This is a genomic window from Candidatus Goldiibacteriota bacterium, from assembly GCA_016937715.1.
GTDB lineage: Bacteria > Oederibacteriota > PGYV01 > PGYV01 > PGYV01 > PGYV01.
The window spans coordinates 1-40,642 of record JAFGWA010000007.1 but is presented as its reverse complement, the minus strand read 5'-3'; the positions used below and the strand labels follow the sequence as shown (position 1 = coordinate 40,642).

The following is a 40,642-nucleotide window of genomic DNA, read 5'->3' as shown; positions in this document are numbered from 1 at the left end:
GCACCTCCGTATTTCTATGCTACCACGCCTTGGAATAGGACATTTCTATTTTGCATATTTAGGACATTATCACTTTGCGGTTACACCAATAAAAAAAGGGGCGGTGTAACCGCCCCTTTTGAGTATGCTCTCTTTGTTTTTAAATATGTTTTACCACACCCTTACATTTGCAGATTTCGATCTTTTCAACCTTAATACTGAATAACTACAACCTGTAGTATTTGGCCAATCATTGCACTTATCAAATTCAGAATAAAAACCAAAACAATTTTGAAAAAACCTACCACACCATCCACCCAATTCACCATCAACTTTAAATGTTCTCTTAACATCAAGATTGCCGCTATCAGTGAATCTGATTGTAATCGTCGCATCAACTCCATTGTGATCCATAACCCATTCATAACCACCATTAGCTTTAGCAACTGCTAGATTACTATAATACCCTTCACCTAATAATATATCACCACCGCCGTCCGCTCCAGCATTCGTAATCGCTGCCAAATCACCATAAAAATTATAACTATCAGTCACAGCATTAATAGGCCCCGTAGTTTGAAAACCCTGCGCATCATAAGTATAATTTTTTGCACCCATCCAATAAGTTATTACTCCCCAAAATGTTTTTGCAAACTTCACATCAGCTGTTACAACAAAAGACCAATCTTTAACTACACTTAAAGAATTAGCTAAAATTACAGAACTGCCTACTGTTGCAGTGCCTTTTACTGATATATTAATACCACCGCCAAAACCTTCAAAACTTTTTGGATAATAAATCGTAAAAAACACTTTATCCCCGTCATTGTTAACCTGTGTAGATGTGGCGCTAACACTTAATCCCTGCGGGACTCCCAGTATTTCCAGATTGTATAACTTACTTACAGCAGTATGATATGTAATCATAAATACCTGCTCGTTTGCCTGAATAGGCAAAGCTAAACTGCCGCTTACCAGTGCCATCTCAAGGGTCTGTGCTCCCCTGTCAATGGCAAGCACTGTATTTGATAACGGCTCTACCATATAATACATATTTTCAAAGCCGTCATTTGATGGAATTATTACATCCCAATTACCGCCGCTGTGCACCGCAAATTCCGCTTTTCCTGTTTCATCTGTAAAACACGCAGCCTGCGTTGTTACACCCTGGGGCGCCATTTTAACCTGCACACTTGCCACAGGTGTGGCTTCCTGCATTAAAAACACTGAGAACTTAACATCCGGCGTTGCGGTATTGGTGGGCGTGGGTTTTAATACATTTACAGCCAGCGGGCTGAAAGGCGCGCTATTTTTATTACACCCTATTACTAATACAATTACAAAAACAAATAACAAAAAACATAATACTCCCTTTTTCATGTTCCCCTCCATGTTTATCGCTTAATAAGCGTTGTTGATTTTTTATCAGTTCTTCTATCAATCTCTGCCAGCAGTTTTATCGCGTCTTCATCCTTTGAATCTATCCTTAAAACATACTCTGCTTTAGATCTGGCGTCTTCCAGAAGGCCGCGGTCAAAAAACTCTTTTGCCTGCCCCATTGCTTCCTGCGCGCTTTGCACTGCCTTGGCGCTTTCACCTGAATACTTCTCTTTTGCCAGGGCAAGATTTTTTTTAGTTTCAATGTCATCCGGATAAATCTCTAAAACTTTTTCCCATGATACTATCGCTTTATCATAATACCCTTTCTGGTAATTAAGAACTCCTTCGTTATACAATGCATCCGCTTTCTTTTTATCTTTTTTAATGCCCTGCAGTTCTTTTACAAAATCCGCTATTTCATTGTTTTCAGGGGAATACTCCGCCGCCTCTTTGGCAAGTTTAAGCGCAGGCGCAATTTTACCCTGCGAATTCAACTCCCTTGCATCGCCATATTTGGCAACCGCGGTTTCCCTGAAATATTTAAGGTAAAAAACTGCGGTTTCATTTTCCGCGTCTATTTTATTTACTTCTAAATACCTGTTATAAGCCCCTTCAAACTTATTCTTACCCCTAAGTTCATCAGCTTCCGCAAGAAGTTTTTTAATATTCTCCTGCTTCTTATCACCTTCAAGTTTAACCGCTATCTCATCAAGATATTTTTTTACGTCAGAGTTTCCCGGGCTTATCTGGTTTAATTCCAGAAACTTAATCTCTGACCGCTTGTACAGACCCGCGTCAAAAAGAGTGACCCCATCGGTGTATATCTTTTTTCCTATTTCCGGAAACTGTTCCGACCCTGCGGCTAATGTTTTTATTGCCGCTGTTTTTTCCGTATTGCCAAATCCAATCAATAACCCCGCGCCAAAATAGAATCCGGAGTAATCCACCTGTGACTGTCCCTGCGATTCGCCTGTCCAGCCATAAACATTCTCTGTTTTAACCATTACAGTGCCCCTTGAATACCTGTAACCTGTTTTTAAATTTATACCCGCACTTTCCGAAAACATCCAGTTGGCGCCTGCTTCCGCGCTTATCCCGGCAAATGCCGTATCCCATGACTTTTTTATTCTGTAAGAATATGTCCCGTCTTCAAGAGCAGACTCTTCATCCATAGTGTTATTAAACGAATACGTCAATCCGGCGTCCAGGCCTATATAGGGATTAAAAGCAGATTCATCAAAAGCGTATTTTTTCAGCCCTATCCCCGTATAGATAGCACTGAAATCGCCGGAAATTTTCTGCGCGGTCTTTCCGTTTGGCCAAAGCGCGATGCTTTCTGTATCTCTGATGATACTTACTTCATTCTTAAGATACACAGCGGCTAAGCCCGCAGGCGCGTTAAAATTGTATCCGACTTCCAAAGAAGGTAATAATCCAAACGCAAGCGGCTTTAAAGATGATTTTATTCCAATTGAAGTGTTGTAATCATTGGCTTCCTTTATTGCCTGATTGTATTCCCCCATCAAAACCGAATTCATACCCCCCGTTAAAGACAGATACCAGTCTGACCCGCAAAAAGACGGCGGGACAATTAAAGCCAATACAAATAAAATAAATAAAAATTTACTAAAAACTTTTTTTACCATTTCCATCTCCTCCAAATGAAAATAAGTAAAATAAGCAATTGTTGGATTGCCCGTTTTACCCTCTATGTTGAAGGATATTATATACAATTTTATTTTGAATGCAAGTATTTTTTTATAGGCAAGCGGCAATATCATAATATTGTATCCACGGGACGCGCAGGAGCGCGTCCCCTACAAAAACAAAAACACATAAAAAAAAAGGACGGCATTTCTGCCGCCCTTTTTGAAAAGATAATTTATTGTATTACTGAATTACCATGCATATCCCAAGTTAAGTCCCGGTCCAAAACCAACTCCACCGAATCCTTCTGCTTTTACTCCATTAATTTCTATAGCGCTACCAATGTTGTAACTTAAAGCCACCTGCAGATCAAGTGTGAATCCATTATCCCATATCCATCTATATCCGCCATGTCCTCCAAGTCCAAACATAACAGCTGAACCTGTACCTGTTTTTGTCACGAGTTCAGTATAGGTATCATTCCATTCTGTATACTCATAACTAATCATTGACATTGTAATCTGTGCCTGAGGTCCTGCAAACCAACCATTTAAAGCATGGTTCTGGAAATACCAGTTGTATTCTGCGCCGGCCCCGATTGTTGTATAACTCCAATTACCAATACCAAACCAGTTAAACAAACCATTAAATCCAAGTCCATTTGTCTTTCCCATTGCCATTTCATAATGTGCACTTAAAATACCAATAAAAATAAGCGGGTTTACTGTTAAAACGTTCTGCTGTGTTGCCCAGTCTACCCCTTCTCCCTTAACTGCCTTTTCAAAACTGTTGGACTTTGCTGCAAATGCCGGTGCTACAAGAAGTGAAACTACCGCTAAAACAATTAACAACTTCTTCATTTAAACCCTCCAAAATATTTTTTAACTTCCTCTTTAATCCCTGTTTGTGATAACATTATATTAACACAAACAACATATTTGTCAATCATCAGGAGGTTTTATGCGGGTTTATCTGACAGGCGGAACGGGATTTATCGGCAGTTACACGGCTGTGGAACTGGCTAAAGCCGGCCACGAAGTTATAATTCTGGCAAGAAACCCCCAAAAAGCCCCTTCTTTGGGAAAAATCAAAAACATAAAAATTATCAAAGCTGATATGAAGGACTTTAAAGCGCTTTCAGCGGCGATAAAAAAACCTGACGCGCTTGTTCACATTGCCCTTTGCTGGGGTGATACAGGCCCGGAAATGATTGAAAACGAAACCTTAAATTCCGTACGCCTTATTGAACTTGCAATAAAAAAAGGGGCGCAGAAAATACTTTACACCTCTTCCACCGCGGCATCGGGGTATTATCAGAAACGCATCACTGAACAGTGCCGCCTTATCCCCGCTGATTTTTATGGCGCTACAAAGGGCGCTGTGGAACTTTTTATTTCGGCTTATTCCCATTATTACCCAAAACTGAAACTTAACATTATCCGCCCCGGTTATACCTTTGGAAATCCCGTAGTGCCGGGTTCTTCAATGCAGCCCGATAACAGATTCCGCCAGATATGCGCGGACGCGAAAGCCGGCAAAACAATACAGGTAATTAAAAATGACGGCACACAGTTTATATGGGCGGGAGATCTGGCTGTATTATACAGAAAAGTTATTGAATCTAACCTTAAAGGCGAAACCTTTTACGGTTTAAGCAGAAATTTTTTAAGCTGGGAGCAGGCGGCAAAATGGGCAATAAAATATTCCAATAGCAAAAGCAAACTGGAAGTATTTGATTATGGTTATTCAGACGACCCCGTGATGTTTTCCGTGGACAATATGCACAAACACTTTGGTCTTTCTTTTAACTCACAGGAAAAAGTTAAAGAACACATCAGATACATACTTAGCCTTTAAGAATCATTGCGCGTTATTCTTTTTTTCTTTTCTCCAAATTTTGCCGTTTCAGGTTTCTCGCTTACATTAAACCCGCGCCGTATCACACACCCCTTACGGCCCGGGTCGCATTTTCCCTTTAACAGCATACACTCTTCATTATTTTCATACTTGCAGAATGACGACTGCATTATCGCGCTTTTTACGGAACCGCTATTACTTCTGTAACTCCCGGTACTTCTTCCTTAAGGCGGGCTTCAACACCCTGCTTTAAAGTCATCTGTGACATAGGGCATCCCTGACAAGCTCCCTGAAGGCGGACTTTTACAACACCTGTTTTTTCATCCAAATCCACAAATTCCAAATCCCCTCCGTCTGCCTGAAGGTACTGCCTTAAATCTTCTATAACCGCTTTTACTTTTTCTCTCATTTTATTACCTCCTGAATGTATATCACTTTTTTTGTGATATTATCTCATTTTTATTCCTAAAAGTCAAGTTTCAAGAATACAATTATTTTCAGCGGTTGTCAAGAAACCTTAACCCATTTTAGGGTTTTCTTTGTATATATTCCCCTTTAACCGTTCTATCCTTAAATCCAACGGCGGATGAGTGGAAAAAAGCTGATCTGCCCTGAATCTGAACGGATTTGCAAAATACATGTGCTGCATTCCTGAATTATATTCAGCTTCCGGATAAGTTTCTTTCTTTATCTTTTCAAGAGCGTCTATCAGCCCCTGCGGGTATCTTGTAAGTAAAACTGCCGACGCATCTGCCATATATTCCCTTTGCCTTGACACCGCAAACTTTATAGCCATTGCGCCTATAGGCGCAAGTATCGCGGCCGCAATTGCAAGTATCCCAAAAAACAGGCCTGCCCGTCCGGAACGCCCGCGAAACGCGCTTCTTTTTATTACATCGGAAATCATAAAAACAGCGCCCGCCATTACCGCGGCAACGGTACTTACAAGAATGTCATAATTTTTTACATGGCTCATTTCGTGGGCTATTACGCCTTCTAATTCCAGTTTGGTAAGTTTTTTTAAGGCGCCTGTTGTAACGGCTATCGCGGAATGCTTTGGGTCCCTGCCGGCCGCAAAAGCATTTATACTTTCGCTTGGCATGACATATACTTTTGGAGCGGGAAGCCCTGCTGCCAGCGCCATACCTTCTGCCGCGTAATAAAGGCCGGGGTATATTTTTCTGTCCGCCTCCACCGCGCCCGATGATAAAATGGCCAGTTTGCCGCTGTTATAATAGGAAAAGAAAGTCATGATAAAAGACGCGGTAACACCGATTACAATTCCTGTATAAGGGTCGCCGTACAGCACCCCTATAATCCACCCAAGTCCGGCAATTAGGATGCCGTAGAAAAACAACAATATAAAGGTATTGTTTTTATTGGCGGCTATATCCTCGTATACCATTTATATTTCCTTTTTTTAAAACTTAACTGAAACCGGTTTTTTATCCTCTTCTGGTGTTTCAAAAAACTGTTTCTGCGTGTGCCCGAACATTCCCGCGAAAATCACTCCCGGAAACGCCTGCTGGTATTCATTATACACGCGCACAGTCTCGTTAAAAAACTGCCTTGCGTATGCAATCTTGCTTTCCATTCCGGAAAGGTCTGTCATAAGCTGGGTAAAATGGGCGTCCGCTTTAAGCTGCGGATAATTTTCACTTACGGCAAAAAGCGATTTTAACGCGCCTGTTAACATATTATCCGCGGCAGCGGTCTTTGCCACATCTGCGCCGGCTCCGGTTAACGCAGCCCTTGCCTGAATTACTTTTTCAAGCGTATCTTTTTCGTGCGCCGCGTATCCCTTAACTGTTTCAACAAGATTAGGAATCAAATCTGTCCTTTGTTTAAGTTGAACATCTATCTGCGCCCACGCTTCGCTGTTGCGGTTTTTTAAACTTACCAGTTTGTTAAATATGCCTATTACAAAAACAGCCGCAAGAAAAACAATCCCGAGAACTATTGCAGTTAATGTCATATTTCACCTCCGCAATTTAAATTTGAAATTATTATACCATAAAAAAAGACCGAGGGACGGAGGGACAGATGCACGGAGAGTCGGAAGTATGAACAAAACAGATATCGAAAATTCGAGATTTAAAAATTAGAAGAAAACCACAGGGATTGGATGTGTTTTTTAGTGCGTGCCGCGCAAGCACAGCATGTATGCGGCAGGGGCTATTTAATGCAGCGCCGGCAAATCCGGATGTGACGCAAGTTCCCGGCTGCCAATGAATTAACATGGCTGTTGATTTCACGTTTGTTCGGATACAAGAATACCAATTTCGCGGCGCGTGCTGAAAAAATATACCCAAGCCCTATAAAGCCAAGGGACGGATGCACGTATGTTCGAAAGAAAAAAGTTTAAGCTATAAGCAGTTAGGCAATAAGCAGAAGCGAAGACTTAAAGACAATGTTTCGCTCTAGCTTAATTGCTTAAAGTCTTGAAACGCTGTGTTTTATAATTTCGCTTATGCTTAAATGCTTATCAGCTTATTGCTTAAAATTTATACCCTTACTTTACTATTGCCAGCTTCCCATGTTTTATCTCCTCATCATCCGCCTTTATTACATATATATATATTCCAGGCGCTATTTTACTGTTTTTTCTTCTGCCTTCAAGTTTCCACAAATATGTCCCATCCGGGGAATCTGCCCGCGCAGAATGCACAAGTTCTCCTCTAAGATTATATATCTGTATCTCTGAATTTCGTGTAAGTTTTGCAAACACTATTCCCTTTTGCCCGTTTGTGCCGTCATATACAGACGGATAAATATAAACACCATCAAGATTATCCGCGGCCTGCATAGCAGGAAGCGGTGTAGTTGTAACAGTGGCAGTAATGGTATGCGAAGGAATTACCGCTGTCAGCGTTACAGTAATGGTTGATGTTACAGAAACAGTAACCGTGGCTGTTTTACTTAAATATAAGGTCGGCGTAGCGGTAAGTGTTATAGTGGGGGTTGGCGATGGCGGCGGCGGGGCGTTATAAAATTCCACATCATCTATATACAAGTCAAAAGCCCTGTCATATCCAAGCACCTGCCATTGAACTGCCGAAACGTGCGCAAGCACAGTAGAACGCGGGTACTGCGTGCCCCAGCCGGTATCCTGGGTAAACGATGAAAAAGGTATTTCTAAAAGCGTCCAGTCAGCCGGCGCCGCAAAAGTATATTTATAATCATTATATCCGGTCAAAGTGGAGCCGTCTAAATTGGATATATATGGCAGTCTTATTGTATACTGCATGCCGTCTCCCTTTACATAAAACCGAATTCCTGTAAACCCATTAACATCCTCTTCGTGATATACAGGCGCGCCAGAATCCGCGTATAAATTTACGCCAAGCCCGGCAGATGGATAAACATCCGGTGACGGCTGCGCTGCAACGCTGCCGTATATTCTTGCGGAGTATAATGGCGTATCAGCACCGCCCGATGTCATTGTGAATACGGAAGCTTTAGGCGGATTTATTGTGCTTAAAGCATCGGCATAATCATACCAGTAACCTCCAAGCATATTCGCGTTATTTCCATCTTCGCAGTTATCTATTATCCATGCGCCAACCGTGACGGTAAGCGTAACCGTGGGCGTTACTGTCTCTGTTGGGCCGCCCGGAGTCCTTGTAACTGTCGGGGTCAGCGTAAATGTATCAGTAGGCGCGGGGCCGGGATATATTTCAATTTCATACCATATAGCGCCGCGCGTATCGCTTATCTGAAATTTGGCATTACCGCCTTCATCCGAAATTGGCAGCGATAATACCCGCACGCCTGTATTATCAAGCGAATATACTTTTACATTCGCGGCAGCATAAGGCAAGACAAATTCCGCGCCTATTCCTTCTGTTGTCGTAGGCCCGGTTCCAAATGAAGCTGTATTTATATCCGCATTAGCGGCAGGAGGAAAACCAGCCGATGCCCCGGAAGGATACAGCCTGTAATTAACCCCGGTGTTTGAAGAAAATCCTGATGCTGTTACAAATATTTTTTCCGCGCCTGACGCAAACGTACCGCCCTGCGCCACGCTCATCATAATTGAAGACCAGTTCTGCATTGCAGACAACGGCCTTATAATTACCCCTGACAGGTTATATTCCGCGCCGATATTATTTCCTATTACGCCTTTTGTCTTTGGGGAATCTATTTTTAAAACCCCTGCGGATGAATTCCAGTTTAACTGATTGGTATCAGATGTATATATGCCCGCGCCGGGTATAGTGATATCCGCGGGAGAAAGCGCGCCTGCCGGATTAACACCGCCCTGCACTATTATGGATGTACCGTGCATCAGCGATGCCGCAAGGGGCATGCCTGCATCCTGAGCGTCAATTAACCGCCATGGGCCGGCGCCGGTTAAAAGGCCAAGCTCCTGCGCTGTAGTAATTGGTACTGTAACTTTGGCCGATGCTGCCGATATATCATTACGCCTGAACATTAAAGCCGCGTGAAGCATATTAGCCCATTTGCCAGGGTCCATATCCACATCAAAAAAACCGTCTAATTTATTTTCGCTCCAGTTTGTATTGCCGTCGCCGTATGTATAGGCGTATATCGCGTCCCAGTCCTGAAACGACGCGTAAGCCCCAAGCACGCTGTACGCTTCCGCGTTAAATGAATTTGGAAACGGATGGTTATATTCTGTTACCGTAAACGGTTTTCCTTCCACCCTTTTCATGGACAACGCGGAAATAGTACCTCCGTCATTCCTTGATAATACAGACGAGTTATTAACCCACCACGGAGTCACCCATTGTTCCCCCTCGTATGACGGGTGCTGCCAGTAAGCGTGAGCGTCAATGACATCAAACAGGTTCATAAGATTAGGCGTGGAATTTCCGATTACCGTACCCACGGTCAGCGCCTTCGCGGACAGCGACACTTTTATGTAATTATTCATAGAGCCCCAGTAATGCTCCTCTTTTTTCCATAAAAAATCCACCCAGTCATTTTTGGCAGCCAAAGTCCTATCTGCCCTGTCAGCAGCTTTGAATATTTTCACGGAATCAAAATCAGTTTCATCCACGTTAGTACCGGGAATTGTACCGCCCTGCCTGAAGGAAACATCGGCAAAAGAATACACCGCTGTCTCTTTTGCCATATCCGTGAAATTCACCCTTGCTGATATCGTTGTCTTTGTTGCCGCAAAAACAAATTCAAACCGCTGCCAGTCGGTTGTCAGATTTAAAGTCTTTTCAAAATATGTCTGCCACGCCCCGTTGACTTCCTGTACAATAACATCCACGGTTGCAGCCCTGTCTGCTTTTGCGGAAAAAGAAAGCGTATATGGGGTGCCTGCGGTTAAAGTGACACCCTGATTAAGCTGAACGTGCCAGTTAACAGTACTTGAAGCGGAAACGTTCACCTGACAGGAATTTTTACCGGGTGCAAGGCCGTTTGCAATAACACTAAAAAGGGCGGATGCCGGGGCGGTTGACTCCCTGTTCCATGAGTTCAAACCCAAAGCAAAATCTCCGTTTAAAAGTTTTTCATCCCCCAATGGCGCCGACATTCCCCACGCCCCCTGAAGCGCCGCAAAAGAAGGATATTTGCCTGAAAGATATGAATTCCACATTACCTGAAGCTGCGTGTTAAAATCTGCCGGCAGTAAATCCATCTGTGAATTGTGCCATGCGTGTATAAGGCCGTGTTCGTTGCAGGTTTCAACAAATACAACCGCGGGGTCCTGCGTGTATTTTATTCCCGTGTACGCGTTTGTCCTGTCAAGCATTCCGGACGCGAATTCCATCTGAAGTCCAAGCATTACCGGGTCAAACATCGCAGGAGTCTGTTTATCTTTCCAGTTCATTGTATCTATAGAAGCGGGCAGTCCGTCCGTGCTTCTAAAATCACGCCCCGCAAGAAGATTTATATTTGAATAGATGCCGTGTTCTTTTAAACGTGATACAAAGTAATCAAATTTATCAAGATTAGCCGCATTTAGATGCCTTGAATCCGCGTATCCCGCGTAATCAATGAATGACTGCCCCCACGAAGCATCCCCAAGATGAAACCGCACAAGGTTTATTCCGTATTTTGCCATCCTGCGCGCTATCTTATCCGCGTCCGCCTTATCAGGAAAGCAGTTGCTTGAAGTGACATTTACCGCAAGAAACTTTATTCTTGAAGCGCCGGAATTCACGTATAAATGGCCGTCAGGCGCGGCAGTTACATAACCGGAAACACCGGCGGGTTTATGATTTAAATAACTAAGGTTGGTTATTGTATCGGAATCATCATCCCACGGAAGGGTAAAGTTGAACATGCCCGCATGCAGCGGGGAAACAGTTAAAAGTATTATGGCGGCAAAAAAACACTTCTTCATAGATACTCCTTATTTGTTAAGACGGGCAAACCTGTATCTATTTATTACAACGCGCAAAGACGAAAAAAGTTGCGGTTAAACGACGGTAACTTTTTTATCGCCTTTGGTTATATTGCCTATAAGCCAAGCGCGCTCGCCTGACTTTTTAAGCGAAGAAACAACTGTTTTCGCCTTATCAGCCGGGACAATAAGCACCATTCCCACACCCATATTAAATACACGGTGCATTTCCCTGTCTTCTATCCCCCCAAGTTTCTGTATCATTTTAAAAATGGGAAGTACTTCCCATGAACCTTTTTTTATCACACAATCCACATTACCCGGAAGCACGCGGACTATATTATCATAAAAACCTCCGCCGGTTATGTGCGACATTGCGTTAATAAGCCCTTTTTGTACAAGCGGATAAACAGATTTAAAAAACGACCTGTGAGGCTCCAAAAGCGCAAGCCCAAGAGTAGTCTTTAATTCAGGAATATATTTTGTATAAGGTATTTTCTTGTTTTCAAACACGCGCCTTGCAAGGGAAAAACCGTTGGTCTGCAGTCCATAAGAACCAATACCGATAACCGCGTTTCCCGGTTTTACTTTTTTCCCTGTTAATATTTTTTTCTTTTCCACTTCGCCGACTATCGTTCCCACAAGGTCATATTCGCCGTCTTTATAAACGCCGGGCATCTCCGCGGTCTCTCCGCCTATTAACACCGTGCCGTTTTCCCTGCACGCTTTTGCCATTCCTGATATTACATCCACAAGCACTTTGCCTTCAAGTTTTCCGCAGCCAAAATAATCAAGAAAAAACAGGGGCTTGGCTCCCATCACAAGAATGTCATTTATACAGTGGTTTACAATATCCTGCCCCACGGTATCGTGTTTGTTAATATTCTGGGCAATTTTAAGTTTGGTGCCCACGCCGTCCGTGCTGGCAACGGTACATTTGCCGCCGCCCATATCAAACACGCCGCCGTAGCTGCCTATATCCGTCACCACTTTTTTATTAAAAGTGGATTTTATATGCGCTTTCGCCTTACCCAGCGCGCCAACCGCCGCGTCAATATTTACCCCTGCTGATTTGTATGAAAGTTTTTTTGCCATTTTTTCTCCAATCTGTTTATTATTTAATATTTTTAGAATCAGAACCTTGGGTACGAACCAAGTACTTTTACAGAACCCGCTTCACGTTCAACAGCTTTTAACGCGTCTTTTACATTTTTATCTTCCGCGTAACCTTCCACATCAACAAAAAACAGGTAATCCCACGCCTTTTTTTTGGAAGGCCTTGATTCTATATTGGAAAGATTTACATGATAATTATCAAAGGGCTGCAACAGCCTGTAAAGCGCGCCCGGCTTGTCTTTAATTGAAACCATAATTGATGTCTTATCCCTGCCCGTCCTTTTACTGAAAGTTCTGCCGATTATAAAAAACCTTGTATAGTTGTCCGACATATCCTGTACAGATTTTACCAGTACTTTTAACCCGTAAATTTCCGCCGCAAGCTCCGCGGCTATTCCGGCGCCGCCTTTTGTTTTTGAAGCTTCCATCGCGGATTTTGAATTACTGGAAACCTCTTTAATAATCACATTTGGTAAATTACTTTCTATCCACACCCTGCACTGACCCAAAGTCTGAGGGTGTACAAAAAGCGTCTTAATATCAGAAAGCCTGCTTTCTTTTGAAATAAGGCAGTGTTCTATCTTTAAAAGTATTTCCGAACATATTTTAAGGTCTGAATCCGCGAACATATCATAAGTATAATTTACAGCGCCTTCCGTGGAATTTTCTATGGGCACGCAGCCGTAATCAGCATTTCCTTTTTCCACTTCAGAGAAAACTTCTTTTATGCTGCCCGCAGGGGAGTAATTTGTCATTTTGCCAAACCGTTTTACCGCTGCCAGATGCGAATAAGTGGCAACGGGCCCAAGATAAGCCACTGTTATCCCGCGCTGCAGATATCTTGATACTGAAAAAATCTCATTATATACAGCTTCAATTCCTTTTAACGGGAAGGGGCCTTTTTTTACTTTTTTCAAATTTTCCAGAACCGCAGCTTCCCTTGCCGGGTCATAGACTTCCATACTGGAAGAAGTTTTAAACTGCGCTATCTTTTTTACGCTTTCAGCACGGTTGTGTAAAAGCGTAACTATCTCTTTATCCACCGCGTCAATCTGTTTCCTGTATTGGCTAAGGTCTTTTTTTCTTTTCACGGGGCTTCACCTCTTTTTTTAGGGGGGCAAATGTATCTATTTCATCCCTTGTAAGGTACCTGAATTCTCCCGGTTTTAATCCGGCAACGCTTATTCTTCCCACGCTTTCTCTTTTTAACCTGACCACGCTTAAACCTACCGCCGCGCACATATTTTTTACCTGATGATTTAATCCCTGTGTAATAACCATTCTAAGTACGTCATTCTGTTCATTTTTGTGTATCGGAGCCACCTCTTTTGCCTTTACATACACCCCATCTACAGTTACCCCCCTTTTAAGGCGGTCTAACTGTTTAGTGTCTGCCCTGCCTTTTAATTTCACCATATACACTTTATCCACTTTATATTTAGGATGGGTTATTCTGTTAGCCCAGTCGCCGTCATTTGTAAGAAACAGGCATCCGGTGGTGTTGTAATCCAGCCTTCCCACAGGAAAAAGCCTGCCTTTGTCAACCACATGCACCGGAAGCAGGTCCAATACTGTGCGCCTCTCTTTTTCATCCGCAACCGTGCACACGCACCCTTCAGGTTTATGCATTATTATATACGCAGGGGTCTCTTTTCTTAATAACTTTCCGTCAACTTTAACAGCGTCTTTTGTTTCATCCACTTTAAAACCAAGTTCACGTATATGCTTTCCGTTTACCGTGACCCTTCCCTGTGTCATAAGTTCTTCCGCTTTTCTGCGCGAAGTAACACCACAGCGTGCTATGTACTGCTGAAGCCTCATCATATATTACTCCTTTAAATTTCCCATTGAAATTCTATTTGTTGTCATCTTCATCATCTTCATCATCTTCATCATCTTCGTCGTCTTCGTCGTCTTCGTCGTCTTCGTCGTCTTCGTCGTAATCCTCATCCTCTTCCCCATCTTCGTCTTCGTCCTCTTCTTCATCTTCAAGCGTTTCCGGTATCAGTTCTTCATCCAGAACATTTTCCTTTTCTTCATCTTCCGCTTTCAGGTTTTCATCAGCATCCGCAGCCGCATCCGCGTCAGTCTGAATTTCGCCGTCTTCGGCAAGCATATCTTCAGTTGACTGCCGGTGCATCAATTTCTGTTTTTCTTCATCATCAAAATTAATCATTGTCTGATTTTTTGCCACTTCTATTTTATCTTCCCACTTTTCAATATATTCGTCTTTTTCAAGTATTGTTTTAATTTCATCAAGTTTAGGCAGGTCATCAAGCGTGTTAATGCCAAGATACTGCATAAACTCTTTGGTGGTGCTGTATAAAAGCGGCCTTCCCGGAGCGTCTTTACGCCCGGCTATTTTAATAAGTTTTCGTTCCAAAAGCGTATGATAAACTCCATCAGAATTAACACCCCTTATTATTTCCACTTCCTGCTTTGTAATAGGCTGTTTGTACGCCACAATCGCAAGCACTTCAAGGGCGGCGCGGGTAAGGCGCGACATCAGTTTATTTTTATACAGTTTTTTAATGTAGGGGGCATAATCCGGAAGCGTCAACAGTTCGTACCCGCCGGCTATTTCTTTTAACGTCACGGGCGAATCCGTCTCTTTAAGCCTTGTTGTCAGCTGCTCTACAGCGGCAACAACTTCCTTATGCGGAAGCTCCATTACCTGCGCCAGCAGCTGCACCGGCAAGGGTTTATCACTTGCAAATAAAAGCGCCTCTATTATCCTGTCATTGTCTATTTTTGCCATTTTATTACCGTCCTTATGATTTCACTTTTTAACCTGCGGCTAATCGCCCATGTTCTGCAGTACTGCCCTGTCAAAGTTCCTGTCTATGATATCTATCCTTATATCCTCAAACGTAAAGTCCTGATAAACCCTGATAACCTTAAGCCTTAACAGTTCCAGTATGCCCATAAACAGCGCCACAATATAAAGCCTGTTGTTGTTTTTCTCGCACATATTAAAAAAACTTACATTATCCACGGTCTGTAATACATCCAGAAGTTCATACATCCTGTCCTTTATCTTAATGGCTTCGCCCGGTATCACTATCAGTTTTCTTTCCTTCAGTCTGTCTAAAATTGAATCCATTGCTTTTGCCAGCGCGTAAATATCCAGCGACAATTCCTTGTCTTCCGCGCTTATGTTAAGCGGATTTAACCTTTCAAACATATCGCGTTTTTTGGCTTCATAAAGCCTCATCTTTTCCGATACTTCCTTGAACGTGTTGTATTCAAGAAGGTGCTGCACCAGTTCCATTCTTGGATCTTCTTCGTCCTGCTGCAGCAGTTCATCTTTAGGAAGCAGCATCTTTGCCTTTATATAAATCAGCGTGGCTGCAATGACTATAAATTCGGTCGCCACTTCAAGGTTAAACTTGCGCATCATATCAATGTATTCAAGGTATTCCTCTGTTATCTTGGCTATGGGAATATCATAAATATCTATCTGGTTCTTCCTTATTAAATAAAGAAGAAGGTCAAACGGCCCTTCAAAGACCGCAAGCTTAAGCTGATAATCGCCGTCCATTTTTTACCCCAGTTTCATGCAGTGCCTTACGCCCGCCATTGTTTCAACAGCGGCTGCAGCGGCCCTTGCGTTTCCGTCTTTTATAATGTCCCTGATTAAATCAGGTTTGTTCTCAAACTGCGCGCGCGTTTCCCTTATAGGCGCCATCCTCGCGTTTAAAAGCGCTGCCAGCTGTTTCTTACAGTCAACGCATCCGCGCGTGCCTTCTTTACACTCTTTCTCCACAGTATCAATACCTTCGCCGTTATAAATCTTATGAAAAGCGCACACCACGCATTCTTCAGGGTGCCCAAGGTCATTCTTTTTTACTTTTAACGGATCTGTAAACATCATCTTTACTTTCTTTTCAGTCTCTTCGGCGCTGTCCGCAAGATAAATGGCGTTGTTGTAACTTTTGCTCATTTTTCTTCCGTCAAGGCCGGGCAGTTTGGGATACATGGTAAGTATCTCTTTTGGCTCCGGAAAAAATTCCCCGTAATAATTGTTAAACCTTCTTACAATCTCACGCGCCAGTTCAAGGTGCGGCCGCTGATCTTCGCCTATGGGAACTTTATTCGCCCTGTAAACCAATATATCCGCCGCCTGCAGCACGGGATATCCTAAAAAGCCAAAAGTGGAAAGGTCTTTTTCTTTCAGTTCCTGCTTCTGCTCTTTATATGTAGGATTTCTTTCAAGCCACGGCACAGGAGTTATCATTGAAAGCAGCAAAAAAAGTTCCGCGTGTTCCTTTACCGCGGACTGCACAAACATCACGGCTTTTTTGGGATCTATCCCCACTGAAAGCCAGTCAATATACATTTCTACCGTATTTTCAGTTATATTTTTTGGCTTTTCATAATCCGTGGTCAGCGCGTGCCAGTCAGCCACCATATAAAAAGCTTTGTACTTATCCTGCATTTCCACATAATTTTTTAGTACGCCTTCAAGGTGGCCAAGGTGCAGCTTTCCCGTGGGCCTCATTCCGCTTAATACACTTTCCATCTAAAATCTCCCTGTTATTAAAGAATAAAAGAAATCAGTTTCATAATTGTATAATATATCGGCTTAAAAATCACATCAAGGACGCCAAAAGCCAGCAGCCCTATCACAATAAACAGCCCATATGGTTCAAGTTTCATATAGCTGTACATCATCCTGTCGGGCATAAAACCCATTAACACTTTGGAACCGTCAAGCGGCGGAATAGGAATCAGGTTAAACGCCGCAAGGATTACATTAAGCATTATCCCGTATTGAAGAAACATAAATAATCCCTGCGATTCCAAAACCGGGAATAAAGGCACAACTTTAAGTATAATCGCAAAAACAACCGCCAGTAATATGTTTGAACCCGGGCCGGCAAGGCTTACAAGCATCATATCTTTTTTATGATTTTTAAAATATGACGGATTAACAGGCACGGGTTTTGCGCCTCCTATTATAAAAGGCGAACCCGTAAGAATCAGCATTACCGGCAGGATAATTGACATAAAAGGATCTATGTGAGGAAGCGGGTTTAAAGTTAGCCTTCCCATATCTTTCGCGGTAGGGTCGCCAAGCCTGTGCGCCGCAAGGCCGTGAGAAACTTCATGCACCACCACTGCGAATATAAGCACAACAATCTTAATAACAATTTCCGAAAGCCTGTCCATATGCCGGAATTCTCCTTATAAACAACATTAAAACAGAATAAAATAAAAAATTCGTTAGTTATTATAACATAGTTTAATCAATTCCATAATGAAAAAAGGCGGCCCTAAAAGGGCCGCCTTTTGGGAACTATTATCTGTTTAACAGTTACTTTTTAACTTCTTCTTTTACTTCCGTTTTAGCTTCAGATACCGCCGCTTCAACCTTTTTTTCCACCGGGTTCTTTGTATCTTCAAGGAACTGGTTTACCCAGGAGATAAAATCAAGATTGCTTGTTATCTTCTCCGCAGGGCCTTCTCCGCCTTCAAGCGCCTTTGCTTCTTCAAGTATGCCCTTTGCTTCATCAAGTAATCCCATGTTTGATTCAAGAATTACAGCTATATCTTTCTGTGTGGCAAATTTTTCTTTGCTTGGAGCCATTCCGGAAAGCTGTTCTATTTTTGCCGAATAATCAGTATTTTTCTTGAAAGCTTTAATTAATTCATACGCCGCGCTGTTAAGCTGCCATGCCTGAATTTCTTTTGTGGCCGATTTCGCCGCAAGTGTTGCCGCCTCTTTATACTTTGCAACTGATACAGACGTATTGCCTTCATCCGACGCTTTTGAAGCCTCTTCTTTTACCGCTTTGTAAGCTGTGTAGTCTTCATATACAGTCCACGAAGCTGCCTGAAGCATTGATACCGCAAAAACAAAAGCCATAACCGCCATAACCGTTCTTTTCATACTTTCCTCCCCTTCTTAAACTTTTTTATTTTTCTTCCTGAATAGGCATATAATCATTATATACCATTTTTTTGCAATTTCAAGATTATATTACAAAGCCTTAAAACTATTACAGTTAAGACGTAACCGCTCTGATTTTAGTTTACATTCCCGTAATATTTTTTAACGGCAATAATTACCTCTTCCGCCGTTACAGACATGCACATGCCGTCATCTTTTTGAAAACAATAATTATTAAAAGGGCCTATCGGCTTCCATCTTGACAGCACGCTTGGCCCAAATACCGCAAGAACGGGAGAAACAAGCGACAAAGCGTGCATAATACCGCTGTCATTGCAGACCACGCACGCGGCTTTCTCGGCCAGCGCCATCAGGTGATGTATTTTCCGGTAAGGAAAATAATGAATTCCCTTTAAATCCCCTGACATCATTTTAAATTCTTCCATCTGAGTGTCTTCACCCATGCCGGACACTGCTATCACCGGCAACCCCGCTTCAGCCGCCATCTTAGCAAACTGAATATACCTTTCTTTTTCCCAGCGGTTATCTTTTTTCATAAGCGTCGGATGAATAATAACCGGTTTTTTTGTAAGCCCCAAAGATGTATAGTATTCATTCACGGCAGTTTTTACATTCCCGTCAATCGCCGGTTTCGTTAAAAGCGTTTCTTTCTCCGCCGTTATGCCAAACACCGAAAGCAGCATATAATTTTTCTTTGTTTCGTGCATTGCATCGTCATTTAACACAATGCCTTTATTGTAAATTTTGCGCGCAAGCGGAACTTTTACCTTTTCAGTTTCCTTAAATCCCACCCTGCCGCCACAAAAGGTAAAAAGCGTAAGCATGGCGGATGTCATGGAAAAAGGGTAAGAATGAAAGTTTATCACCGCATCGTGCCTGAATGCGGTTTTAAGCACGCACATTTTAAAATTTAAGATGCCTTTTTTTCTTAATATTATTCTGTCTTCAGGGAAATACATTTTTGCAATATCCAGGCCGCGTTCCCCGCACAGAATTGTAAGTTTTGCCCCGGGCGGAAGGTTTTTCTTTAAAAGCTGAATCGCGGGCACCGTAAGTATAAAATCACCCAGCCGGTCAGGCCTTATTACAAGGACAGACTTTATGCGGCCTATGGGCTTTAACTTTTTTTTTGAATCTGCCGGAATGATAAAAGACAGAAAATTTATAAAAAAAATCTTTACGCCTTTCTCTATACGCCTTCCAATTTTATCCGCCATTTTATCCTTTTTCATAAAACTGTTATCCCGCAGTCATAGCCGGGGTTTAAAAGTACACCGACAGGGAAAACCTGTGCTGCGCCTGAAACGACGTAAAATACTCCTCTTTCTGAAAAGCGTAATCCGCCTGTATTAAAAAGGCGGAAACAGGCACTCTTGCGCCCAGGCCCGCGGTATAATCAAATTCATAACTGTCCATGCCGTATGACACGCCTGCCCGCAGAAAAAACATTTTAAACAATGACACTTCCGCCCCTGACATAACCGCCAGGCCTTCAAATTCGTTTTTTTCCGCGTCTAAAGACAGATTTAAAACGCCGTCAAACAGTTTCACGTGCGTACCAATCCGCATTAATAGCGGAATGTCTTCTTTGTATCCGGTATTCCATTTTAAAAAACCGGCCGCATCCCTCAGCGAAACGCCTACAGAGATAACTTCACTTGCTTTTAATATGACACCCGCGTCTAAACTTATTCCTCCGGCGCTGTATTCACCAAGGGTTATCTGTAAAACTTTAAAATTTACCCCGGCGCTGAACCAGCGGGTTATAGGATACGCATAAGTGATGAAATACGCGTTTTCTGTATCTTTAATTTCCGTATAACTTTCCGTATCAGATGTCCTGCCTTCTATCCCGCCGATTGAGAAATTCAAAAAATTTAATCCGAAAACCCCGCCCGGCGAAGGATAAATCACCGCAATATAATTGTATGCCCTTTGATCTGACAACAGCGAATACATGGTTGAAATACCGGACCTTCCTGTAAACGCCGCAGATGCCGGATTCCAATAGGCGCACGAAGCATCATCATACGAAGCAGAAAACGCTCCGGAAAGCGAAAGAGCCCTTGCTCCGGCTCCCGCGCGCAGAAAAGCCGCCGCTCCGCCGCCTGTACCCGCCGCCTGTAAACTGCAGGCAATCACAAGCAGCGCCATAATAAATACAATTTTTTTCAATTATGTCTCCGTTAAATTTAAAAAGCAGACAGGGGGATAAACACAGCCCTGTCTGCTTTTATATTAATAGAAATTTATTTTACTATTGCAATATTTTTGCTTATGACTTTTTCTTTTGTGATTACCTTTAGAATATATACGCCGTTGGAAACACCCTGGCCGATATCATTAACAAGGTTCCATGTTATATAATTAATTCCTTTTACCGCTTCCGCTTCTGATATTATTCTGCTCCATACAAGGTTTCCTTTTATGTCTATAACCGCGATTTTCACTTCCTGTTTTTCCTGAAGAGGAAACCTGAAAGTGGTCTCTGTCTTCGCCGGGTTTGGATAATTAAAAACAGTTGTTTTGTTCATTTCCGGAATCAAGGCCGGCTGTTCCTGTATCTCTTTTTCCTGATATATAACCTTTAAAGTACCCGTCCTCATGTGCGTAAAAGCAATGTCCGGCAAGCCGTCAGCATTAACATCGCCTATTGCCACTTCAACCGGCCCGTATGTTTTATTTTCATCATTTGTTACCTCTATGCTCTGCGAGAGTTCAAGCCTGCCTTCTTTCTGAATAAGGATGTCAATGGTATCGCTGTCACGGTTTGCGGTTACCACGTCAAGCAGCCCGTCGCCGTTAATATCGCCCACCGCAATTCCGTTTGGCCTTAATCCGTTAAGTTTATAGACTGTCTGTTCCTGAGCAACGCCGTTTTTGAATTCAATTACAGAAACAGTATTGTCATGAAAATTCGCAGCCACAATATCTTCGCTGCCGTCGCCCGTGACATCCGCGATTGTTACCTTGCAGACCCCTGAACCCGCCGGTATATCCGCGGCTTTGCTTATAACGCCGTCCTGCTTTTTTATCACGCTTATGGTTGCCGCATTATAATTAGCGGATAAAATGACCCTTTCGTTGTTAATCCTGCCTATTGCCACGTCCGTGGGGTTTCCCGGAACCGCAATATCAATTTTTTCTATTGCGCCTTTGCTGTCCCTTACCAGCACGGATACTTTACTGTCCGCGTAAACCGCCACCGCAATATCATCTTTTTTAATCCCTTCATTATCTATTGAGCCTATGGCTATACCCACCGGGTATTTTCCGACTTCAACAGTTTCGGAATTATTTCCCTGAAACAGCATCACAGTGCCGTCTTCATAATTGGACACCGCAAAATCTGCTATTTTATCATTATTAAAATCCCCTGACGCCAGCCCCCTGGGTGTATTTCCCGCGGCAATCACGTCTTTCATGCCGTTTCTAAAAATTGATATTGACGAAGTGGGGGTGACATCGCTGCCCTGCCCGATAAGCGTATCTTCCCCGAAATTGGCAACCAGTACTTCATTTTTACCGGCGCCATTTATATCAGCTATTACAATCCCCCTTGGATAAAGGCCGGATTCAAAAGTATTGATGGCCGAAAGAGTGTTAGCCGAAACCGCTGATGAAATCACAAAAGAAACCAGCATTAAGAAAAGTGTTTTTTTCATACTACCTCCATTTTTATACCGCGTTTCGCGGTAATTGATTCCCATAAAATTATATATTTGCCGCCCTGTATTGTCAAGACACTGATACAGCCACTATTAGATAAAAATATTTTAAGGCAGTTCCACCGTCATTCCGGCGGAGTGCGTTGATTCAATCATATTAAAGCCGTTCATAAAAACAGGTTTATATGTGTAATTAAGCGTTACATCCACGTCAAACTGGGTGATCTTAATCCCAAAGCCCGCGGACGCAAAGGATAACGTCCTTGAATCAAACGGGGTGTTAAAACCCAGCCTTAAATAAATCATATCCAGCAGGCGGTCTTCCATACCAAAGGCCACCCTGGGATAATCATAAAAATCGTGTATGTAATCCAACGCAATATCAATTTTGTTATCCGCGTCAAAATCAAACTGATACCGGGCGCCTATCCTTGCGGTTAAAGGAAGCGGCGCGGATTCGGAAATTATTTTTATGGGAGCGCCAATATTCTGTACCGCAGCCCCAACAGCGAAACCCGACTGCTGAAAGATATATTTAATCCCTATATCGCCAGCGTAAGTGGTGGCTTTATATATACCTATATTTTCAAAAATAAGTTTGGCGGCAATTCCAAACCTTAAATCTTTATAAAATTCTTCCCTGATTATACTGTAAAAGTCATTGGCAAAAACGCCTGCCAGCACAAAATCATAAAATTCCACCGGGGCGTCCTGCGCGTCCGCGTTGGATATTGCAGGCATGTGCCTGTAAAGGACAGATATACCCGCGCTTCCTTCTATCAGAGGCGTGTCCACATACCTGCCGAATGCAATATGCTCAACTGACATCGAAGAGTATAAAAACATATGGCTGTAAACAAACTGTGTTTTAGTAAGGGATGATATACCCGCAGGATTATAGAAAATAGCTTCAGCCCCGCTGCCTGCTGCCGTATACGCGCCTGCCATTCCGGACGCCCTGTTTCCGGCTTCAACTTTAAGCACATCGCCGCCTGTTTCGCCGCCGCCAAAAATAAAAACAGGCAGTATCAGCGTGAACAGGGATAAAATTAATAATTTTTTGTTCATCGTTCTCCGTAAATCAGTTTTTAATTTTTTTTACTTTCTGAATTTTTCCGTAAAGCCTGATAAGTTCCTTAAACGCCTTTAAAATTACACCGGGCTTGGCGCCGGTCTGCGTTCCCGCTACCCTTGGATAGTGGTGCACGCCTATCTGCCCTATTTTATACCCAAGTTTTTTTGTCTTTGCAAGAAGTTCCGTGGATATCATGGCGCCTTCAGCTTCCGGCTGCGCGTTGTCTATAATCTCTTTTTTGAAAAGCTTGAAAGCGCAGTCAACATCCTTAACCCAAAACCCCAGAAGAGTCTTTACCAGAAGACCCCACATGAACGCGTTAAGTTTTCTGTTGAACGGATCCTGCCTTTTTATCCTGTACCCGTTTATAAAATCGTATTTATCCGTCATATTTACCAGAAGCGGTATTTCCGCCACGTCAAACTGCGCGTCGCCGTCCGTAAAAAACACCCATTCAAATTTAGATGCATACAACCCGGACTTTACCGCGCCGCCATAACCTTTGTTTTTTTCATGGTTAATCAGCTTTATATGGCTGTCCTGTTTCATTACTTCTTCGGCAGCTTCCTTAGTTTTATCTTTGGAACAGTCATTTACTATTATTACTTCATAGTCATCGCAGATACCTGCAAGCACCTTTGAAGTTTTCAGCGCAAGAGCGCCTACGTTTGCTTCTTCGTTATACGCGGGAAAGAAAGCCGATATTTTCAAAATTATTACCTCCGTTATTGTTTAAAATCTTCCGCTATTATAGCGCTTACTTCATTGCCAAGTTTTACGCTGTAGCTCATTCCCCTGTCTTCGGGATATACCTGCGTCATATTGGCGGAATAAAGCCCTTTTATAGGAGTCCTGTAATCAAGCTTGATTTTTGAAAATTCAAGCCCGACTATTGGCTGGGAATAAGGCGCCCTTTTTACCCTGTATTCAAGCACGTCATCCGCGCTGAATTCCGGAAATATTTTCTTAAGATAATCAAAGAACGTGTCTTTAACCTTTTCATCTGAAGCTTTATAAAGTTCATCTTCGGTATTAAGATACTTGCTTAAATATACAACTGTATCGCCGCCGTAAAATTCTTTGGGCACAAGGTTAGTGTGTTCAATGACCGCCACAAACGGGCTGTCTTTTTCCGCCACATTAAGCCAGTAGGTTTTGCTAAGTGACTTTTTCGTCCTCATTATAAGATTCATCGCTCCGTGATATTTCATCTTTGATAGCCTTTCGTCATACTCCCTGTCAAACGATACAAGTTTGCGCGAAATAGCCGGAGCGCAGGTTAAGACAACAGAATCCATTATATGTTCCTGCCCGTTTATCACCACTCCCTTTACCTTTCCGTTTTCCAGAACAACTTTACTTATAGGGGTGTTTTTCATTATTCTGGCGCCCTCTTTTAAAGCCGCGTTTTCAAGAGTGTCAACAAGCACCTGATAACTGCCTTTCATGTAACCCAGAACTTCCTTTGCCCCGCCGCCTTCGCGCGACGCTACCCTTGAATGAATTCTGCCGTACAGCCACGTCATTGCCACTGTATCCGCAAGCGGCCCAAATTTCTGGTTCATCAAAGGCCCCCAGACTTTATCATAAACATTTTTTGAAACGTATTTTGTAACCCAGTCCTTGGCTGTTATTTTTTCATACTTCTGCCAGTCATTTACGCGCTGAAGGTAAAGCGCCATAAACCCAAGTTTTATCCTGTCAATAAACGGAAGGACGGGAAAAGATAATAAATCCATAGGGGTTGTAAAAGGATATGTTTTTCCGCCGGTATAAAAACCCACTTTTGATTCTATCCACATCATCTGCGATTCAAGCTGAAGTTCATCAATTAAATCCACTATATCAAGGTCGCTTTTGAAAATGTGCCTGTAAAACATGTCAAGTTTCGTGCCGGCAAAATCCATACTTTGAGCAAGCCCGCCAAGTTTTTCGTCAGCTTCAAAAACAAAAACCTGGTGCCCTGCCTTTGATAATCTGTATGCGGCGACCAACCCTGCTATGCCACCGCCAACCACGCCTGTCAACATAATTCCTCCTTTAAACACATATAATAAGAGAGTATATCATATATGACAGCTTTCTTGATATACGAAATTTAGGCAATAAGAAGCTCCTGAATATCTTTTAAAATCAGGGTATTTCCCCGTTTGACAAATCCCGCACTTTAACCTAAAATCATAACAACAGGAGGTACTTATGGTAAAAATCAGCGATGTTATGATGACAGACGTGCTGACCGCGTCTAAAAGCGACACAATACTTGAAATGTCACAGCGGCTTCAGGCGCACAGGATAGGCGCCATAGTGATTGTGGACAATAACAGATACCCTGTCGGAATAGTATCCGAAAGAGACATAATACGGTCTTTGGGAGTTTACAAAGAACAGGCCCTGAACAAACAGGCGCAGGATATTATGAGCTCCCCCGTGCTTACATTGGAACCTGACCAGGATATCGAAACCGCGGCAACGCTTATGTCTTTAAACATGATAAGAAGGATACCAATAACGCAAAATGACAAACTTGCGGGTATAATTTCTTACAGGGATATAACTAACGCGCTTCGAAAGAACTATTTTATGCTTGAACAGAAAACAGAAAAACTTGAAGACAAAGCCAACCACGACCCTTTAACAGGGTTATTTAACAAAGGGTACCTTGAAGAACAGCTTACCTACCATTTTGAACTTGCCAAACGCTCCGGAAACCCCATGGCTGTCATGTTTCTTGACATTGACCATTTTAAAAAGGTCAATGATACTTACGGCCACCAGCGCGGCGATGAAGTATTAAAGAAAATCGCGCATATTCTTAAGGATAAATCCCGCGCCATTAACGTTGTGGGAAGGTTCGGCGGCGAGGAATTTATGATAATAGGCCCCATCTCAGATTATAAATCAGCCCTTTACCTTGGCGAAAGAATAAGGACAGCCGTGGAAAAAGAGATTTTCTCGCACGAGAATACGGATTTTAATATTACGATAAGCATAGGTATTTCAGTGTGGAACTCTTCAATTACATCGGAAAAAGACCTTGTAAAATTCGCGGATGAAGCATTGTATACGGCAAAACGCAACGGCAGGAATCAGGTAAGGATGTACGAAGGAGTTTAGACGCTTGGAGGGTTGGACGCATAGACGCTTAAATGCTTGGAGGGTTGGGAATTCTGCGGGACGGGCAGTAGCACGTACCCTACGAAAACAAAAACCATATTATTAATACAACTTCTGCTTTTATTTAACCAATTTTTCCATCAGCAGGTTCTTCTGAGCTGCCGGGCTGCTGAGCCGCTGAGCTGCCTGCTTTCTTCGTCTGTTCAAATAAATAATACAAAAATCCCACAGTAAGCGGGAAAGTCAGTACCCAGCCTACAAGTATCTGAATTCCAATCAGGTTAACCAGCCAGAGGACAAGCGCAATTACCACATGCCCCATAAGGCTGTTTGCAATCACCGCTTTCGCGCTTAATTTCAACGAATCCATTATCCCCTTATTTTCAAAAGCCATGTAGTAAGGGGCATAAACAAACAGAGCCATAATAACAAGTCCGGGAAATAAAATAAACATAAGTCCCGCAATTGACATTAAAAATATCAGCAGCCCCAAACCAAACATAGGCGCAAGAAGGTTCATGAATCTGAACAGATCCTGAAAATCCGTTTTTTCCCCTGCAGATGTTTTTATTATTACATTAGACAGCCCCGCCGCCATAACAGGATACAGAATGCCCAGCGTTACCGAAGACAGCATTCCCGCCGTTAAACCCGCCAGTAATATAAAAACCGGCTCTTTCTTTAATGCCTGTATTGGCTTTTCAACAGCCATTTTTATTTTCATATTATTTTCTTCCTTTTGGCGTTTTTTTGTATTTGCGCCTTATATAATTAATATCCTGATTTATCTTTGCTATAAGGGCGTCTTTATTCTTAAACTTCTTTTCATCCCTTACGCGCTCCAAAAATTCCACCTTCAGTTTTTTACCATAAATAACGGAATCAAAATCAAATATAAAAATTTCTATAAGCGCGGCTTTTTCCTGTTTAAGAGTCGGCGCAAAACCGATATTCGCGGCTCCTATATATCTGTTTTTGTTATAATCCACAGCCACCGCCCACACGCCCCTTGCCGGTATTTCTTCATATTTAATCTTAATATTGGCTGTGGGGAATCCAATGTCCCTGCCTATGTGCCGCCCTTCAATTACTTCCCCGTCAATTGTATAAGGCCTGCCAAGCATTTTATTTACAAGTTTTATGTCTCCCTGCGCAAGTTTTTTTCTTATGATTGTGGAGCTTACTTTGTAACCATCCACCATTTTATCCGGAACTATTTTTACAGAAAAGCCCAGTTCCTTTGACATTTTTTTTAACAGCGCCACATTTCCACGGCCGCCGCGGCCAAATACAAAATCCGAACCCGCCACTATAGATTTCATATTAAGCTTCCCGCACAGGATATCTTTTACAAAATTTTCCGGTTCTACGCGCGATACTTTTGAAATATCAAGCAGAACGCAGATATCAATACCGTGTTTCTCTATAATTTCAATGTTATGTGAGTGTTTTTTTATGAGTTTAAGTTCAGTGTTTTTTGAAAAATACCTGTCAGGGTGTCCTGAAAATGTAACAAGTATGCTTTTCCCGCGAATAGCGGCCGCTTCTTTTTTCACGACATTTATCAGGGATAAATGCCCGGTATGAACGCCGTCAAAGACTCCGACTGTTACGGCGCTTTTGGTTTTTAATTTGAAGTTTTTAACAGCTTTTATAATCTTCATTTTTACTTCTTTCTTGTCTTAAAATATTTCCTTATCTCTGAAACGACAAGTTTTTCCGCTTCTTTTACCGGTTTTTTTATAAAGCATCCTGACGCGTACTTATGCCCGCCGCCGTTTAATTCCGTGGCTATCATATTGACATCAACGCCGTGTTTTGACCTGAAAGAGACCTTTACGGAATCAGCGGTGACTTCCTTAAAAAGCACGGCGATATCAACGCCCCTTATTGACCTGATTGAATTTATGAAATTATCCGTATCGCTTTCTTTGGCACCGGTTTCCTTAAACATCTTTTTTGTCACCACGCTCCACGCCGCTTTGCCTTCAAACTTTAAAGCGGTAAGCATTTTTGCCATAAGCCTGGTGCTGGAAAGCGTTGTGGCATAAACTTCGCCTGATATCTGATTCGGGTTTGCCCCGGCCTTTATAAGTTCCGCCGCCACCTGATGAACTTCGGGCGAGGTATTAGAATAAGCAAAAGACCCTGTGTCTGTAACTATCGCGGTATATAAACCGCAGGCAACATCTTTGCTTATTTTCCACCCGTTGAATTTCATAAACTGATACAGCTGCATGCCCACGGCCGCGGCTTTTGGTTCCACCACATTTAAGTCGCCGTACATAACATTCCCCAGATGGTGATCAATATTAATGGTACGCTTTGCCTGTTTTATATGGTCAATGATATGTCCGTTTCTTGCCAGATCAGGGCATTCAAGAAAAATAGCAAGGTCATAACAGCCCTTAACTTTATTTATATTTCTGATTTTTCCGCTTGATGGAAGAAACCTGTATATATCCGGAAGCGGGTCCCTGTTGATAAAATCCACTTTTTTTCCCATCTTTGAAAGCACGCTTACAAGGGCGGACCCGGAACCAAGCCCGTCGCCGTCAGGGTTAATATGGGTGGTAAGCAGTATCTTATGGGATTTTTTTATTAATGCGGCAATATCACTCGCCTGTTTTTTTGTCATTCTTTTTTTCCTCTTCTATCTGCCTGAAAAGGCCTTCAACCCTAAGACGCTCTTCATAGGAGTTATCCAGTTTAAAAATAATTTCCGGGGTGTAGCGTATCTTAATGGCATCGCCCACCTGCCCCCTTATAAAACCGGACGCTTTCTGAAGCCCTTCCAGTGACTTTTTTTTCTGTTCTTCATCGCCCATAACGCTGATATAAACATGCGCGGATTTAAGGTCATTTGTAAGGCTGACCGAATGAACGCTTACAAAACCCACTCTTGGGTCTTTTACTTCCCTCATGATGATAGTGCTTATTTCCCTTTTCATAAGGCTTTCAACTTTTTGTTTTCTTATTCCCTGCATATATCCGCCTTAAACAAAATCCGGCCTTCTGCCGTTTTTTTTCTATAGTTTCTTTAGTTTCTGTCTTTCTTCATAAAAAATTACCGTATCGCCCACAGCAGGTTCTTTATACCCTTCTACTACCACCCCAAATTCATATCCTTCCTTAACTTCCTTTACAGTATCTTTAAATCTTTTAAGTGTCTTAACTTCCGCCCTCAACAATTCATAACCGTTTCTTTTTACCACAGCTGTGGAATCCTGATATGCCTTGCCTTTTCTCATATAACTTCCGGCTATATTTACGCCTTCACTCTCAACTTTGAATACCTGCCTTACTTCGGCCTCGCCGATTTCAACAAATTCATATTCCGGCTCCAGCAGCCCTTCCATAGCGGCTTTTATTGAATCCACAACTTCGTATATTATATGGTATATTTTAATTTCAACGCCTTCCTGCTTTGCCAGGTCCTTGGCCGCGGGAAGCACGGATACAAAGAACCCGATTACCACCGCGTCTGACGCGTCCGCAAGAAGAACATCGCTTTCGGTAATGTCGCCCACGTCTTTATGTATAACCTGCACCTGTATTCCGCTGTCAGTTGAAATCTTTTCAATGGCTTCAGACAACGCTTCCACAGAGCCTATACCATCGCCTTTAATAATTACCTGAAGCTTCTTTTCCGCGCCGGACTCTATCTTCTTATGCAGGTCTTCAAGGGTCATCTTTTTCTTTTTCTTGTCAACCTGGAAGCGCCTGATGTCTGTTGAACGCTTCGCCGCAATCTGTTTTACCTCTTTTTCATTCGGGAAAACTTTAATCTTGTCGCCTGCGTTTGGCACTTCTTCAAACCCAAGCACTTCAACAGGCATTACAGCCTTTGCGTCTTTAAGCCTTTTGCCCTGGTCATTAAAAATAGCCCTTACTTTTCCATAAGTGTAGTTTGTGATAAAAGCATCCCCAACGTTAAGGGTGCCTTTCTGAAGAAGCACGGTGCCTACAGCGCCGCGGCCTTTGTCCAGCCTTCCTTCTATTACAACTCCCTGCGCGTAGGTATCAGGGTTGGTTTTCAGTTCAAGCATTTCAGACTCAAGCAGAATTCGTTCCAGAAGGTCATTAATACCTGTTTTTTTCTTGGCTGAAATCGCCACAACCTGAGTCTTACCGCCCCATTCTTCAGGCACAAGCCCGTATTTTGTAAGTTCCTGTTTAATTTTATCCGGGTTTGCCCCTTCCTTATCAATCTTATTTATCGCGACAATAATAGGCGCTCCGGCGGCTTTCGCGTGGTCAATGGCTTCTTTGGTCTGCGGCATTATGCCGTCATCAGCCGCCACGATAAGAATTACAATGTCAGTGGCTTTTGCTCCGCGGGCTCTCATTGCCGTAAACGCGGCATGGCCGGGCGTGTCAAGAAATACAACATCGCCGTGACCCGTGGAAACTTTATACGCGCCTATCTTCTGAGTGATACCGCCGTGTTCGCCGCTTACAACGTTTGATTCCCGTATAGCATCCAGAAGGGATGTCTTTCCGTGATCCACATGCCCCATAATAGTTACAATAGGGCAGCGCGTTTTTAAATCTTCCGGTCTATCCGGAGTTTCTGCAAATATATCATCGCCAAATATGTCTTTAAATTTTAATATCTTATTATACTCATCAGCAATTATCTGAACTTCTTCCTCATTTAATACCTGATTCATTGTAGCCATTACGCCCATGCTCATAAGTTTTTTAATAAGCTCCACAGGCCTTATTTCAAGCGCTGCCGCAAATTCAGTTACAGTCATATTTTTATTAATTTCAATTGTTTCTTTGACAACTTCAACAGGCGCGGCCGGCGTTTGTGTTTCTAAAGGCACAGGAGCTGCCGCGGGTTCCGCAGAAACAACAGGAGCAGGCGCCGGAGCCACAGGCGAAGGCGCGGCTTTTGATTCAGGCGCTTTTTTAACTTCAACATTTTGCTCTTTTTTCTCCGTAACTTTAGGAGCCGCCGGAGCCGAAGGCGAAGATGCAGGCACAGGCGCAGACGCAGGAACCGCCGCAGGCGCAGGAGCAAGCATACCTTCAACTTTCTGTATAAGCTCTTCCGGCATACTGCTCATATGGCTTTTTACTTCCACACCCATATCAGTCAGTATTTTTATTATATCCTTGTTTTCTTTTCCGTGATTTTTCGCGAATTCGTATATTCTCATTTATTCACCCTGCTCTTCTTTTTCTATTAATGCCCTGGCTTTTTCTTTCAGCTTTTCAGCCGCTTTTTCATCACAGCCAAGCACATTTATAATATCCGGTATCCCGACAGTTTCAAAATCCAGCAGGTTCTTTATCCCGGCTTTTTTAAGTTCTTTTAACTGCTTGACAGGAATATCATCGCCAAGCTTAAACAGGTCATAGGCCACCTGATGTTCAAAACTGCCTTTCATCTCGTCAATTTTTTCTTTGTTAAACTCGCTTATCCTTAGCACTGACACTTTCCACTTGGTAATTTTTGCCACAAGCCTCATATTAATGCCGTTTTTTCCTATTACCTGTGAAAACTGTTCATCGGACACGGCAATAATTGTATAATGATTTTCAGCGTCAATATAAATATCTTTTATATCTATGGGCGCAATGGCGCTCTGAAGGTATTTTTTTATGTCTTCATCATAAAGCACCACATCCACCTTTTCTCCGTGAAGTTCCCTTATAATTGTCTGTATCCTGCTTCCTTTTACGCCGATACACGCACCCACGGGGTCAATGTGCGAATCATTGGATGTGACAACCACTTTCGTTTTAACGCCGGGTTCCCTGGCCACATATTTTATTTCCACAGTCCCCTGGTCAACTTCGGTTACTTCCTGCGCGAAAATGCGTTTTATAAAATTAGGGTGTGTCCTTGAAAGTTCCAGAATCGCGCCTTCCTTGCCGCGCACCGTCTTAAGCGCAAGCGCCCTTATTCTTTCGCCTATTCTGTACTTTTCATGCGCCACCTGTTCCCTTACCTTCAGCACGCCTTCCACGGCTCCCAAGTCCACAACCACATCGCCGTGTTCAATTGTGTGAACGGTACCTGTCACTATTTCCCCTTCTTTTTTCTTTGTATCCTGATAAATCTGTTCTTTTTCCACTTCGCGTATTTTCTGCGTAATAACCTGTTTGGTTGTCTGCGCCGCTATCCTGCCAAATTCCTTTGGATAAAAAAGCACTTCTATAATATCGCCAAGCACGGCGTCATCTTTTATTTCTTTGGCCGCATCAAGGCTTATCTCTGTAAAATCATTGGAAGCCTTTTCCACAACAGTTTTCTTCCAAAAGAATTTCAGCTCTTCCCCGAATTCCACCCTTATTTCAGGCTTTATACCGTAAACTTTCTTGGCGGCAGATGTAATGCCGCGTTCAAAAGCATCTATCAGTTCCTTTTCATCTATATTCTTTAATTTTTCCACCTGCTGAAGCATCTGTAAAATTTCGTTTGCCATTTTTTTTACCTCGCTCTCTCTTTGTACCGGCCCTGCCGGCTTCTGTCTCTGTAACGAACCTTTTTAAAAATCTATCTCCAGATTCGCTTTTTTTATGTTTGAAAAAGGTATATTTCTTTCACCTTTTTTTGTTGCCAGCGTAACGCTTTCTTCCGTGCTTTCCTTAATATGCCCTATCTGGCAGTTTTCATTCTCTATCGGTTCATATAACGCAAGTTTTGCCAGTTTGCCTTCAAACCTTTTATAATCTGCCGGGCTTTTAAGCGGCCTGTCCATCCCCGGAGAACTTATCTCCAGATTGTAATCAGAATGCACTGTATTTTTTTCAAATAATAAATCATCTATCAGGCGGCTCATCATCGCGCATTCGTCAAGGTTTATTCCGCCTGTTATCTTATCCAGTTTAATGCGGATATACAGCTTTCTCTGGCCGGTGGACACATCAATATCCACAAGTTCCATAAAGTTGTCCTTTATAAGCGGCTCTATCTCTTTTTCTATCAGTTCCCTTAATGATACCTTTTCTTCCATTTAATTACCTCTATAAAAATATAAAAGTGGGGAAAAAAACTTCCCCACTTATGTTTAAGCACATGTGCAGGCTTTAACTTTTTTAAGTATAGCACAAACAACTTACTTAATCAAGGCAGTATTTACCCTGTCTTTGTTAAAAGCCGTTTTGTTTTACAATACGAAACAAAAACTAAAATTCTCTTAAAACTGAATCTTTGCCTTGTATTCGCCTGCTTCGTTGCGGCAGGATATAAGTTTTTTCCCTGTGTGGCCGCACCATTCCTTTAAATCCTTATCAAAATCATCGCAATCCGCGTTTACTTCCATTATATCCCCCGGTTTCATGTCCGGAACATAAATGGCAATCCTTAAAACAGGCAGCGGATACTTTAACCCGCTGCAATCCACGTGAACAGTTCCCATAACACTTACCTCCCCGCTGACACATCCCCTTATTGCCGGAAGAAATCACGCCTGAATTAAGTATAGCGGAGGATTTTTATAAATCAAGCGGCGCGCTCTGAAAAAAATATACGCAGTACCTTTGAAATTATAACAAAAACAACAGGTTCTTAATTATAGCCTGCGGTACTGCTCTTCAAATATTTCAAAAGCCCTTTTGGAAAAAAGGGCGAAGATAACTTTTTTCAAATGCTTTGGCTGCGCGTGGTCAAAAGCCTTTACTTCATTTATCATGCCTGACGCGCATTTTTCAATTGAAAAACCGCCCACCCCTGTCCCTAATGCCGGAAATACGACAGAGGCGCACTTTAGTTTTTCCGCAAGCTTAAGCGAATTTGACACCGCTTCTTCAATTACCGCGCTGCTTGTCTTTAAATCCTGCCCCATTACCACGGCATGAATCACGTGCCTGTATGGAAGTTTTCCCGCTTTGGTTTCCACCGCTTCACCCAATTCTACCGGCCCTTTTGCCATGGCCTGCTGTTCTATTTCACGCCCCCCTTTTAATTTAATCGCTCCTGCCACGCCTGACCCCATCCACAATTCATTATTAGCAGCGTTTACAATTATATCCGCGGGAACAGCGGTTATATCCCCATGCACAAGTTCTATCACGATATGCTGAAGTTTTTTTGCCTGCATTATATCCTCCCCTGAACTTTTCTTTAACAGCCTTAAAAATTACCTTGCCCTTGCCCTAAGAAGGCTTAACACCCGTTTCATGTCATCCGGCATTTCCGCGTTAAAGGACATTTTTTTTCCGTTAAACGGATTTTCAAATTCAAGTTCGCTTGCGTGCAGCATCTGACGCGGCAGAAGGTCTTCCCTGCTTTTAATATCGTATCCTAGACATCCCGCAAGTTCATTATCCTTTGATTTATTTCCGTATACAGGGTCGCCTACAACCTCATTTTTTATGTAATTCATGTGCACGCGTATCTGGTGCGTCCTGCCGGTAAGAATTCTCACTTTAAGCAGTGTGGTATTTGAGAATATTTCTTCAGGCTCAAAAATCGTATATGCTTCCTTGCCGCCGGAATATTTGGCTGTATATTTAAGCCTGTTGTTTACATCACGCAAAATGTGGGTATTTATATGACCCACCTGTTCCACCCTGCCGTGCACAATGCACCTGTATATCTTATTTATTTTTTTTTCCTTAAAAAGCGCCGCAAGCCTGTGGTGCGCGTCCCCGTTTCTTGCTATTATCATAAGCCCGGAAGTATCCCTGTCCAGCCGGTGTACTATTCCTATCCTGCTGCTTGACCCTTCGTAATCTTCTTCGTTGATGTGCTTCCCCACAAGCGCGTTAACCAAAGTTCCGTCGCTGTGCCCCGGCGCGGGATGTACCACAAGGCCGGCCTGTTTATTGATTATCATCATATTATCATCTTCGTATATTATGTTTAAAGGGATATCCTGCTTTATCAGTTCAAATTTTTTAGGAAGTTCTTCCAGATATTCAATCATATCTCCCCGCCTTAATTTATGTCCGGGAGAGGATATTATTTTACCGTTTAGAAAAACGTTTCCGTTATCCATGATGTGCTTAATCTGCGACCTTGAAAGGCCCGAAGCTTCCCTTAAAAAAACATCTATCCTTGGTTTGTCATCCGAGGTTACTTTGACTGATTTTTTTTCCATTTATAAAACACAAACGCGGCGCCTGCCGCACCTGCCGCTATCATAAAGATACTTATGAAAGTGGAGGTTGACAGCTGCATTATCTGTCCGCGTTCCGCGTCTCCCCTGAAAAGTTCCATCACAAAACGTATTATTCCATAATTCATAAAGTACAGAAAAAATATAACACCATTAATTTTTTTCACCCTGCGGAAAAAAAGCAGCAGGAATAAAAAATTCAGAAAATTTAAAACGGATTCGTAAAGCTGCACCGGAAGATGCGGCAGGTTGTCGCCGATAGCCGGAAAAACAACGCCGCATTTTTCATCAACAGCACCGTAACAGCAGCCGTTAAAATAACACCCTATCCTGCCTATCGCGTGTCCCAGGGATACAAACGGCATGCAGATATCGCCAAGCCTCAGTATGGGAAGCTTTTTCAGCTTCAGCCATACAATGTCGCTGACAATAGCCCCTATTAAACCGCCGTAAAAAACCAGCCCGCCCTCCCAGACCTTGAAAATATCCGCAATATTTTTTGAATAAACATCATCCCACCATATACCCACATATAAAAGGCGCGCGCCTATTACAGCTCCGATTATTGACACAAGTCCTATGTCAGTTACAGGGTCGCCCTTAAACCCTTCCTTTTTTGCAAGCATACCGGCAAGCAAAATTCCCGCAAGAAAACCTATAGCGGTAGACAACCCGTAGGAACGAAGTTGAAAAAAACCAAAATCAGCTATTATGGGGTGCATTTTTTTCCTCCCCGTAAATAAGCATGAATAGTATAAAAAATACAACACCCACGCTTATAGCGCTGTCCGCGACATTAAACACCGGAAAATGCCATGATTTGTGATAAACCTCTATAAAATCCGTAATTCTGCCTATTAATAACCTGTCCACAAAATTTCCAAGCGCGCCGCCTATAATAAGGCCGCAGCTGAAATTGTAGAGAAATTTAGGGCTTCTGTATTTGTACCAGTAAGTTAAAATAGCAGCCATCGCAAGCGCCACTATTCCAAGTAAAACCCACCTTTTGGCAGGGTGATCCACATCGCCTAACATCCCATAAGAAACACCACTGTTTTCTATGTAAGTAATATTAAGAAAACCTTTTATCACGGGTATTGACTGGTAAAGTTTCATAGTGGACTTAATTAATAACTTTACCGCCTGATCCAATCCCAAAACTGCCACCGCTGTTATTATCAAAGTTCTCATCTTTTCTCCTTTAAAAAACCTGTTCAACCGAACAGATATACCCTATTATATTATTTTCCCTGTCTTTAATGTTATACGTGCTTACCAGAAGTTTTTTAAGCATTCCCGCGGCCTGTATGCTTACAGCCGCATTTTCCGCGGGCTGCCTTTTTAAGACAAGATTATTTATCAGTTCGGCGGCTTCACCTATTGCCTCCACCTGCCTAAAGTGAAGGTTCCTGGCTTTATTGCCGCGCATGGCAAATATTTCTTCCGCCTTTACGTTAAAAACCCTTATAATGCCGGAAGCATCCATGATAATAAAACCGTATTTAAGCGCGTCATAAACCCTTAAATGAAATTCCAGCATACCTTCAAGGTCTTCATGCGTGTTTTTAAGTTTCTCGGAAAGCTCGCCATAAGCTTTTTTCATTTTCTTTTTTTCCGCCGTCTCTTCATTGGCTTTTTCCGCAAGAAAACTTGCATGAAGGGATACTATAAATATAAAGGGGATATTCAGTATTTCTTTCTCCTGCATGAATCCCGCAAAGCCCGCATCATTGCCTGATGACCTTATAAAAAAATAAACAAGTGTTGTGACCGCCGCAATCGCCACGCTTAACCCCACCGACTGCCCTATCGCGGCCATAAACAGAGCAAGAAAAATAACCATAAGCATGTTAAAAGTAAGGCCTGCAAGCCAGTACGCGCCAAAAGACACCAGTATAATATCAAGCACAAATATTATGTAATGCAGTTTCATGCCTTCATACATTTTTTCCGGAAGCAGCGCGAAAAACACGTTGGATATCAGCACAACCGCTATATAAAAAAATACAAAGCCGGAAGATTCAATTAATCCGCCGAAATTATATATGCCAAGCAGTATAATTATAAGGGTAAGCAGCGCCCTTATATACGTAATACTGCGTTTTGTCTGTTGTACACTTTCCTGCATCATTTCACCTTCCGGGAGAAGCCTGCTGCGCCTGCTCCGTAACATCTTTTACGTAATATAATATATCCGCTATCTGCGTGCCAAACCACGGCATGCCGCCAAGTTTCACAAAAACGCCCTTCATAATCGCCAGGACTATCGCGCCTACAACTGTCGCGCCAAGCAGGAATCCGACTCCCCTGGACAAACCAATTATAAAATTCAGGACAATAAGCCTTAAAGGCCTGCTTTTTATGTCAATAAACTCTTCTATGTTGCCGGCTTCCAGCATTGCGGCAACCTTCTGCATAAGTTTCATATCATAGGCAAGAACTTTTTCCACTTTAATTGCTTTTTTATCTTTTGTGTTTTTTTCTGTTTTTTTCATTTATACTCACACAGATTTAATATCATACTATCCCAGATTTTCAACACATCTGTCACAAAGCCCCGGATAATCGGAATCTTTCCCGACGGCGTCAACATATCTCCAGCAGCGTTCGCACTTAACACCTTCAGACTTTGACGCTGTTATTTCCAGTCCAAAATCCCACTCTTTCTCTTCAAGTTTTTCCGCGGGATTATATGACACGCCTGATACTATTATCATCTGTTCCGCTTCTTCTTTTGACAGCTTCTTTAAAATCCTGTCAAGTTTCACGGAAGCGTATTTAATATTTACCACAGCTTCATACGGATGGCTTATAAGTTTTTCTTTTCTTTTATCTTCTATCTTTTTCAGGGCCGCGTCCCTTAACTTATTAAAAATTTCCCACTCTTCAACTGTCTGCGCGTCTAAAAGCGGTTCTTTTTCTGCTGCCCATTTTTCAAGCTGAATATGGTTCTCTGTTTTTAGTTCCTGTGGTATAAACTGCCACACTTCGTCCGCTGTAAACGCCAGCACAGGAGCAATTGCCTTTGTAAGGTTAATAAGCATTTTATAGATAACAGTCTGCGCTCCCCTGCGCTGAGAACCATCACTTTTAAACGTATACAGCCTGTCTTTTAACACATCAAAGTAATATGACGATAAAAATAACGAACAGAAATTTGAAAATTCCCTGTACACCCTGTAAAATTCAAAATTTTCATAATACTTATCCAAAGAGTCCAATAATACCTGCATTTTATGAAGTGCGTATTTGTCAAATGATGACAGTTCTTCATACGGAACCGCGTCTTCTTTTTTGAAATCATTTACCGCGCTTAACATATAGCGGAAAGTGTTTCTTATGCGCCTGTAGGAATCCGTAACCCTTGACATGATTTCGTCCGATATGGGCTGGTCAGTTGTAAAATCTTCTGATGCCACCCAAAGCCTTAACAGGTCAGCACCGCCTTTTTTTATAAGGTTAAGCGGGTCTATTACATTACCAAGCGATTTGTGCATGGCGCGCCCCTGCCCGTCAACCACCCATCCCGTACTAATAACTGATTTATATGGGGCTTTGCCCTTAAAACCGACAGCCGCCAGAAGCGATGACTGAAACCAGCCTCTGTACTGGTCAGAACCTTCAAGATATAAATCAGCCGGCCACGATAAATCTTCCCTGGTTTCAAGCACGGAAAAACTTGAAGCGCCGGAATCAAACCACACGTCAAAAATATCGCTTCCCCTATCCACATTATCAGAGCCGCACTTGGGACATTTGCAGTCATCGCCCAAAATTTCTTTTGCCGTATGTTTAAACCAGCCGTCGCTGCCTTCTTCTTTTATAAGCGATCTTACTTTTGCAATGGTCTTTTCTGTGACTATAGATTCGCCGCAGTCTTTACATGTAAAAACAAAAATAGGCACACCCCATGAACGCTGGCGCGATATGCACCAGTCCGGCCTGCCGGAAATCATCTTTGTTATCCTGTCTTCTCCCCATTCATTGAACCACTTTACGTTTTTAACCTGTTCAAGCGCCTGTCCGCGGAAATTGTCTTTTTCCATGGAGATAAACCACTGGTTGGTGGCCCTGTAAATTATAGGGCTTTTGCAGCGCCAGCAATGCGCGTAAGAATGGGTTATCTCTTCCTGCGCAAGCAGGGCTTTTTTCTCTTTCAACAGCTCCACTATTTTCAGGTTGGCGGCAAACACATGTTCGCCTTTCATCATCTCAAATTCATTTGTATACCGGCCGCACGCGTCCACGGGATTTAATATCTGAAGGTTGTATTTTAACCCCGCTACATAATCTTCGTGGCCGTGCCCGGGCGCAATATGAACGCATCCTGTACCTGTTTCAAGCGTTACATAATCCGCGTTTATTACAAGCGAATCCCTGTCTACAAAAGGATGCTCACAGACGGCATGTTCTAAATCCCTACCCTTAAATACGGATATTTCCTTAAGCCCTGTTATGCCGGTTTTTTCTTCAAACTGTGTTTTTAAACCTTTTGCTAAAATATATTTTACACCGTTAGATTCATATACCGCGTAATCAAAATCCGGATGCAATGCTATCGCCACATTTGCCGGAAGCGTCCACGGAGTAGTGGTCCATATGACAACATAAGCGTCTTTGCCCGGTTTGGCTTTTGACTTTGAATCATCTTTGATTTTAAACTTTACAAATACAGATGTGGATTTATGGTCGGCATATTCAACTTCGGCTTCTGCCAACGCGGTTTCGCACCTGCAGCACCAGTACACAGGTTTTAAGCCTCTGTAGACAAGTCCCTTTTTATACATTTCCCAGAAAATATCCACCATCTTGGTTTCGTATTCTTTGTTAAGAGTAAGGTAAGGGTTTTCCCAATCTCCCATTATTCCAAGCCTTTTAAACTGGTCTCCCTGTAATTTCACGTATTTCATAGCGTATTCGTGGCACAGCCTGCGTATTTCCGGCTTTGTCATTGTCTTTGCCCTGCTGCCAAGATTTTCGGCTACCTTGTGTTCAATAGGCATCCCGTGGCAGTCCCATCCCGGAACGTATGGCGAATAGTAACCCTTAAACGAACGGTAACGTACAACAATATCTTTTAAAACCTTGTTTAAAGTATGCCCCATATGTATGTTGCCGTTGGCATAAGGCGGCCCGTCGTGAAGAATGTATGAAGGCGCGTTTTCTTTTTTACGTTTTTCAAGGAGTTTTTCATAAACCTTATCATCTTCCCACTTCTTATAAAATTCCGGCTCCCTTTGGTTAAGGTTTCCCTTCATAGGGAAATCGGTTTTTGGCATGTGTATGGCAGTATCTTTTTTTTCCATAAGTATATACGCTCCTGATATATCAAAATCTCCGTTTTTTACGGGAATATACATTTTTATCATAAAAACCTTGTATATACAAGGAGTTTTGCCCCACTATGTCAACGCAAAATAGAAATGTCCTATTTTCTGCAAAATAGAAATGTCCGGTTTTCAAAGTACAGCCTGCCAAGAATCCCCGGTT

General features: G+C 42.6%; 38 protein-coding genes. 2 read left to right on the top strand and 36 right to left on the bottom strand.

The window, feature by feature from the left end; genetic code table 11:
• Positions 1-150: 150 nt before the first annotated feature.
• From JXR81_01305 to JXR81_01295, 3 genes are all read right to left on the bottom strand, one after another.
• Complete coding sequence (locus tag JXR81_01305; protein ID MBN2753480.1) at positions 151-1,359, bottom strand: hypothetical protein; 1,209 nt, start codon at positions 1,357-1,359, stop codon at positions 151-153.
• 14 nt (positions 1,360-1,373) lie between these two features.
• A complete protein-coding gene (locus tag JXR81_01300; GenBank protein ID MBN2753479.1) occupies positions 1,374-3,005 on the bottom strand; it encodes a tetratricopeptide repeat protein in 1,632 nt (543 codons plus the stop codon).
• A 252-nt stretch (positions 3,006-3,257) separates the two neighbouring features.
• Entirely contained in the window at positions 3,258-3,866 is a 609-nt protein-coding gene (locus JXR81_01295) for a DUF3575 domain-containing protein (protein ID MBN2753478.1), read from the bottom strand.
• A gap of 100 nt (positions 3,867-3,966) precedes the next feature.
• Between JXR81_01295 and JXR81_01290 the strand changes: the two genes are divergently transcribed.
• Positions 3,967-4,863, top strand: coding sequence for an NAD(P)-dependent oxidoreductase (locus tag JXR81_01290; protein MBN2753477.1), 897 nt, complete (start codon positions 3,967-3,969; stop codon positions 4,861-4,863).
• A gap of 181 nt (positions 4,864-5,044) precedes the next feature.
• On the opposite strand, the gene JXR81_01285 is transcribed toward JXR81_01290, so the two are convergent.
• The 18 genes from JXR81_01285 to JXR81_01200 all read right to left on the bottom strand — a co-directional run bounded on the left by JXR81_01285 (position 5,045) and on the right by JXR81_01200 (position 24,988).
• Positions 5,045-5,272, bottom strand: coding sequence for a NifU family protein (locus JXR81_01285; GenBank protein ID MBN2753476.1), 228 nt, complete (start codon positions 5,270-5,272; stop codon positions 5,045-5,047).
• Between the two features lie 108 nt (positions 5,273-5,380).
• The gene (locus JXR81_01280; protein MBN2753475.1) at positions 5,381-6,268 is read right to left on the bottom strand and encodes a M48 family metallopeptidase; all 888 of its coding nucleotides are present in this window, start codon (positions 6,266-6,268) and stop codon (positions 5,381-5,383) included.
• Positions 6,269-6,283: 15 nt separating this feature from the next.
• Positions 6,284-6,838, bottom strand: coding sequence for a LemA family protein (locus JXR81_01275; protein MBN2753474.1), 555 nt, complete (start codon positions 6,836-6,838; stop codon positions 6,284-6,286).
• A 537-nt stretch (positions 6,839-7,375) separates the two neighbouring features.
• Positions 7,376-11,185 (bottom strand): CIA30 family protein, encoded by a 3,810-nt coding sequence (locus JXR81_01270; GenBank protein MBN2753473.1) that lies wholly within the window; start codon positions 11,183-11,185, stop codon positions 7,376-7,378.
• A gap of 75 nt (positions 11,186-11,260) precedes the next feature.
• Positions 11,261-12,280 carry a phosphoribosylformylglycinamidine cyclo-ligase gene (locus JXR81_01265; GenBank protein ID MBN2753472.1) on the bottom strand — a complete coding sequence of 340 codons (1,020 nt, stop codon included), beginning with the start codon at positions 12,278-12,280 and terminating at the stop codon, positions 11,261-11,263.
• 38 nt (positions 12,281-12,318) lie between these two features.
• Positions 12,319-13,392 carry a prephenate dehydratase gene (gene pheA, locus JXR81_01260; protein MBN2753471.1) on the bottom strand — a complete coding sequence of 358 codons (1,074 nt, stop codon included), beginning with the start codon at positions 13,390-13,392 and terminating at the stop codon, positions 12,319-12,321.
• Positions 13,370-14,125, bottom strand: a complete 756-nt coding sequence (locus tag JXR81_01255; protein ID MBN2753470.1) for an rRNA pseudouridine synthase — start codon at positions 14,123-14,125, stop codon at positions 13,370-13,372. Before JXR81_01255 ends, pheA begins: the two co-directional genes overlap by 23 nt.
• A gap of 31 nt (positions 14,126-14,156) precedes the next feature.
• The gene (gene scpB, locus JXR81_01250; GenBank protein MBN2753469.1) at positions 14,157-15,059 is read right to left on the bottom strand and encodes an SMC-Scp complex subunit ScpB; all 903 of its coding nucleotides are present in this window, start codon (positions 15,057-15,059) and stop codon (positions 14,157-14,159) included.
• Between the two features lie 39 nt (positions 15,060-15,098).
• The gene (locus JXR81_01245; GenBank protein MBN2753468.1) at positions 15,099-15,842 is read right to left on the bottom strand and encodes a segregation/condensation protein A; all 744 of its coding nucleotides are present in this window, start codon (positions 15,840-15,842) and stop codon (positions 15,099-15,101) included.
• A gap of 3 nt (positions 15,843-15,845) precedes the next feature.
• Positions 15,846-16,823 (bottom strand): tryptophan--tRNA ligase, encoded by a 978-nt coding sequence (gene trpS, locus JXR81_01240; protein MBN2753467.1) that lies wholly within the window; start codon positions 16,821-16,823, stop codon positions 15,846-15,848.
• 17 nt (positions 16,824-16,840) lie between these two features.
• The gene (locus tag JXR81_01235; GenBank protein MBN2753466.1) at positions 16,841-17,473 is read right to left on the bottom strand and encodes a site-2 protease family protein; all 633 of its coding nucleotides are present in this window, start codon (positions 17,471-17,473) and stop codon (positions 16,841-16,843) included.
• A 145-nt stretch (positions 17,474-17,618) separates the two neighbouring features.
• Positions 17,619-18,194 (bottom strand): hypothetical protein, encoded by a 576-nt coding sequence (locus JXR81_01230; protein MBN2753465.1) that lies wholly within the window; start codon positions 18,192-18,194, stop codon positions 17,619-17,621.
• Between the two features lie 137 nt (positions 18,195-18,331).
• On the bottom strand, positions 18,332-19,447 hold the full coding sequence (locus tag JXR81_01225; GenBank protein MBN2753464.1) for a glycosyltransferase family 9 protein: 1,116 nt from the start codon (positions 19,445-19,447) through the stop codon (positions 18,332-18,334).
• Between the two features lie 31 nt (positions 19,448-19,478).
• Complete coding sequence (locus JXR81_01220; protein ID MBN2753463.1) at positions 19,479-20,390, bottom strand: PorV/PorQ family protein; 912 nt, start codon at positions 20,388-20,390, stop codon at positions 19,479-19,481.
• A 74-nt stretch (positions 20,391-20,464) separates the two neighbouring features.
• Entirely contained in the window at positions 20,465-21,880 is a 1,416-nt protein-coding gene (locus tag JXR81_01215) for a T9SS type A sorting domain-containing protein (protein ID MBN2753462.1), read from the bottom strand.
• A 111-nt stretch (positions 21,881-21,991) separates the two neighbouring features.
• Positions 21,992-22,951, bottom strand: coding sequence for a PorV/PorQ family protein (locus JXR81_01210; GenBank protein MBN2753461.1), 960 nt, complete (start codon positions 22,949-22,951; stop codon positions 21,992-21,994).
• A gap of 13 nt (positions 22,952-22,964) precedes the next feature.
• Positions 22,965-23,675 carry a glycosyltransferase family 2 protein gene (locus tag JXR81_01205; protein MBN2753460.1) on the bottom strand — a complete coding sequence of 237 codons (711 nt, stop codon included), beginning with the start codon at positions 23,673-23,675 and terminating at the stop codon, positions 22,965-22,967.
• An 8-nt stretch (positions 23,676-23,683) separates the two neighbouring features.
• The gene (locus JXR81_01200) at positions 23,684-24,988 is read right to left on the bottom strand and encodes an NAD(P)/FAD-dependent oxidoreductase (GenBank protein ID MBN2753459.1); all 1,305 of its coding nucleotides are present in this window, start codon (positions 24,986-24,988) and stop codon (positions 23,684-23,686) included.
• Positions 24,989-25,157: 169 nt separating this feature from the next.
• Between JXR81_01200 and JXR81_01195 the strand changes: the two genes are divergently transcribed.
• Positions 25,158-26,075: a GGDEF domain-containing protein gene (locus JXR81_01195; protein ID MBN2753458.1), complete on the top strand. Its 918-nt coding sequence runs from the start codon at positions 25,158-25,160 to the stop codon at positions 26,073-26,075.
• Positions 26,076-26,199: 124 nt separating this feature from the next.
• Here JXR81_01195 and JXR81_01190 read toward each other — a convergent pair whose 3' ends face one another.
• From JXR81_01190 to ileS, 15 genes are all read right to left on the bottom strand, one after another.
• Positions 26,200-26,799: a hypothetical protein gene (locus JXR81_01190; protein MBN2753457.1), complete on the bottom strand. Its 600-nt coding sequence runs from the start codon at positions 26,797-26,799 to the stop codon at positions 26,200-26,202.
• 1 nt (position 26,800) lies between these two features.
• Positions 26,801-27,739 carry a bifunctional riboflavin kinase/FAD synthetase gene (locus JXR81_01185; GenBank protein MBN2753456.1) on the bottom strand — a complete coding sequence of 313 codons (939 nt, stop codon included), beginning with the start codon at positions 27,737-27,739 and terminating at the stop codon, positions 26,801-26,803.
• Between the two features lie 2 nt (positions 27,740-27,741).
• Positions 27,742-28,713 (bottom strand): bifunctional oligoribonuclease/PAP phosphatase NrnA, encoded by a 972-nt coding sequence (locus JXR81_01180; protein MBN2753455.1) that lies wholly within the window; start codon positions 28,711-28,713, stop codon positions 27,742-27,744.
• Positions 28,691-29,062, bottom strand: coding sequence for a 30S ribosome-binding factor RbfA (gene rbfA / locus JXR81_01175; protein ID MBN2753454.1), 372 nt, complete (start codon positions 29,060-29,062; stop codon positions 28,691-28,693). Before rbfA ends, JXR81_01180 begins: the two co-directional genes overlap by 23 nt.
• A 42-nt stretch (positions 29,063-29,104) precedes the next feature.
• Positions 29,105-31,243, bottom strand: a complete 2,139-nt coding sequence (infB, locus tag JXR81_01170; GenBank protein MBN2753453.1) for a translation initiation factor IF-2 — start codon at positions 31,241-31,243, stop codon at positions 29,105-29,107.
• Positions 31,244-32,515 carry a transcription termination factor NusA gene (gene nusA, locus JXR81_01165; protein ID MBN2753452.1) on the bottom strand — a complete coding sequence of 424 codons (1,272 nt, stop codon included), beginning with the start codon at positions 32,513-32,515 and terminating at the stop codon, positions 31,244-31,246.
• A gap of 63 nt (positions 32,516-32,578) precedes the next feature.
• Positions 32,579-33,046 carry a ribosome maturation factor RimP gene (locus tag JXR81_01160; GenBank protein MBN2753451.1) on the bottom strand — a complete coding sequence of 156 codons (468 nt, stop codon included), beginning with the start codon at positions 33,044-33,046 and terminating at the stop codon, positions 32,579-32,581.
• Between the two features lie 183 nt (positions 33,047-33,229).
• On the bottom strand, positions 33,230-33,451 hold the full coding sequence (locus JXR81_01155; GenBank protein ID MBN2753450.1) for a sulfurtransferase TusA family protein: 222 nt from the start codon (positions 33,449-33,451) through the stop codon (positions 33,230-33,232).
• A gap of 153 nt (positions 33,452-33,604) precedes the next feature.
• Positions 33,605-34,132 carry a macro domain-containing protein gene (locus JXR81_01150; GenBank protein ID MBN2753449.1) on the bottom strand — a complete coding sequence of 176 codons (528 nt, stop codon included), beginning with the start codon at positions 34,130-34,132 and terminating at the stop codon, positions 33,605-33,607.
• Positions 34,133-34,171: 39 nt separating this feature from the next.
• Positions 34,172-35,134: an RluA family pseudouridine synthase gene (locus JXR81_01145; GenBank protein MBN2753448.1), complete on the bottom strand. Its 963-nt coding sequence runs from the start codon at positions 35,132-35,134 to the stop codon at positions 34,172-34,174.
• A complete protein-coding gene (gene lgt, locus JXR81_01140; protein ID MBN2753447.1) occupies positions 35,110-35,874 on the bottom strand; it encodes a prolipoprotein diacylglyceryl transferase in 765 nt (254 codons plus the stop codon). The genes JXR81_01145 and lgt overlap by 25 nt, the downstream gene beginning before the upstream one ends.
• A complete protein-coding gene (lspA, locus tag JXR81_01135; protein MBN2753446.1) occupies positions 35,855-36,343 on the bottom strand; it encodes a signal peptidase II in 489 nt (162 codons plus the stop codon). Before lspA ends, lgt begins: the two co-directional genes overlap by 20 nt.
• 10 nt (positions 36,344-36,353) lie before the next feature.
• Positions 36,354-37,283, bottom strand: coding sequence for a hypothetical protein (locus tag JXR81_01130; protein ID MBN2753445.1), 930 nt, complete (start codon positions 37,281-37,283; stop codon positions 36,354-36,356).
• A gap of 1 nt (position 37,284) precedes the next feature.
• Entirely contained in the window at positions 37,285-37,647 is a 363-nt protein-coding gene (locus JXR81_01125) for a hypothetical protein (GenBank protein MBN2753444.1), read from the bottom strand.
• Between the two features lie 27 nt (positions 37,648-37,674).
• Positions 37,675-40,458: an isoleucine--tRNA ligase gene (gene ileS / locus JXR81_01120; GenBank protein MBN2753443.1), complete on the bottom strand. Its 2,784-nt coding sequence runs from the start codon at positions 40,456-40,458 to the stop codon at positions 37,675-37,677.
• Positions 40,459-40,642 lie beyond the last annotated feature (184 nt).

Coding starts and splice junctions, on each gene's coding strand:
- JXR81_01215 (MBN2753462.1), bottom strand. CDS start 21,880: ATGAAAAAAACACTTTTCTTAATGCTGGTTTCTTTTGTGATTTCATCA.
- JXR81_01230 (MBN2753465.1), bottom strand. CDS start 18,194: ATGAAAAGAACGGTTATGGCGGTTATGGCTTTTGTTTTTGCGGTATCA.
- JXR81_01285 (MBN2753476.1), bottom strand. CDS start 5,272: ATGAGAGAAAAAGTAAAAGCGGTTATAGAAGATTTAAGGCAGTACCTT.
- lspA (MBN2753446.1), bottom strand. CDS start 36,343: ATGAGAACTTTGATAATAACAGCGGTGGCAGTTTTGGGATTGGATCAG.
- JXR81_01185 (MBN2753456.1), bottom strand. CDS start 27,739: ATGAAGATTATAAAAGCTGTTAAAAACTTCAAATTAAAAACCAAAAGC.
- JXR81_01180 (MBN2753455.1), bottom strand. CDS start 28,713: ATGACAAAAAAACAGGCGAGTGATATTGCCGCATTAATAAAAAAATCC.
- lgt (MBN2753447.1), bottom strand. CDS start 35,874: ATGCACCCCATAATAGCTGATTTTGGTTTTTTTCAACTTCGTTCCTAC.
- JXR81_01150 (MBN2753449.1), bottom strand. CDS start 34,132: ATGCAGGCAAAAAAACTTCAGCATATCGTGATAGAACTTGTGCATGGG.
- JXR81_01200 (MBN2753459.1), bottom strand. CDS start 24,988: ATGTTGACAGGCGTGGTTGGCGGTGGCATAGCAGGGTTGGTCGCCGCA.
- JXR81_01130 (MBN2753445.1), bottom strand. CDS start 37,283: ATGATGCAGGAAAGTGTACAACAGACAAAACGCAGTATTACGTATATA.
- infB (MBN2753453.1), bottom strand. CDS start 31,243: ATGAGAATATACGAATTCGCGAAAAATCACGGAAAAGAAAACAAGGAT.
- JXR81_01125 (MBN2753444.1), bottom strand. CDS start 37,647: ATGAAAAAAACAGAAAAAAACACAAAAGATAAAAAAGCAATTAAAGTG.
- JXR81_01275 (MBN2753474.1), bottom strand. CDS start 6,838: ATGACATTAACTGCAATAGTTCTCGGGATTGTTTTTCTTGCGGCTGTT.
- JXR81_01210 (MBN2753461.1), bottom strand. CDS start 22,951: ATGAACAAAAAATTATTAATTTTATCCCTGTTCACGCTGATACTGCCT.
- JXR81_01290 (MBN2753477.1), top strand. CDS start 3,967: ATGCGGGTTTATCTGACAGGCGGAACGGGATTTATCGGCAGTTACACG.
- JXR81_01295 (MBN2753478.1), bottom strand. CDS start 3,866: ATGAAGAAGTTGTTAATTGTTTTAGCGGTAGTTTCACTTCTTGTAGCA.
- JXR81_01195 (MBN2753458.1), top strand. CDS start 25,158: ATGGTAAAAATCAGCGATGTTATGATGACAGACGTGCTGACCGCGTCT.
- nusA (MBN2753452.1), bottom strand. CDS start 32,515: ATGGCAAACGAAATTTTACAGATGCTTCAGCAGGTGGAAAAATTAAAG.
- ileS (MBN2753443.1), bottom strand. CDS start 40,458: ATGGAAAAAAAAGATACTGCCATACACATGCCAAAAACCGATTTCCCT.
- JXR81_01160 (MBN2753451.1), bottom strand. CDS start 33,046: ATGGAAGAAAAGGTATCATTAAGGGAACTGATAGAAAAAGAGATAGAG.
- JXR81_01155 (MBN2753450.1), bottom strand. CDS start 33,451: ATGGGAACTGTTCACGTGGATTGCAGCGGGTTAAAGTATCCGCTGCCT.
- trpS (MBN2753467.1), bottom strand. CDS start 16,823: ATGGAAAGTGTATTAAGCGGAATGAGGCCCACGGGAAAGCTGCACCTT.
- rbfA (MBN2753454.1), bottom strand. CDS start 29,062: ATGCAGGGAATAAGAAAACAAAAAGTTGAAAGCCTTATGAAAAGGGAA.
- JXR81_01225 (MBN2753464.1), bottom strand. CDS start 19,447: ATGAAAAAGGATAAAATGGCGGATAAAATTGGAAGGCGTATAGAGAAA.
- JXR81_01305 (MBN2753480.1), bottom strand. CDS start 1,359: ATGAAAAAGGGAGTATTATGTTTTTTGTTATTTGTTTTTGTAATTGTA.
- JXR81_01265 (MBN2753472.1), bottom strand. CDS start 12,280: ATGGCAAAAAAACTTTCATACAAATCAGCAGGGGTAAATATTGACGCG.
- JXR81_01235 (MBN2753466.1), bottom strand. CDS start 17,473: ATGGACAGGCTTTCGGAAATTGTTATTAAGATTGTTGTGCTTATATTC.
- JXR81_01255 (MBN2753470.1), bottom strand. CDS start 14,125: ATGATGAGGCTTCAGCAGTACATAGCACGCTGTGGTGTTACTTCGCGC.
- JXR81_01245 (MBN2753468.1), bottom strand. CDS start 15,842: ATGGACGGCGATTATCAGCTTAAGCTTGCGGTCTTTGAAGGGCCGTTT.
- JXR81_01300 (MBN2753479.1), bottom strand. CDS start 3,005: ATGGTAAAAAAAGTTTTTAGTAAATTTTTATTTATTTTATTTGTATTG.
- JXR81_01145 (MBN2753448.1), bottom strand. CDS start 35,134: ATGGAAAAAAAATCAGTCAAAGTAACCTCGGATGACAAACCAAGGATA.
- JXR81_01190 (MBN2753457.1), bottom strand. CDS start 26,799: ATGAAAATAAAAATGGCTGTTGAAAAGCCAATACAGGCATTAAAGAAA.
- JXR81_01280 (MBN2753475.1), bottom strand. CDS start 6,268: ATGGTATACGAGGATATAGCCGCCAATAAAAACAATACCTTTATATTG.
- JXR81_01270 (MBN2753473.1), bottom strand. CDS start 11,185: ATGAAGAAGTGTTTTTTTGCCGCCATAATACTTTTAACTGTTTCCCCG.
- scpB (MBN2753469.1), bottom strand. CDS start 15,059: ATGGCAAAAATAGACAATGACAGGATAATAGAGGCGCTTTTATTTGCA.